The organism is Acinetobacter haemolyticus (genome assembly GCF_900406815.1).
Taxonomy (GTDB): domain Bacteria; phylum Pseudomonadota; class Gammaproteobacteria; order Pseudomonadales; family Moraxellaceae; genus Acinetobacter; species Acinetobacter haemolyticus_A.
The window spans coordinates 57672-115342 of record NZ_OVCN01000013.1 but is presented as its reverse complement, the minus strand read 5'-3'; the positions used below and the strand labels follow the sequence as shown (position 1 = coordinate 115342).

Here is a 57671-nt window from a genome sequence, read left to right as displayed (position 1 = left end):
GACGCGCCGCATCATTCATTGCCGCTGCAATTAGATCTTCAATCATATCGGCTTCGTCCTGTAAAAGATCTGGACTAATTTCAATACGTTTAACGACATTACGACAAGTCATGGTTACTTTAACCAAACCACCGCCCGCTTCTGCGTGAACTTCTGTATTTGCAAGCTCTTCTTTGGCTTTTTTAAGGTTTGATTCCATATCTTTTTGCATGCGTTGAGCTTGCTGCATGAGCATATTAATGTTCATAAGTTTCTCTCGTTAAATTAAATCTAAACCGCGTGATAAATCGCGAATAATATCATTAATGTCTTCTAAACCGACAGACACACGAATTAAGCCTTCTTCAATTCCTGCGGCTTGTTTAGCTTCAGCAGACATTCTACCATGTGAGGTCGTTGCTGGATGGGTAATTGTTGACTTAACATCACCTAGATTACTGGTAATCGATAAGAAACGCGTGTTATCAATGACCGTCCAGGCACCTTGACGCTCCCCCTTTACTACAAACGATACCACGCCACCAAAACCTTTTTGCTGTTTCTTGGCAAGTTCATGGCCTGGATGATTTGGCAAACCAGCATAATAAACTTTTTCTATTTTATCATGCTGTTGTAACCACTCAGCCAATTTCTGCGCATTTTCACAATGGGCTTTCATTCGAATGCTCAGCGTTTCTAAGCCTTTTAAGAAAATCCAAGCATTGAATGGACTCATTGAGTTACCTAAGGTACGAATAACCCCGTTAATCTCTTCAAGCAGGTCATGCTTTCCAACTACTGCACCACCCAAAGCACGACCTTGACCATCGATATACTTCGTTGCTGAGTATAAAACCAGATCTGCACCAAACTTAATTGGTTGCTGTAATACTGGTGTACAGAAACAGTTATCTACTGCAAACAAGGCACCATGTGCATGTGCAATATCCGCAATTGCCTGCATATCACCCACTTGTGCCAATGGATTCGATGGTGTTTCTATAAACAACAAACGCGTATTGGGACGAATCGCTTGTTTCCAGCCCTCAAGATCACCTAAATCAACAAAGGTGACTTCAACTGCGAATTTAGCGACGTATTTTTCAAATAAAGCAATGATTGAACCGAAAACAGCACGTGAACAAATTACATGATCACCCGCTTTTAAATAGGCCATACAGATTGCATGCACAGCTGCCATACCTGAACTGGTCGCTACAGCACGTTCTGCGCCATCAAGCACCGCTAAACGCTTCTCAAATGCTTGTACAGTTGGATTGGTATACCGTGAATACGTATTCCCCGCGATTTGTCCAGAAAACTTGGCAGCGGCATCAGCAGCGCTTTCACAAACAAACGATGAAGTTAAAAAGATAGGCTCACTGTGTTCCCCTTCAAAGGTACGATCATGCCCAGTACGAATGGCTAGTGTTTCAAGTTGGTATTCTAAATCATCGTTTGGATTCATCGTTTTATATGCCTTATGATCAATGGTCTCAATCTTCCTTTATAAAAAAGTAATAATTTTTATAAAGGGTTATCAAATCCTGTCTAAATATGCCAACATTTTGATCGCCTAATGTATTTAAGGTCAAGGCATAAGATGAAATTATCGCTTAGACTTCGTGCAATCTTGACTCATGATGAGACTTTCATAGATGAAATCGCTTGTGGAACAGCAAAAAATAAATTTTAAACATCTCGCTATGCGCGTATTTGAATCAGACAAACTCGTGCTGTCCCAATCAACACCCTATCAAGTCATCGCGCAATTTAAACAAACCCGTGTGCGTTTTTATGCATCTGAGAATAAACGCTACAAAGAGCCACTGGTTTTTGTTGCCCCACTTGCCATCAATATGGATATCTATGACCTCTATCCTTATCGCTCTTTAGTCAAACACTTCCAAGAAGCTGGTTTTGATGTTTATCTGATTGATTGGGGTAAGCTCACCTATAAAAACTACCAAATTAACTTTCTATCATTTCTCGATAAGTTTATTCCACGTTGTATTGAAGCCATTCAAACACATTCTAAATCTGAGAAGATCTCCCTGCATGGTTGGAGCATGGCTGGCATTTTCGTAACGCTCTATACTGCCCGACATCAACCTAATGCTGTCAAAAACCTTATGGTTCTTGGAAGTCCAATTGATAGTTATGCATCTGGTTATATCGGAAAGCTCTATAAAACGCTGGCTTATGTCACTACACGCAATGAAAAAATTAAAGATTATATTTATAACCGCTTACCCAAAGTCATGATCCATTCACCAGGTTTTTTAAACTCTCTGGGCTTTAAATTACTGGATCCTAAAGGCTGGATTGATGGCAACATTCAATTATTAAAAAATTTGGGTAACCTTAAACTTGTACAAGAAGATGCGACACTGAGCCATTTCTTAAACAACATGATTGATTATCCAGGTGGTATTAATCAAGACATGCTGTTTAATGTTTGGATGCAAAATCCGCTAAAAAACGGTGCAATTACCCTCAAGAATAAAACCATTGAATTGAAGAATATTAATTGCTCTCTTTTGGTCGGCGCGGGCAAAAGTGATCAATTGGTTACGGCAGATGCAGCATTTCCTCTGACACAACTGACCAGTAGCCAAGATGTGACGTTTACCTTGATACCGGGCGGACATTTAGGTTTAATGTCTAGTCAAAATAGTTCAATTGAGTTCTGGCCAACACTTACAAATTGGCTGTCAGAACGATCAACGCTAATAAGAAGGTAGACAATGATTCAATCTGTTGCATTTATCGGTTTAGGCGCTATGGGTTATCGCATGGCGGCACATTTACCCAAGCATTTCAATACAGTCTTGGTTTGGAATCGAAATTTCAGTAAAGCTGAACAACATGCAACAGAATATGGCACCACAGCAGTTGAACTATCCGAAGCTGTACAAGCAGATATTATTTTTTCTTGTTTGCCGACGAGCCAAGATGTCGAAACGTTAATTGACAGTGTTGAGATTAAATCAGGTGCGATTTGGATCGACTGTACCAGTGGAGTGCCAGAGGCTGCTCAGCGATTAGCTGAAAAATTAAAACTTCGAAATATCGATTTTCTTGACGCTCCTGTAAGTGGTCAAACGATTGGCGCAGAAAATGCCACTTTAACTTTTATGGTGGGTGGCGATGTTAATGCATTTGAACGTGCTTACCCAGCGATGGCTGCATTAGGTAAGTTGATTCAGCATGTGGGCGATTCTGGCGCTGGTTTCGCAGTAAAAGCAATTAATAATATGCTACTCGCGGTAAATTTATGGTCTGTCGCAGAAGGCTTTTCTACTCTAAAAGCACATGGTGTAAATCTAGATGCAGCATTAAATTGTATTAATGCATCGAGTGGTAAAAGTCTCGTCACTGAAAATATTTTTCCGCATCGTGTGTTAAGCCGTGAATTCCCAGTAACTTTTGCTCTACCTTTACTAGCGAAAGATACTGGAATTGCTTTAGATTTAGTTCATGATGCAAAATTACCTGCACCGATTCTCTCTTTGACACAGAGTTTAATTCAAGCGGCAAGTTTAACAGCTGAGCCTAATAGTGACTTTTCGGCTGCCGTGAAAATGTATGAATCATGGAGTAAAATTACATTGGAATAAAATTAGACTTGAAAGGCTTTTTTACAGAAAATGAGCATAAATAAAAAACCATTCAACCGAATGGTTTTTTGATCGTACCAACTTAGCTTGCAGAGCGCTTAAAGTTATCATCATTTCGACAATACTCTAGGCTGTCTCTTAAAATTCCAACCATACGATAAATATGTTCAGGCTTTTCTAAGAAAATTTGACCATTACCTTGAACCTCTAGCCCTGCACGTTCTAATTCTTTTCTGCGAAGGTCATCCATAGAAACAATGAACTGTATAGTATGACGTTTACGATTTACATCATATCTGAATAACCAACGATTGTTTTTACCTTGATATAGGACTGAATAATAGCTCTCAGTGTCTTTTGATTCTAATTCAATCTCAGGGAAAAGTTCAGTAACAATACGATAAAGCTCTTGTTCATCTTTAGTTGTAATAATTTTCTGATTATCTGGATTAACAATAAAATCTGGCTCTTCTACTTTAACATTTACCAATGCTTCTTCTGCTGTTTTGGTCAGCTCAATAGGTTGAGCCGTAATAACTGTGGGCGATGATAAGCCTTTGACTACAGTATCACTTATTGCTTGCTGAACTGCTTGTTTTACAAAAGGTTGGATGGTTTCTAAAAACTTAGTATTTAATTGGCGTGGGATACTTGCTTGTTGAGCAACATACCTAACAAAATCAATATCAACTTCATTAATACTTCGTTTAATAACTGCTTTAAATTGCTGAATATATTGATTTTCCTCAGCAAAAAATCTTAATTTTTCAGCATGAAAATTGTCATGTTTAAATTCAGCAAGCTGAGTTAAATCTTCTGGCTTAGTTTTTGTAAAATCAATGGTTAAGAATGGTTTTTCGTCCATTACATTCGTGTTTATTAAATCAGTAAAGAACCGCCATTCTTTGCCATTTGTAATTGCGCCTATTGTTACGCCCAAACTACTATTAAAATAACGAGAAAGCTGTGGAGCATGATTAGTTAAATCTGCAATATAAGGTTTTGCTTCAATGAACATTACTGGCTGACCATTGCAATAAAGAGCATAATCAACTCTTTCAGTTGCCTTTACTCCTGGAAAATCTGCAGCAAATTCCGCTAAGACTTTAGTTGGATCGTATGGACTAAACCCTAAGATATCCAGCAATGGTAAAATCAAAGCCTGTTTGGTAGTTTCCTCGGTTGTACAGTGGCTACCCACTCTCTTAACATGATCAATATGTGATTTTAATTTCGTAATAAATTCTTCCATGTTTTATCCCCTAATTATTAATGTCTATATATTTATTTATAAATCCATACTATATTTAAGGTTAAATAATAGCAATATGAAGTAGCAAGAATACTTTTCCTTTAGAATCTCTATCATTTATTATTCACATCAATTTTAAATATCTTTCCATTACATACCCAAACCGTATAAACCTGCATATCAATCTCATAAACATATTCTGTTGCACTGCAAAAAGATCGGCCATCTCTATGTTTGAAATATCTTGGATAAGACTTCCCCATCTTTCTAATTAAATCGCTTTCACTATCTCCAATGCTAACAAGCTCATAGGCGGAACGCATTGAATTTGTTTCTCTGGCAAAAGTAGTAACTGACATTAAAATTGAAATTATTGCGAGCATTAAGTATTTCATTCTATAAAGCTCTTATTATTTAATTCACATAATTTACCAAACAGTAAAAACAAAGTCATTACAAAAAAACTGATGCTTTACTTTATCGTTGTATAGAGCAGCGGACTCATAATCCGTTGGTCTAGGTAACTAAATTTAGTATTTCTCTGACCTTGAACCTTAAAGTTCAAGGACTTTTTATGTAAAATCTCTAACTAAAATATTTTTTATTCAGAAACGTATGCTGTACTTAGTATTCAGATCTGCATGTTCAGGTAAGTTGTGTAAATCCTGATCCGTAATAATGCCATGCTCTGGCATTTTAAAGGTATTGTAGGCTTCGTTCTTAGGAACAACTGGAGCTTTATTTATACTTTCATAATTCGAAGATACACAGCCAACAAGCCCTACCCCGAGTGTAGACGCAATTAAAAATTTCTTCATAATTCCATTGATTACTATAAAAGTCACATAATCTAACAAACAACTTTATGAATGTCTCATGACTAATATTTATGAGTTCCCGTACAAAGAAGTGAGCTGAAAATTTAAAATCGCTTGATGAATTATAAAAATTAAAACACTGATCAGACAAAGCTGTCTAAAAAAAACTGAAAAGTTCATGATATTTATAACATCATTAAAACTATTGATATATAATGTTTTTTATTAAAAATAAGAATGAATTATGGAGTGGAATTACACTCGAATAATACAGTTTTATTGAAATTTCATCAATAAACCTTATATTAGTACATGCACCAGGTTCAACTTGGTGCTTATTCATAACCAGAGGAATACCTCATGAAGAAGTTTACAGTTGCAATTTTTGCAAGTTTCGCCGCACTGACAAGTTTCAGTATGCAAGCTTCAGCTTCAGAGCAAGAATGCAAAAAGTTACAAGATAACTATAACCTTATCTACGCATCTAAAGGTTTTTGCTTCAAAGATGCTGATGCCAAAGCGAAATATGGTAATGAAAACTGCCACACGACTAAGCCTAAGTTTTCTGAAAAAGAGCAACAACGCTTAGATGAAATCAAAGCGCGCCAAAAAGAATTGAATTGTAAATAAGCATATTCTCGTGGTTAGAGTCGGAAAGCTTTACCGACTAAATCCATGAGGATTTTTTAAAGGACTAATCATGGCATACGATGACCAAAATATTTTTGCAAGAATCCTTCGTGGTGAATTACCTGCGATAAAGGTTTATGAAGATGAACAAGTTCTTGCGTTTATGGATATCATGCCTCAAGCCGATGGACACACTTTAGTGATTCCAAAGACCCCAGCGGTTACCCTACTCGACCTTCCTGCCGATGCTGCTGCTTATACGATTCAAATCGTGCAGAAAATTGCTCAAGCGATGGAAAAAGCGCTAGACGTGAAAGGTATTGTATTAATGCAACTTAACGGTGCGGCGGCTGGTCAAACAGTACCCCATATACATTTTCACCTGATCCCAAGTTCTATTCATGAGCTGGGTCGCCATGCAGCCCAAATGGGTGATCAAGAAAAGATCAAAATGCTAGCTGAAAAGATCAAGGCTGCCCTTTAAGTTTTGATTCTGATGAAAATGGAGCTTATGCTCCGTTTTTTATTTTTATTATTCGTATAAAAATCAATAATAAATCCATATAGACCTCTATTTTAACCGTCATAAAACTGTCATTTTTTCTTCACTTCTCTGTCACAAAGTTTACCGATACTGCATACAAGTTAGTGAGCTATGTAACTTTTTGTACACAAGCAAACTTATAACAGTAACTAAGGCAACAGCCATTTACAAAAAAGTGTTTTGGAGAAATCTCAATGAAAAAATTGCTTCTTGCTGCTACTGTAGCAACTTTAGCCATGAATGCAGCACAAGCAGCACCTACATTGTATGGTAAGCTCAATGTGACTTTGGATCAAATTGATAAAAATGGCTTTAAAGATGAAAGCGTAACAAAAGTAAATTCAAATGCCTCTCGTATCGGTATTAAGGGTGAAGAAAAATTAACTGAAAACCTTTCTGCTGTTTACTTAATTGAATGGCAAATCAATGCAGATGGGGACGGTGACCAATCTTTTACAAACCGTAATCGTTTTATCGGTCTTAAATCAGAAGGCGTAGGTACATTGAAAGTAGGTCAATACGACTCTTATTTCAAAACAGCAGCTGGCAGTAACCAAGATATTTTTAATGATCACAATGAACTTGATATGACCGCTATTTTAGCTGGTGAAGATCGTTTAAAAAATGTGATCGGTTTCGAAACAGATAAAAAATTATTAGGCGGCTTGGCTTTAAACGTGATGTTCCAACAAGGTGAAGAATCATCTAGTACGGAAAATTCGTCTAAAGGCTACAAAGGCAGCCGTGATGGCTTTGGTGATGGCGTTTCAGCATCGCTTACTTATGATAACAAAGACTATGGTTTAGCTGCGGCAGTTGCAGCTAACTACGGTATTGCATCTAAATACAGTGCTTATAGTTTATCTGGTATTTATACTGACGCAGTCCGCGTAACAGGTTCACTTGATTTCACAAAATTAGGTTTTGATGGTTTTGTTTTGGGTGCTTTATGGCAAACTGCTCAACCGACTGATGATACTGTGACTACAACAAGTGGTACGCCAGCTGTAATTACTACTTATAAAGGTTTACAAGAAGATGCATATGGCGTTACTGCAGCCTACAAAATCCCTTCTACACCGATCAAGTTAAAAGCACAGTATATCTCTGCTACAACTGAATCAAATGGTCGTGATGATCGTAAACAAGATCTTTATGGTCTAGGTGCTGATTATCAAATCAATAAACAAGCACGTTTCTATGGCGTAGTTGGTCAGCAAAAACGTGATTGGTTAGTGAAAGATGATAAGAAAACAACTATCGGTTTAGGTATGGAATATAACTTCTAATTTGAAGATTATCTTCTAGTGAATAAAAAAGGGCTTTATGCCCTTTTTTGTTTTTTATCATCTTACTTCTTCAAAAACCCACTCACCAAATTTAAAACATTTTGAATGTCATTATTTGCTTCTTGAGGATTAGTATTGCTCCCTTGTGGCGTTAAAGAATCAATCACTTGTGGTAAAACCGAAGCGATCGCACCATAAATCGCTTGTTTAGGTGCTTGAGTCTGCTCTGCAACCTGCTCTACCTCTTGATCGTCAAATAAATTTTGAATGTTTTGCGTTGGAATGTCCTGTGCATTTTGTTGTTGGGGATCAACCCAGCTTTGTACTTGGTTAGCCAAACCTGCATTTTTTAATTTATCCAGCGCACCTTGCAAACCGCCTTGTTTTTGAATCCAAGCCAAAATGAGTGGTAAAACGGCTATGAGTAAAGTTTGAGCTGAATTTCCACCTTTGGCACTACTTTGTTGATGACCACCATTCAACTGACCTAGCACAGAACCTAGTATTCCACCTAAACCGCCTTGTTGATTGGAGTTGCTCTGTTGTCCACCCATTTGTCCTAATACAGAACCAAGAATACCACCGAGCCCACCACTCGATTGTTGCTGACCACCTAAAGCTTGTTTTGCTAACATCTCAACGATATTGGTTAAATTTGTCATGATGCATTGTTCCTTTGGAATATTTATCCAAAAAGCATACGCTGCTTTGAAAGCATAGAACAAAATTGAATTGTTAAATTTTGCAAGAACTTGGACGCCCACTTAACTAGGTGATAGTGACCAAATAGCTTAACACTTTATGACTTACCAGCGGAATTTATTCCAGTTTTCTGGGTTTGCCCAAAACTTGGAGTTAAACCAATCCGGGACATGCTTATAGGTTAAAATATTAAACTGCCACAAAGCAAAGTCACTATCATGCGTGGTTTTATCGATCAGCTGAGTAAAACCGAGTGAGCGTAATAGCTTTTCGTCACCAATTTTACTTACGACCACAATCCGTTTTGCCATAAGGTCACGTAATTTTACCAATAACTGTGCTTTCTGAGTTTCAGTGATGTTTTGCATTTCTTCAGTGTCAAATAATACAAAACCTAAATCATAACGCTGTGTAAAAGGCAGATTTAAAAAGTCAGTTACGTTAAAATGATGCCATTGAATTGAAGCATTTTGGTCAATCTGTTGACCGATACAAAGTGCAGTATGTATGGGCTGTTCCTGAGATAAATCGTCTAGCATAGAAGTGATGACATTTTGTTCAGCCATAACTGCAACCCTTGATTGAGAAAGATGAGAGTTTATTCATGGAACTACAAGGCATTTGTCATAAAATGCATGCAGCACTCACAGCGCATAGTGTAACTGATCAATCAACGCGCAAGGCAAATGTTGAATATAAATTTATATTAGATCGTTCAGAAACTGACCTACCGTTTAATCTGGGACAAGAATTAGAGATTGAATGGACAGGTAATATTTTTTGTACTTCTTGCGGTGCAAAAACACCAAAGTCATATTCGCAAGGACATTGTTTTAAATGCTTTAAGACCAAAGCTGAATGTGACTTATGTATTATGAAGCCTGAAACCTGTCATTATCATCTCGGTACTTGCCGTGAAGATGACTTCGCACATCAGGTCTGTTTCCAACCTCATATTGTGTATTTAGCAAATTCGAGTGCGCTCAAAATTGGGATTACACGAATCGTGAATATGCCAACACGTTGGTTAGATCAAGGTGCTACTCAGGCGCTTCCTATTCTAAAAGTGGGTTCACGTCGCTTATCTGGACATTTGGAAACCATGTTCGGGACACAAATTGCAGATAAAACTGACTGGCGTAAACTGCTTAAAGGTGAAGCTGAACCATTGAATTTAATTGAGCAACGTGATCAGATTATTGAAGAATTTGCTCCAAAAATTCAAAGTATTCGTGAAGAATTCAGTCAAAACCTTGAGTTTGATGAAGGCTTAGAACTCTTAGACAACGAATTGCCGCATGAGTTCATTTATCCCGTTGAGCATTATCCTGAAAAAATTAAATCATTGAACTTAGATAAAACCCCAAAAATTCGTGGTGTATTACAGGGTATTAAAGGTCAATATCTATTATTGGACATTGGTGTAATCAATATTCGTAAATACACAGGTTATGAGTTGATTCTACGTGCATAAGAAAAAGGTGGCGTTTAAGCCACCTTTTTTAGATCGGTTCTGTTTTCAAACATTGCAAAATCGCTTGAACTGGGTCTTCGGTATCACCAGAGATCAAACGTTTATGCATACTCAAATGCTGCATCATTTGAATATGAGCCGTTTCATGATCCATTAATCTTTCAATTTCTGTAGCCAAATTTTGTGGCGTGGCATCGGCTTGAATAAGTTCCTCTATCACTTTCTTACCTGCAATAATATTAGGTAATGAATAATATGGAATTTTGACCAAGAATTTTGCAATAAGATAAGTTAGCCAATTTAACTTATAAAAAGTCACCATCGGGCGATGTAATAACATTGCTTCAAGTGTTGCTGTACCCGATGCAAGTGCCACAATATCACTGGCACTCATCACCATGCGACCAATTTTTGATTCAGAATCAATATTGTCCAAAATATGGATTTTCGACTTGAGTGTGATATCTAGATTTAAAATGCCCTGCTCAATTTGATGCTTGCGCGCCTCATTAATTGCTGGGATCAAAAATTCTAAGTCTGGGTATTTACGATGTAGAATCTCAGCAGCGCCAATGAGTAAAGGAAGTAAACGTTCAACTTCACCACGACGACTGCCGGGCAATAAGGCAATATGTATTTTATCCGCAGATAAGCCGAGCTGATGCTTTGCCTCAATGATGGGGTTTTTTAATGGCAGTTGTTTAGCAAGTGGATGACCAACAAAAGCCGCAGCAACGTCATAATTTTCATAAAATGTTTTTTCAAACGGAAATAAACACAATACGAGGTCAATACTACGTTTAATCCCATGAACACGACCCTGACGCCATGCCCATACTGATGGGCTTACGTATTGTACTGTTTTGATCGGTAAATTCTTTTCTTTGATCGTTTTGGATAAACGCAAATTAAAATCAGGTGCATCAATACCAATAAAAACATCAACCGGATGCTCCGTCCAACGTTCAACCAGACCATCGCGTACTGCAAACAGTTTTTTTAGATCTTTTAAAACCTCAACAATCCCCATAACAGATAAAATTTCCATAGGATAATAACTATGGAAACCCTCCGCGATCATTTGTGGACCGCCAATCCCCTCAAATTCAGCATCAATTCCATGTTCACGAAAACTGCGCATGAGTTTTACGCCTAGCGTATCTCCTGAAACTTCTCCGACAACGATGCCAATTTTTAGTTTTTGTTTTAACAAGACCAGCGCCCTATTTAAAAGTTTAAAAGATTCTAACAGAATGATTTTACATCACATCAGCGTAAATACTGTAATTTGTTCACAATTGGTGAAAATCAAATCAATCTAATAAATCATTATAAAAATAAAAAACTATCTAGAATTACGATGAATCTTGGATTGCGTGCCGATACATGAAACATTAATATAAACAAGAATCATTTCCATATGTGATTCTTTATCTCTCCTTTATCCTTACAAGTACACTTATGGCCAAGTCAGCATCCCCTTCATTTGCTTACCGAATGCGTATTTTTTATCGTTTCGTTTTGATATTTGTGTTGGGTTATTTTTGTATGTTGTACCTGAGCTTGAGCCTTACAGCATTATTCACATCATTATTTGCAAAAGCAGAAGCCATTTTTCTGGCGGCATTTATTTCTATCCTATTTTATGTTTGTTTCGTGATTCTCAGCTTTTGTGCCAACTCTTTAATTAAGCTTACTTTGATCAGCACAATGTTATTGGGCTTATTATTTGGCTTATCAGTAGGTTTAAATTAATGCAAAATAAAGGTGTTCGCCAATCAATGGCATGGTTGCATGCCTGGACAGGATTAATTTTTGGATGGTTATTATTTACCATTTTTTTAATGGGATCGAGTTCCTATTATCGCCACCATATAAATCTATGGATGCAGCCGCAACTGGCTGAATATCGAATCAACCAAGATACGGCTATACAAACAGCAACTCAGTATTTAGAAAAAAATGCTTCCGATGCTAAATCATGGTTTTTGAGCGTGGCGAATGATGAACAGCCAGTGAATAAAATTTACTGGGAAAAAGCCGACGGTGGTTATGAAAATCGTACTTTAGATGCAAATACAGGACAGGAATTACAACTTTCAGCGACTCAAGGTGGAGAATTTTTCTATCGTTTCCACTATCAATTATATGGAATGCCTATTTTGATTGGGCGACTGATTGCGAGCTTAGCAGCATTTGTAATGCTGATTGTTTTAATATCTGGAATCATTACCCACAAAAAAATAATTACTGATTTTTTCACTTTAAGAACCTTCAAATCACAGCGTTCATGGCTTGATTTTCACAATGTATCTTCAGTTTTAGCGCTACCCTTTTTCCTCACTATTACTTTTACGGGTTTGGCAATTTTCTTTTATTTATATTTGCCGGCTGGAATGAAAAAACTTTATCCAGATAATCCTTATCAATATTTTACTGAAATTCGAACCATTACCGAAACACAGCAATCCAATGCAGCACCTCAGCCATTAGAAGCTGTGCCTGTAGCTGAATTATTAAAACAAGTCCGTCAGCAATGGGGAGATCAAGCTTTATCGACCATTGAGGCAAAAAATCCAAATACGGATCAAGCAATCATTACCTTTAAACAACTTGAAGATCGCTCGATTACGCTTGATCAGGCCCAAATCAGTTTTAATCATACGGGTAAAATTCTGGCTAATACACGTAATAACAGCCCTGTTGCAACTTTGAATTTTGGTGTTTATAGCCTGCATATGGCGACTTTCGCTCAACCAGTACTTAGACTCGCTTTTTTCCTTTCAGGAATCTTAGGCTGTTTAATGATTGCTTCAGGTTTACTGTTGTGGAGCCTTAAACGTCAGATTCAAAACAAGTCTAACCAATTTCATTTTGGCCATTACTTGGTTGATCGCTTGAATATTGCAACTTTTATCGGTCTACCTATGGCTATGCTGAGCTATTTATTTGTAAATCGTTTTGTACATATCTCAGAAAATACGCCAAATTATGAAATCTATGCTTTTTTTAGTGTTTGGTTCTTCAGCTTTATCGTGGCTTTATTCACAAAGAAAAATTATTTATGGAAATCTCAAATCACTATTTTTGGTCTGCTGGCGATCAGCTTGCCAATTTACGACTTTATTTATCTTATTCAAAATCAACTGATTTCTGATTTTAATAGTTATTGGCTATTCTTACGCATAGATCTGTTTTTCATTTTTTGTGCATTGTTTGCCTTATTTATATATCGCAATATCCAACCTATTCAAATGAAAGCCACACAAAAGATCAAAACAAAATTAGCTAAATCAGAGGTAACAGCATGATTGTTACGAGTTTATTTCTTGTCTTGATCGGTATGTTTATCTTATATGAATGTAGCGATAAACGTCTCAGTAAATCCCCTTATCGACATCAAATCAACTCATTTAGATTCATCTTGAGACTTGCTGCTTTTTGTGTTTTTTTGATCGCGGGCGCTTTATTATGTTGGGAATATGGTCGCTCTATTGGCTTTATTAGTTGGTGGATTTTTGCAACTCCCATTACATTCTTTTTGATCTTATGGGTTAACCCACTAAAACAAAATAAGAAAAGAGAAAGCTCATAGGAAAAGATATTCACTCCATCAAGAATGAATATCTTTTAACTCAAATGAATTAATGATTGTGGTTTTTATGCTCTTCAACTGTGTCCACTTTTTCTTTGCAACACTTCATTTTTTCACAGCAATCCTTTTTATTTACCATTTCTTTGCAGCAATCAGACGCTGCAAATGTTGGAGCTGTTACGATAAAGAATACTGCTGCTAGCGTGAATTTTTTTAGATTTAACATAATGATACCTATCTATAATAAAGTTAATTTTAGTTTGTGATTTATTATCAGACACTTGGAGGCCTGTAAGGTACATGATGGATACCAATTGTTAAAAGATCAGAATAATTAAAATGAGAAGAACTGTTGTAATCCATTACTTGATCAAACAAAGAATGCATTAGATCCAACATTATCACTAGACAACAAAAACTTTTGTTACAGTGTTTTTCTGCAATTTGTTCAAACATACCAACAACATGCTGACTCATATCACAATGATGAGCATTTTTATGTTGGATGGAAAACTTTGCTTCCATGTTATGTTTTTCATTAATTTCGAACGTACTCGTATAGCTATGTGTCGTAAAACAAATCGCTAAAAAGACGAAAATTATCCGAATAACTCTAAACATAAGATCTTTGTTAAATTGCATCCTAGCATTTTGACAGAATAAATGATCTTATTTGCTCAATGCAATTAAATAACGATCGATAACATTTCCAACTGATTCAACATAATTTCTTTATCTTTTTTTTGCATAAGTAAATCATTTTTCATCACAACGCCTTATACAAAAGAAGCATAAGATATGCTGTTTTCTGTATAAATTAGGCATATCAGCAATGTTTGGTCCCATTGAATTTATTTTAGCTGGCGTATTGGTTGGTTTCTGTGTAGGAATCACTGGTGTTGGCGGTGGTTCATTGATGACACCAATCTTAATTAGCTTATTCAAAATTGAACCTCATATTGCGATTGGTACAGATCTGCTTTATGCCTCGATCTCTAAGTTTTGCGGTTCTTTGGTTCATGCCAAAAAACTGAATATCGTCTGGCCGATTGTCATATGGCTTGCATTGGGTAGCATCCCTGCTTCCTTCGCCACAACATGGGTACTTGAGCACCATCTTAGTCAATCTACCCACTATAAATCAGTACTGACCATGGTATTGGGCGTGATGCTTACTTTGACTGGTGTTTCAATTATCTTTCGCGCTCAGATTGAAAAGTTTTTTGATCGTTTTAGAAATCGTGAACAAGCCGATATGGAAAGTGAACAACATGCTCTCCAACACAAACGCCGTTATATTTGGATCATGGGCGTTGTATTAGGTGTGTTGGTTACCCTTTCATCTGTTGGGGCGGGTGCTTTCGGTATTATGGCATTGGTTTTGATGTTTCCAAATTTACCCATGATTCGCATTATCGGCTCGGATGTCGTGCATGCAGTCTTATTAACTGCTGTCGCTGGCTTAGGCCATATGTCTTCTGGCAATGTTGATTTCAGCTTATTAATGTGGTTATTGGTTGGCTCTATTCCTGCCATTGTTGTAGGTACACTGATTAGCTCTCGATTGCCTGAAAGATTTATCAGAAAAATATTAGGGATAACGCTCTTTGCTCTCGGTTTAAACTTTATTGTGAATCCTGTAAAAGCAAAACCTAAGCCTGTTGAAACAGCTCAAGTGGTCATGAATCAACACACAACTCATTCTACGACAATAGTTTAAGTCTTAAATAGCCGATTGTTTATACACAATTTGTTTGAATCGCTAGTTAATCAATCGGTTTTTCGTGCTATATTCGTAGACAAATTAACCTCTTCTTTCGATTGAATTTGTGACAGCAATGAATACTCTACAGTCAAATCCAGTTTCTCAGCCAGATATCGACGACGTTAACATTAAAAGTATCCAGACTTTGATTACTCCTGCAGAACTTAAACGTGATCTTCCTTTATCAGAAATCGCGTCTCAAACCGTACTCAAAGGACGTAATACCGTTCGTAATATTTTAGATGGTAATGACAAACGTCTGTTTGTCGTCATTGGACCATGTTCGATTCATGATCCTAAAGCTGCTCATGAATATGCGGATCGTTTAAAAGTATTAAGTGAAAAAGTAAAAGATACGCTTTACATCATCATGCGCGTGTATTTTGAGAAACCACGTACGACTGTTGGCTGGAAAGGTTTAATTAACGATCCTGATATGAATGACTCTTTCAATATTGAGAAAGGCTTACATATTGGTCGTGGATTGCTGCTCGAATTGAATGAAAAAGGTTTACCTTGTGCAACTGAAGCACTGGATCCTAACTCACCGCAATACTATCAAGACTTGATTTCTTGGTCGGCAATTGGTGCGCGTACTACAGAAAGCCAAACACACCGTGAAATGTCTTCAGGTTTATCTTCACCTGTAGGTTTCAAAAATGGTACGGATGGTGGTTTAACAGTTGCAACCAATGCAATGCAATCAGTAAAACATGGTCACAGCTTCTTGGGTCTAAATGAAAGTGGTCAAGTTGCGATTATCAATACCAAAGGTAATCCTTATGCACACGTAGTTTTACGTGGTGGTAATGGCAAACCAAACTATGATGCAACCTCTGTTGCTGAAGCGGAAGCAGCTTTAGCCAAAGCTAAAGTAAGCACAAAGATCATGATTGACACCAGTCATGCCAACTCAAACAAAGACCCATACCTACAACCATTGGTTTTGAAAAACATCACTGAACAGATTCTTGATGGAAATAAATCAATCGTTGGTATCATGGTTGAAAGTCACTTAAAAGGTGGTCGTCAGGATATCCCTGAAAATTTATGCGACCTCGAATACGGTAAATCTGTAACCGATGGTTGTATTGATTGGGAAACCACGGAAAAAGCTTTATTAGAAATGCACGAAGCCTTGAAAGATGTTTTACCAAATCGTTAGTCTTTAAATAGATGTAAAACAGGCTCTCATGAGCCTGTTTTTATATTTAAAATCTTTATTAATTTGTCATGATTTACCAAATCTTGAATTACTTTCTCTATATTTAGTCGATTAACATTTTGTACAACAATAAGATTTTGTTCTAGAAAATACTGTTGTGAGTATAGGTCATCATTTATTGTTTGCACCAATCGAACAGGGTCATAAAAGTTCAGTTCAAATTTTTGATGCTCATAAGTCATTATTAATGTAATACATCCTTTAGCTTCCCATATCCTCTCTTCTAAATCAAAACCATGAGGGTAATCTAAGCTGTAATTTTTCATTTCTTATCTGGCAATGTTTTAATATGTTTTGAACTGTAACATTTTTTTATTTATACTGCTGCCACTTTTCTCCCTACGACGTCTCGTTGATATGAACTCCAGTTTTCGTCAACATTTGCAAAAGTGGCGTGCCTTCATCGGCGCGGTAACATTGCTTTGTTTACTCTGGCATATCTTATTACCAACAATGGTACATACTGGTGTCGTACCCGCACTTTATGCAATGCCATCGCATTGCCAAGTCACAGAGATTCAAAAAGTCACACTGCTATCAGCACAAGTGCACAGTAACCATCATACTGAACATCATCACCATTCAATTGAGCAGCATAAACATCACCTTGAGCATGCTCAGCATGGTTCGCAACTCAGTGAATATGCACAACAAGTTTATGCACTGGCTAGCCAAATCATGAAACATTGTCCACTGTGCACCTATGGTTTAGATGCAGCCGCAATTATTCCATTGCTTGGCTTGATAATTATTTTCTTATTGGCTTGGTTTAGTCGTGTACGCTGCCTATGCCATGCGTGGACAAAAGACCTGCACATCCCACGTATTTTCTATATATTCCCGATTAAACAAGCCCCACCTTTCGCTCTTTAAATCGCAATTTTATACATCGTATCCACCCTATCGCTGCGATACATCTCACTTATTGCTATTTATAGAGTTTCAAAATGACAACTTCTTTTCGTTTGTCCGTCTTAACGGCTGCGTGCCTGTCTGTGACTTACAGTTCATTGACGAATGCCGAAGCAAATCCAGCTCAAGACACCAAAACCTTAGCACCTATTGTGGTCACAGCAAGTCGTGAAGGTGAATCCATCCGTAATACCCCTGCTGCAATTAGTCAAATTAATAATCAGGCTTTGGCCGACAAAAATGCCACTTTTATCGGGCAATTGGTCAATCAAACCCCTGGCGTTTTGATGAATGACTTGGGTAATGAACAACATATGATGTCAATTCGACAGCCAATCACGACCGCAGCAGTTTATCAATATCTTGAAGATGGTATTTCAGTTCGTCCCGTCGGCGTATTTAACCACAATGCACTTTATGAACTTAATCTTGCAGGCATTGATCGAATTGAAATCTTACGTGGTCCAGCCAGTAGCTTATATGGAAGTAATGCTATCGGTGGCACGATTAACTTCCTAACTAAAGCACCAAGTCTAACGCCCACTGCTGAAATCGGCATACGCTCAAGTACGGAAGGCTATCGCCGTCTGGATCTAGGTGCATCAAACACCTTTGCGACTGAATTTGGTGAACATGGTCTACGGTTGTCTGGATACGCAAGTGATCGTGGCGATAGCTGGCAAGATCATGCTGAAAGCAATAAGCAAAGTCTTACGCTTCGACATGATTGGCGCATTTCCGATGCCACACAAATCAAAAATATCGTGAGCTATAACCATCTAAAAGCAGACATGACAGGAAGCCTGAACGCTAAAGATTTTAGTGAGCGTCCTGGCTACAGTTATCAGACATTTACCTATCGTGAAGTTGACTCTACTCGCCTGTCTTCGCAAATTAGTCATGCGTGGAATGATCTCAATCAAACTCAAGCAACACTATATTATCGAGACAACACCACTGAACAAAATCCAAGTTATAGCATCCGTACTGACATGCGAAATGGTGTTCCTACTGGCACCTATACAGGTCAAACCACTTACAATCAGTTCAAATCTTATGGCTTAAATTTGCAACACACTACAAGCTTTAATCAAATAAAGTGGATTGTTGGGACAATGGCTGAACACACGCCAAACAAAGCTAAAACTAATGATATTGAAGTATTTCGTGATCCAGAAACACGTATTTATACTGGTTTTCAACCAAGAAAATTGCTACGTGACTTCAATGTAGACGTTGACAATCAAGCTATTTACACGCAACTAAATTGGCAAACATTCGATAACTTAAATCTAGTCGCTGGCGCTCGCTATGACTGGATTAAATATGATTATCAAAACAATTTAACTCCATCAAATGTGACAGGTGCACCTGATGAAACTCGTCGCTTCCATAAAGCAAGTCCACAACTTGGCTTTATCTGGAATGCTCATCCACAACTAGATATCTATAGCAACTGGTCACAGGGTTTTGTACCACCTGAGGTCAGTAGTTTATATGGTGCAAATCTGGTTACGCCAAATTTGTCAGAGGCCACATTTAACAATATTGACTTGGGTATACGTTTCAAGCTTTTCGATGAACGTTTAGACGGTGAAGTCACCCTCTATCGTTTAGATGGTGAGGATGAGGTGATTAGTTATACCAAACCTGATAATACCCGTGAACCACGTAATGCAGGTAAAACACGACATCAAGGGATAGAGATTGGTGGTACTTGGAATATTTCTGAGCAATATGATCAACGCTTGAAACTATCTGGAAGTTGGGCGAAACATGAGTTTAAACAATTTCAACCCTCAGCAAGCTTAAATTACGATGGTAACCGAATGCCAAGCTCTCCTAAAGCTTTTGGCACGATTGAATATCAAATTAAACCTATTCCTGAGTTACTGTTAGCGGCTGAAGGAGTTTATGTCGGTTCATACTGGATCAATGATGCCAATACCGAAAAATATGATGGGCATACACTATTAAATCTACGTGCAACCTATCGCCGGAATGCATATGAAATCTATGGTCATATCATCAATGCCACAGATGTACATTATGCTGAAAGCACTTCATACAGCAATAATCAGGCGAGTTATACACCTGCAGCACCACGGACTTACCTTTTAGGTTTAAGCTATCATTTCGGAAAATAATCTAACGGGGTACAGCAGCATGCTGCTGTACCAACGCTTTATAAATAATAAAATGCAAATAAGAAGCTCATTAATACACTTACTTCTGTCAACTCAATCGAAGCACCGACCGTGTCACCAGTAATGCCAGAGATTCTGTCAATAAATTTCTTCCGTAAATACAAAAGTACCAATAGGAACATGATTAAACTAAAAAGCCCTACCCACCCAAATACACAAAGCAATGTCAATGTAATGACAAATACAATGCACGCATACTTTTTAGGGAGTAAATCAGCAATAGACCGACCTAAGCCTTGTTGTCGTACATACCTTGTAGTTAAGAAAAGGAATAAGACTGCACTTCGTCCAATGGCTGGTACAACAATCAGAAATGCAGTTAATTGTTGTTCTAATAATACATAAATGGCTGTGAATTTGAGCACGCAAATCATCACCAAACTTAAAACCCCAATTGGTCCACATGCCGGATCCTTCATAATGTTTAAAGTGCGTTCTTTATCACCAAAAGCACCAACCCATGCATCTGCCGTATCCGCAAGGCCATCAAGGTGCAAGCCTCCTGTTAGCCAAATCCACAATACAAGAATAATACTTGCCAGTAATATGGTTGGTAATTTGAATAGTAATATTGCACTGGCACATAAAACCAGACCAATCAATAGTCCAATAAAAGGATAAAATAAAATGGCTTGAGCATTTTGTTGTGCAGTTGGTATTGTTTTTAATTGAATGGGTAAAACAGTTAAAAATTGCAGGGCAATCCAAAAAGATGTCATGCTAAAAATCTCAGCCAAATCAGATATTATTTAGCCATTATGAGGAAATAGAAATGGGAATAGCAAGCCTACTCCCATCCTCAACAATCATAAAGTTATGTTATTGAATTTCATAACACTGTTTAAGTTTCAAATAATCATAATAAAAACTGTTCGTTCGATATCTTGCATAATTACATGCTGACTTAAACAAGGTCTCTTTTTCGTTATAGTACATCTTCACTAAGGTATGCCCTTGAGCATTCTGATAGATATCCCATTGTACATTGGCAGCCATTGGAGAAACCATCTCACCCCTCCAAGAACTATTATTGTAATTATAAGTTTGGCGCAATGCTAAGGGCTGCATCATATTAAACAATTCCAAGCTTGTCGCTAAAGGAATAATGATTTCAGCATGGGCAAAACGTAGAATTGCACGGTGCGTTTGCTGTTTATCTACAACTGCATCGACCTGTTTAAATAGATCCTGTTTTAGTCCTTGTGCAATTGTACTTGTGACTTGTTTGGACTCGATAAAGCTCGGTCCTTTTTCATAAAAATCATTGGCATCATTAAACTCTGCATAGAATTTAGCTGCTTCTATCGGCATATACTTATCAAAATTAACACCTTTTAATTCTTCTTGCATTCCTCCCATAATAGAATAAAGTTCATATAAATATGCGGCAGCATCAACAGCACTGGTAATGCTATTTTTACCCTTACCTTTTTCTGTAATTGTTTCTCCATTGGGCGCTACAACACTATATGAGCCACTATTTGTAAAAGTATAAGCTTCAGTGGTACCCAACTTTTGAATGAATTCAGTTTTGAAAATTGGTGTGAGTACTTGCATAGCGACTGTTTGAGCACGTGTATCGTGTTCTAACTCTTTGATTTTTGATGCTAAATCCAAATCTTCTTCGGCAAATTTCTGATAAGCCAGACTCGCATCATAAATCGCTCGTTGCTGTTCTGATAGAGATTGCGTCAAATCCTGATCTGCCATCAATTTATGGAAATAGAGCTTAAAGCGGTCTACTCCATTATCTTCAACTGTTGGTACACTTTCACTGCTCAAACTGGTGTATGAAATCGGTATAATTTTGTCTTTGAGCTGAGGTTGCTGTTGAATCAGTTCATCGGTAAAGAATTTCGCACTATCTACAGCACGATCAACACCAGAACTTTGCACCAATATAGAGGATGAGGGGCTGTCTGTAGCTTGGAATAAATGAGGTAAACGTTGTAATAACCGATCTGCAATCCCTCTATGCTCTAAAATTCCTGTCAAACTTTCATTGCCATAGCCAAACTGACGAATCCCATCTACACCATAACCCAATAGGATATTCGCCTTCATCATGCTCTCTAAATCGGCACCAAGTTTTTCCCCTAATGGCGTCAAAGCATTTTCAGCTTTAGCCTGTTTCCATAGATTATAAAGTGCTAAATCATATTTGATACTGGATAAGCCTCGAGAACCATGTCGTGCAACTAATTCAGTAAAAACTGGCTCAAAACCTTGTGGAATTGCCTCATATTTTTTTAGGTCTTGTAAAGGTTGATAAGGTGTTTTTGTTTGATAGTATTTTGATGAGGAATTATTTTCTGGTGTGATCTGTGGTTGATGATCATCATTAGTATTACATGCCGTCAATAGGATGCTTGCGCACAAGATACTGCTTTTAAATAATATATTCATGAGTTGTTTTACGGATAGACTACAAAGTGCCCTGTATCTTAGGCAAGCCTAGTGACAGTTCTATGAAATCATTCAATAAGAAATTAAATGTAATTTGTTTTTAGAGCTAAAGGACTAATGATTTTTCTACGATGCAAATCTCATTTTGTTCTTGGGATAAGGCGAAGGAATAAAGCTGCCCCAGTTCTACTGGCATTTTTAGTAATTCATTTAAATTATGTTGTCTTGCTAAACAAGTTAGAAGCTTAATTACACCACCATGCGTCACGATCAGCGCGGTTTTCCAATTATTTTCCTGTAGTTGTTGATGAATTTGCTTTAAACCTAGCGTGATTCGCTGTTGAAATTGAACGAATGGTTCTCCATTAGGTGCTTGGTATTGAGTAGGGAGTTGCCAAAAATTTGCCAATAACTCAGGAGAAGTTTCATAAATCTTCTGGGTGGAAAGTCCCTCCCAATCACCGAAATACATCTCTTTAAGATGAGGATTAATTACTAGCGGTCGCTGAACTTGTTGCGATAAATGTTCAGCAAAAAGACGACAACGTTGTAATGGTGAGCATACGATTACATCCCAAAGCTGCCGCGTATCAATATGCTGTTGAACAGTGGCTTGCATCTGCGACCAGCCTTGATCAGTTAATGCATCATCCAGATGCCCACGCAAAGTATGGCCTAATGTAGTTTCGCCATGACGCAATAGATCAATCTGCAACTTTTTCCCCTGTTACGGCTGCTTCTGCAAAAGTTGCCATTTGATTATGAAGTACACAAGCAAGTTGAATCATTGACAATGCCGCACCTGCTCCACTGCCTTCACCTAATCGTAAGTTCATCGCTAAAATAGGCTGTGCATTGAGTTCTTTTAGGATTCGTTGATGACCATATTCAGCAGATTGATGACCAAATAGCATCCACTCTCGAACGCTAGGCTGAATACGCACTGCACATAAAGCCGCCACAGAACTAATAAAGCCATCAACAATTATCGGCATACCGATCTGTGCACAACGAAGATATGCTCCTGTCATTGCAGCAATTTCTAAACCGCCAACAGCCGCGAGTATTTTTAAAGCATGATGGGCAACATATGGTGCATGGCGTTTTACCGCCTGGTGAATGATTGTAATCTTGTGTTGAAGCTGTAGAGTGTTAATGCCCGTACCGACTCCTGTCAGTTGCTCAGCACTTTCATTTAATAATAGACTTGCCAGTGCTGATGCAGAACAGGTATTTCCAATTCCCATCTCACCTGCGATAAAGATATCTGCTGCGTTAGATTGAGCTAAATCAGCACTATGTTTACCTAATTCCATTGCGGCAATGCATTCCTGCTCAGTCATTGCAGCTTGTTTGGTGAAGTTTGCCGTGCCTGCACGAATACAATGCCTTTCTACACCTGCATAGGTATAGGCGTCGCCTACCGTTCCACAGTCAATCACTTGTAAATGTGCTTGATGATGTTTTGCAATAACACTGATTGCTGCACCGCCAGACGCGAAATTTTGAAGCATTTGCCGCGTAACCGCTTGAGGATATGCAGAAATGTTTTCTTCTACCACACCATGATCACCTGCGAAGATCGTGATCCAAGGTTTTTGGATTTGAGGATGAGCAGTCCCCTGTAAACTTGCTAGCTGAATCGCAATTTGTTCCAGATCACCTAATGCACCAGTTGGCTTAGTAAGTTGCGACTGACGATATTCCGCTTGCGATTTTGCAGTTAAATCAGGTCGTTTAATTGATTCTAGCCACCAAGTTTGTTCTGACATGTTATTTCTCATCTTTTAAAATCATTGGAAAGCCCGCCACACAAAACATCACTTTATTTGCTAATTGACCTAAAGCTTGATGTAAACACCCTGCTTCATCCACAAATCGGCGGCTGATTTCCCCCATTGGAACTACCCCAAGTCCTGTTTCATTACTCACTAAAATGATGTGTGACTTTAATCTAGGTAGCACATCTAATAGCTTTTCTATTTGTTGTAAATACAAATTAGAATCTTCTGCCAATAATAGATTGCTTAACCACAAAGTTAGGCAATCCACCAAAATAATTTGATTCTCTTGGTCTATGTGTAAAAGCTGATCTGCGAGGAATATCGGCTCCTCACTTAATTTCCAATGCTCAGGTCGTTGTTGTTGATGATGCTGAATGCGCTGCTTCATTTCCTCATCTAAAGGCTGTGCCGTTGCAACATAGACCACCGCTAGACCACTTTCTGTCGCAATTTGCTCAGCTAAACGACTTTTACCAGAACGCGCACCACCTAGAATTAATTGCAACATATTCAACCCAACTGGACTTGATGATAAGGATACAGTAATCCTTGTAAAATCTGAGCGTTATAATAACCGAAAGTTAGCTGATTGACCTGAACTTTAAATTTTTGTGAACTCAAAGTTTGTATGCGCTCTAAAATTAATACACTAGGCCACGCTTCACGATAAAGCCCTAAAGTAATATGCGGATAATATGTCGGCGCGGCAATTTCGTCCGCAACTTGATATAAAGTTTTGCGTATTTTGTCTAATGTATTTTGAGGATCGCTGATATTTACAAATAAAGCACTACTAAAACTATCAATATGTGACAGTTCCAAATCAAAATCGCTTAATTGTAATGCTTTTAGTTTTTCAATTTGTTGGTTGATCTGAATAATTTCAAAATCATCATTATGATGAGCTGGTTTTTCAGTCAGAAAACCTGCAACAAATAACGTGATATGGTATTGACGTATATTGGGCGTTATCAATAAATCTGAAAATTGCTGTTGTAAGTGGTTTAAATAGGAAATCAATTCAGGTTGATTGATTTGGATATACCACAAACCATAGTTGCAGCGTCCACGATGCCATTCAGGATAGTCATGATTTGCTGTTGCTATCAGTTTTGTTGACGCTTGTAATAACACAACATTGACACATAGTTAAAGTCGTGTTATTCAAGCATAGAACGTCCTAAAATTTAAACAGTTTCTGTTTGAATTTCAGAAAAATACTGAAGATTTATGTTCAGTTCATCCTGATCCTTACTTAAATACGCGCTGATTCCATCATAAATGTGAGCCAATAGGTCTTTAGATTCACTTTCAGAGATATCTAATTGTTTCACATGTTTCTGTAAATGCTGCACTATTTTCATTTGATTTAAATTCAAACCTTTCATCGCATAGACATAGCCGAATACAGCACCCTCAACCAGTTTTTGATATGGAATCTGTTGTTGAATATGCGTTTCGATGCTTCCTAAGACACGCTCGTTAAAGCTTAATTTTCGCAATGGATCTCTTGCGACACGCTCACAAGGATCTTTATAGGCATAACGACATGAGTTGAGGAAACTATTTGCCATCCGGTCTAGTTGTTGCGCTTGGTTCGGAACTAAATTGGCTAAACCTAGCTTCACTTCATTTACTAACTCTTCAACAAAATCTTGTATCTGAGGATTTGCCATTGCAATTCCAATGGTTTCTTGTTCATTTAGAATTGCATTCCAAGCAAGGATGGCATGACAACCATTCCATAAGCGGTTTTTAATGATTTGAATATCGGAAATGTGGTCCACTAAAACCATTTGTCGCATTTTGGCAAGCAACGGGCTGCGATTTTCAACATAGATCGGCATATCCGCTTCTCCATGGAATAAGATCAGATCCGTATTTTGGAGGAACTGTCCTGCTTGAAATTGCTCCCGCGTATCCTCTAAACACTGCGTTAATTGCTGTGCTTGTTTCTCACTCAACGCCGTCTCATCCGATAGCTCAATCGTTTCATCATTCAAATCAGATTGATACTGTTTATATAATCGATGTTTGATCTTCAATTGACGATATAAATCTTGATCAGTCAGTTTGGAAACCATTCGATTCACAACGGTATCACAGAAATAATGCTCGCTCAGGATATGCTCAGCAATGTCCTCATCTGTAATTTCTAATAACGCATCACGAAGATATTTAAGCACCAAATATTTTGCACAGACTTTATTTAAAATAATGAGGAACGTAATCGGCTCATTATTCTGAACGTCTTGTGACATGAAACGTGCCAGCAAACCTTTGGCAATAATTTTCGATTCAGACTCGATTGCTTGTTCAGGTAAACACAATGCGATCAAACTTGATTGCATATACATTTCTAACATTTGCTGTTCATTATCAGCATCAATCACGGTAAGGTTTTCAATTCTTTCGTCATAAGAACACTGTGGGTAGCGGATACTATAACGACCAAAACTATTCACTGCTTCTCGATATAAACGATTTCGGGTTGAGGCTAAAATATGTTTTGGACGAGTAAAACCATCCCAATGCGATAATATTTGTGCGATATACCCCCCGCCGATAGCCCCAAAACCATGGATACCTACCGTGAGCTGATTTAAACTTTGTGGAAATGCATCTTGTAGCTGTGGCATAAGCATTTCAGGAATATGTTGATCCAATGCCATTAAATATTCATACATATCTGGATAATAAAAATTTGCCTTCGCCAACATGACATCATTCGGCTCTTTCATATCTTTAAATAAAATCGTGATACCACCCGCATCACATGCAGAACAAATTCCATTTTCAGAATCTTCAAACATTAAACATTGTTCAGGCTTTAAATTAATTTTTTCTGCTGCCTGTAAAAAGATCTCAGGATGTGGTTTTCCTTTTTCTATTTCATCACCACAGACAAGTAAATCAAAGAATTTGTATACATTGGCATTAATCAAATATTCTTCTGCGATAGATCGACGGCTTGATGTTGCCACAGCCATTCTAAGTCCAGATTTTCTAAGTCGTTCGAGAACTTGTACTAATCCTTTTTTAATTGGTACACCTTGATTTCGAACAAACTCAAGTTCTAACTCATCTGCGCGCTTGCGAATTACTTGATATGGTACTTCTGGCCCATAAATTTTTTGTGCGAGTTGTTCTGCTGTTTTTGCACTTAATCCGAGACATTGCATCAAATAGTCATCTGAAAATTCCTGTCCGATGAGTTCTTGGGAGGCTTGTTTTAATGTTTGAAAGCGTAATCGTTCGGTATCAAACATTGTGCCATCCATATCAAAGATCGCCCCATGGACAGGATAATCATGAAAAATCAGCATTATTACTCCTTGATTGTTATCACGTTCTTTAGCATACCGAAGAAAATTTGCGATAATCCAAGTTGTAAATAAATGAAATAAAAATGATTAAATTTTAGCCATGCATTTATATTATTTTTTGAATACCTATCATATTGATCAAAAAATTTGCATTATGATAGATATTGTGCTTGACATTTTTTTATGAGCATAGAATTTATGTTCTGCTGGCTTATTAAAGCCCCTCGAACAGAAAATATGAGTAAACTGCAAAATGAATGGCTCATTTCGTAAATTCGAGTAGAAACAATTACAACTGATTTCTGAATATAAAGAGTGAGCTAAATGAAGAAATATCTGAATGAAAAACAGATATTCCTTCAATCAAAAAATTAGTAGTTAAAGGTATAACTTAGACCATAGGTACGACCTTCAGCAGGTAGGCTTTCTACAAGACCATATAATTTCTCTGCCTGTTGGCTGTAAACAGTACGGTATTCTCGATTCCATACATTATAAACACCGAAATCTAAACGGCCTTTCCATATTGGAAAATGAGTTAACACATCCATTGTGGCATAGCCCTTAATTTCATTAGCACTAGGAGAACCATCTTTGAAAGCTTTATCCGTGCCTTTAATTGCTAACATCTGCACACGCGTTCCAAATCCTTCATCATTGTTCCATTCAGCAAATACAGTCCCTTTCATTGGAGAAACTTGAGATGCGTTTAACTCTTTCCACTTATTGTCGGCTTTATCTTTAAATTGACCACGTGTATAACCTAAAGAACCACCAATTTTGAAATCCTCGAGGAACGGATAACTTGCAGTAAGTTCGGCACCATAAATACGCTGATCGGTATCAACAATACTTGCCACTCGATTTTCAAACTTTGTCACTTTATCTGAGGTGTTATAAAAACCTGTGATGCCGAGATTTAAACCCTGCTCATCATTTAAACGCCAACCTAACTCATAACTATTTACACGAATTGGCTGTAAATCTGCAGTTGTGGTCAAATTAAATGAGTCACGCATCATGCGTTGTACATCAGGAAAGCTGAACCCTTGTGAAAAGTTTGCAAAAACTTGTTGCTCATCTGTCAATTTATATACAGAGCCTAAGTTAAACAATACGGTATCATCACTTACTGAACCGCTAGGCTGCTCAGCTCCTCGGGCTACATAAGGTTTAGTGTTAGCTTTAATATATTGATAGCGTGTACCCGCTTGCACATTCAATCGATCAGTCAGATCATAATCTGCTTGCAAAAAAGCCCCGATATTCTGAATAGTTGTATCTGGACCTGCATCAGACTTTATTCCAGTAGGTTTAAAATGAAGTCCTGTATGAGATACAGCTAAATGATCATAATATTGATCATCCTTTTCATGATCATAATCTAAACCATAAGTGAGTTTTAGCTCACGATCTGCAAAATTTAGATTGCTTTGCATCGTTGAACGAAAGCCCGCAACATCAATATTAGACTGACTTTGTCTTGCTTCGGTCATTGCCGCACCCGTATAAACTGGATAAAAACGGGCATCTTCTTTACGGTAATAGGCTTCAAGATTTAAAATTTGTCCTAACACATCTTTATTTTGATACTGCGTATTAAATGCATATCTTTCTGTAAAAGGTTGAGTCGGTAACTGCAAACCTTTTTTACCAATATATGAATTCGGTGCGCCCCCATAAACATAGTCTTTTCCATAATCAGGACCATATTTACTATCCTGCTTATCCTTATAATATTGGGCCCCAAAACTCAATGATTGAGTATCTGTGAAGTCAATGCTAACACGTCCATTTACATCAACAGTGTCCGTGTCTTGTCGACTTGTTTGCATTGGTGCAATTGCAATTCGATCACCGTGACTGTCGAATTGTGATCCTCTACTGGTAAAATTTGCGCCTAAAAAACCATTCATATTATCTTTGTGAAAAGAAACTGATTGACCTGCTTCATAAGCTAAACCATCACCTCGAAAAGTATCTGATGAGGTTAGCCCTAACTTTGTCTCAAAATTTAGAGGATTAGATTCATCAGCACGTTTAGTGATGATATTGATGATCCCACCTGTGGCCCCTGAACCATAAATACTGGTCGAACCAGGAAGTACCTCAATTCTTTCAATCATTCCTGGGCTGATACTATTTAACTGGCGAGCGACATCACGTGAACCCGTTTGTGATACGCCGTCAATAAGAATCATCACATCACGACCACGCATGGTTTGACCATGATTAGTCGTTGTACCACTACTTGGTGCAAGCGATGGCACTAGTTGTGCGAGAATATCTGCTACTTTACGTCCGGCCGCAGCCTGTTGCACAATTTGTTGCTGATCTATCGATTGTACTGTTCCCGCAATTTCAGCAATATTCTTTGGTGTACGAGTAGCTGTAATCACAATTTTTTCTAACTGAGTCGTAGGTTTTTGGTCAATATCAGCTGTTATAGACGTACTCCTAGATGCTGTTTCAGCATGAGTTTGTTGGCTAAATATCGCTAGAACAGCAAGACAACAAGGCGTCAATTTATATAACGATACCTTATTATTTGTTTGAATCAATTGCCCACCCCCGATCACATTGTTCATTTTTTATTCCTCCAAAGAATATTCTGAGTCGCTAAACAAGCTTAAAATGTGCGCCATTATAAATAAAATAAGAATTATTAGCATTAGCATTTAAAAGCTCACAAAAAATACTATTGTCATTGTGTTCATTTTGAAAATATTTAGGAGTTAACCTTATTGCTTATCATCGTATTCTGATTTGAATAGGACATAATGACCAAATAGATCGCCACAGCAATCATCAGTATTAAGAGTAAATAAAAAGGGAATTGAATACCGAATTGATATAAAAAAGTGCTCAGCAAAGGCGCCACAATTAAGCCAATCGCTTGGGTAGCTGTACAAATACTTGCCATTTTGACTTGAGCAGTCTGTGTAACAGATTGAGCCGCTCCTGTTGTAAATGCAGGCAAAAGACTTGCGACACCGACTCCATAAAATAAATAACTTATTTGAAACATCCAAATATGTATCGCACTTAAAGATAGGATAAGCCCGATGACCATGCTAAATGAACCCACCAATACCAATGCTTTCAGTTTTAAATGAAGTACTTTTACAATCAGTATCTGAGTAATCACTAAGCTAAAACCAACAATGAGCATGCATTGGGAAAAATAAATAGCACTTTGTTGTGAACTTAAAAGAAAGCGATCTTGTATATAAAAACCTGCAGTCATATTGAGCGTCACGATAGCCATATAGGTAGTAAAACCTAAAATAAGCCAAGGCATAGCTGGTTTTAATGAAAATGAATGTTCTATTTTTACAGGCTGTTTTTGATCCAATGTTGTGTTTTCTTTATCCTCATCATGCTTAAAATACATTGTGATAATTAAACTAAAAATCACTAATAAAATAACAGCAATCCACATCGGCAATAAAATTCCACCGAACAATAACACTGAAGTTAGAAATGGACCGACGATCATACCTAAACTATTCATCGCACCATACATTGCCATTTTTTGACTGCGTTGTTGTTCCTCTGTGACATGTTGCATAACATAACTTTGTAGGCCGATTTGTGGCATAGCCATAAAACCACCTGTACTCGCTCGACTAATCACCAACAAGGCAAAAACCATCATTACAGGTAATGTTTGTTGTATTCCCCAATAAAGAATCGCTGTAAATATAGCCCAGGTAATGGTCATACCCCAGAAACCATAATTCATTAATTGATAAGGAGTCTGTATTTTTTTACCGCGGGCTATCAGAATAGATGCTATAGCCATACAAATTGCACCCGCTGAAACAATTACTCCGCCCTGTACTTCTGTTAAGCCAAGCTCACGAATTAATGGGGCAAGTAAAGGCAAAATCATTGAGAAACAAGTACCGTTGGCTAGAGTTGCCCAAGCCAGTAATTTAAAATTTTGCTGCATAATATGTATTCATCAAAAGAAAAGGCATCTGATTAAGATGCCTTTATGATTGGATTAATATTTGAGAGTATAGCTTAAGCCATAAGTACGACCTTGGGCTGGTAGACTAGAAATTGGACCATAAACCGCTTCAGCAGCTTGGCTAAATACAGTTTTATATTCTGTGTTCCACACATTATAGACACCAAAACCCACAGTACCAGGACCTGCTTTTGCATTGGCAATCACATCCATGATTGCATATCCTTTGATTTTAGTTGCCGCATTGGGACGAACATTTTCATCATATTTTGCAACCAGAGAGTCTTCATACGCTTTATCAGTACCTTTCACTGCAAGCATTTGAACTCGTAAACCATTCCCCTTGTCATCATTCCACTCACCAAATAATGTCCCTTTGATTGGAGAAATTTGAAAAGCATTCAGCTCTCTCCAAGAACCAGCAGCATCTTTAAACTGTCCTCGAGTGTAGGATAATGTTCCACCCACGCTAAATTGATCCAATACGGGCATGCTGGCATTCGCTTCAAGACCATAAATACGTTGGTCTGTATCTGCAACGGTTACAGAACGATCAGCTTTAAACTGAATGACTTTATCAGACGTATTATAGAATGTTGTTAATCCTAGATTTGCACCAAGGTCATTTTGCAATCTCCAACCCAGTTCGTAGCTATTGACTGTAATTGGGTCAACATTGCCTGATCGAACTACATAACCAGCCGAAACATCGCGTAATACACGTTGAATATCTGGTAAGCTAAAACCTTGAGAGAAGTTTGCAAACACTTGTTGCTGGTCATTTAATTTGTACACAGCACCTAAATTAAATAATGTTTTGTCGTGCTTAACAGAACCTGCAGCGACCATTCCAACCGGTTGTCCCGTGATATCACCTTGAATAGCTGCAACAGTGGGTTGAAATGCACTGGTGTCGCTTTCAATACGTTGATAACGAATGCCCGCTTGAACATTAAATGCATCCGTTAAATCATAATTCCCTTGAACGAATGCACCTAAGTTTTTAATGGTGGCATCTGGGCCAAAGTCATAACTCCGCCCTGTATTTTGATATTTCAGACCATTGTGGGTAAAACTATATAAGTCAGCTGTTTGCTTATCTTTCTCATGGTCATAATCAATACCATAAGTCAGCTTTAGATCGCGATCAGCAACATTCAATTTTGATGTCATTGCAGCACGAATACCGGCAACATCAATATCAGACTCAGATTGGTAAGCCAAATAATATCCAGCAGGAATAAAGTTAGCTAAAACCGTCGGATAAAAGCGCGCTTTTTCATTGCGATAATATGCTTCTACATTCAGCTCTTGCCCAAGTAAATCCGTGTTTTGATATTGCGTATTTACAGCATAACGTTTGGTGAATGGCTGATCATCGATTTCAAAACCTTTGAGTGCTTTTAAACTCGGTGGATTGCCTTTTAAAACTGCGAAGTCTGGACCATAATCAGGACCATACTCTGAATCTTGTTTGTCATCATAATACTGAGCCCCCAAACTTATTTTTTGGGTATCAGCAAATTGCCAGCTTAAACGACCATTCACATCAACCGTTTCTGTATCTTGGCGATCCGTTTGTGCAATCTCTGGTCCAATGCGATTACCATGACTGTCTTGAATTTCACCACGTTTGGTATAGCCTGCCCCTAAGAAACCACTCCAATCACCTTGATTAAACCCAACTGATTGATAAGCTTCATAAGCTAGTGCATCATTTTTAAAATTATCGCCAGATGTAACACCAAGTTTTGATTCAAAATTTACACCATCACCAGTACCCTTCTTTGTGATGATATTAATAATACCGCCTGTTGCACCGGAACCGTAAATACTACTTGCACCTGAAACCACCTCAATTTTTTCAATTGAATCAGGGCTAATACTATTTAGTTGGCGGGCGGCATCACGTGAACCTGTTTGTGCAACCCCATCAATAAGGACAAGCACCTGACGGCCACGCATAGTTTGACCGTAATTAGTGGTTGTTCCACTACTCGGGCTGAGTGATGGAACCAGTTGAGCTAGAATATCTGCCAACTTTCGTCCAGCCGCCGTTTGCTGTCCAATTTGTTTCTGTTCGATTGATTGAACCGTCCCTGCAATCTCAGCGATACTTTGTGCTGAACGAGTTGCTGTCACAACAATTGGCGCAAGTTGTGTCGGTTTTTGAACTTCTGCTGCAGTATTATCTTGAATCGATGTATCGATCTCAGTTGTTTGTGCATAAAGCTGGGCACTCACTGCCAAGCTTAGAAGTGTTAATGTGGTCGAAAGTGTATGAACTTTCATAAGTAGCCCCTAGATAAGTTGTTTTGATTGTTTAGCTTTAGAAATCAAAACTTGACTGAGTAAAACGCTTAAAATAGATGTAGCGGCGAGAATTAAGTAAAAATTTCCATAACCAAATGCTTTGGCTAAGAAACCCGACATCGCACCACCAATGAAATAAACCAATAATTCAAAACAGACCAAAATGGTGAAATCCGTTCCTGCTTGGTCTTTGGAACTGGTATGCATAAAATGTGCATAGAGTGCAGTCATCGCGATATAACGGATAGCAAGAATAACAACTACAAATACACCTAATAATTTCTGCCATTGATCAAACCAACTGAGTAATACAGCAACTCCCAATAAGGCATAAATTAAAGTACGCGCCCAACCAGCCCAAATCAGTAGTTTGGTTGCTGCTATCTTTTTTAATAAAAATGCAGCAGAAACAGCGGCTAATAAACCAATACCTGCGCCAATCACCGACATCAATACGCCAATCTCTGCCAATGACCATTTTTGATCAATGAGCATCGGATTCAGCATTGCCATTGCGGGCGCTTCAACTACGCGATAACACACAATCAAAGCTAAAGCCCACAACATTTCTGGACGTTTAAACGCTCGAATCAGACTTGGAGGCTGTTTAGCGATTTTCTCGGAAATTGATCTTTCTTTGATTTGGAAAACCGCCAACATCGTCAGCGCCGTCATTGCGGCTAAGGCAATCAGTGCAGTTTGCCAGCCATAAAGCTGGTACAACCATAAAGTTGCAGCACCACCAACCATGCTACCGAGCGCAACACCAATACTTTGCGCCATACTACCTAGTCGATACTCAGATTCTGAAAAAGTTTCGACTGTGTAGCCATCAATGGCAATATCTTGAGTTGCAGCAAAAGTTGAAATCCAAAGCCCTACAATGACGAATACACCAAGACCGTAATCGAATTGGGTAAGTGCCAAAGCAACCACACCCAACACCAAAGCCACTTGGGTAAATAAGAGCCAAGTTTTACGTTTACCCAGTTTTTTGAGATAAAAACGATCGATTAATGGTGCCCAAAAAAACTTAAATGCCCAAGGAATATAGAGCAGCGATAACATGCCAATCCAGCGTAAATCAACGCCTTGATGGCGCAAAATAGCAGGCAATGCCACGTTATAAAAATACAGAGGTAAAGCATGTGCGAGATAAAGCACCACTACAACTGTTAGGCTTAATGCAGAAACTTTTTGAATATTTAATGAATGTTGCTGATTCATAAATACCTCTGCATCGCCCATTGCGTAGCTTCAGCTTTGTCTACACTGACAAAATATGGAACATTCCAAGCTTTGTGCAGCGCTGGCGTATCCAATCGAATACGGTCTTCTTCATCTTGGGCAATACGCGCAAAACCTAAGCAATATTGGTAAAAATCTTGTTTATATTGTTTATACCACTTGCCTTGAATTGTCCTATATTCTTCAGGAAATTCAGTATTTGCATCGGTTTGCATAATCAACACAAAATTTCGCTGATGTTCGAAATAGTGCTGAATTCGTGCTAGCCATTGCTCAAATTCTGCTACCGAGACATGCGCCGCAAAGCGCATGTCTAGGATATGCATTTCATTGATATATAAGCTCATGTAACACTCAGGAGTTTGGCTGGCTGATTAGCTAGCTGTTGTTGTGAAGTCTGGTAATAATGTCCAAACTTGTTATAAAAAGTTTCTCTAAAGCAGTAATACAACATCGCAGTTTTTTCAGGCATTGGTATTAAACGTTGGCTTTCATAACAAAGCTCTGCTACGACTACTGCATAAGGTTTAACGGTATGATCTGGCTCACCTACGATTTTTTTAGCTTTAGAATGCTCAAAAATATAGAAGCTGAGTAAACGAATAGTTGGGCGTAAAAAACCTTTACCGAACACTGATTTGTCACCAAAAAGTAAATGCCAACCTAGATCATTGTCATCACCATCGTAATAACGGCCCAAACGATCTCGTTTACCTTCATAAATTTCCGTATAGCCCACATCTTTCCCATCAATCCCGACGATCAATAAACGGTGATGATCATCTGCAAGCATTTTGTCGAAGTAAACTTGTAACTCCAGTTCCGATTTATTCAACTGCCACTGTGGAATCACATGTGGTTCATGCATCCATTTATGTAATAAAGGAATATCTTGCGGATATTGCACTTGACGCAAGTAGTACTGAGTCCCATCCTCAAAGTATTCAAAATAATCTGGTAATTGCTGAGAGATTGTTTTCATATCGAACCTATAAAATGACGAATAAAATTAGCCCGCTTTCGCTTGGCGAGGTTGTTCTGCCCATGTTTTCAATGTTTCTGGGCTGACAGGATTTGCAATAGGATCAAGGAATACAGGAACGGGACGCTCTGCTTCATCGTTATAACTCGTGGTAAACAAACGCACACGGTTTAAGCAAATCTTGGTGTAGTTTGGACGCAACATGGCAAATTTGTCAGCGCGCTCAGCCAGTTCCGGATGTTTTTGGTTAAATTCAACAATCGTGTTGGAAATAGTCTGCCAAAAATCAAGTTCAGAATATTCAGGATAATCTTGTAGGAACACATTACAGATATAGCGGTAATGCACCATAAATAAACCTGTGAAAATAAAATGACTTAGATCGGTCGCCTCATGTCGTAATAACAAATCCGCTTCAGGTGGCAACTGAGCTAACTCAGGGAAATCCTCATCCACCAAATTAATATCATCAATGAAATCTTTTAATACCATGGCTTTTGGTACACCATTTTCATGTACCAACATGGTGTTCTCACCGTGCGGTGAAAATGCTAAACCATAACGATATAAGCAAAGTAATAATGGACTCATGCTGACTTGAGCAAATTGTGCTAACCAAGCCAAAGGGCTTAAACCTGATGCCTGAATCAACACGCTCAGGATCGATTGACCTGAAATATCACGATGTAACAATGCTGCTTGAGATAACACTTGATGAGATGAATCAACATAACGATCAACACTTTCGCGCCATAAACAACCGAACAGCTCTTTAAATTGATACGGTGCGCCATCAATGCGATCGAAACAAGGCTGATGAATCGTTAAAGTCGCAACTTCTCCCAAGAAAATCACACCTGTATTTTGTAAGTCTTGATCTTGTTGATGAATCTGTTTTAACCATGCGGTCACTGCTGGTGCTGCAAGATTACGTTTTGAAGGTAATCCACGATAGACAGCGGTATTAAAAATACTGACTGGCAGTTTAATGTAATGACGTTGTAGATTTGATGTATTGCATAAAGTACGAATCGATTGCATCGGTACATAACTATCTTGGCTGATATTCAGCTCAATGATTTTCTGATCGACAATCTCATTTGCATATGTTGGAACGAGCCATTGATGCCATTGCCATGCGTGTACTGGAATTAAAAAGTAATTTTGCGGGTCTAGATTTTTTTCTTGGAGAATATTGATGAACTGCTGTAGTTCATTGGCATCAAACTCATGCTGATATAAACCACATGCGTTCCAATCTTCAGTACTTCGATACTCTGCTAAATCACGATGTACGGCTAACCACAACACTTTTACTTCAGGTGAAAGTTCTGGTGCTGAGGTCAGATAGTCGTCATAACCAAAGCCCATACGTCCCTTACTCATGATGAGCCAAGGATGACCGCGTAACATACCTTCAACTTTATAGTGGGGTTCAGTCAGAACTGCAGCGCTTGGCAAACGCATTTCATTAAACAAATGCGCTTCTGCCAGCCAAGTATTGTTCATTTCTTTGATCAAATACGCTTTGGTAAATGGCTTTACATTAGAACTGTCAGACATTGCGACAATGAACTCATGTAAATTCCAAGCAGATTGATCATTTTCCTGACCAGGGGTTACATCACGCACTGAAGCTTCATGAATATTCCAGTGTCCGAGTAGATATTGATGTCCTTGGAATTCATACTGACGATTGCCTAGATCTAATTGATAACGACCTACTGACAACTCTTTAACTTCAATAATTTCTTCGTATAGAAACTCTGCAATCGCCATTTCAATGAGACGCTGTCCTGCGGCACGCCATTGCTGCTGATTAATTTTTAAAGTTGCAAAGTTCATATCAGTTTCTCATAAGTTGAATGTACAGAAGCAGTTTGTGTGCGTGTGTTTGCACCACGACGATTAGGATGCGTTGTCATCATGTTCTGTTCTGTTTTTTTGAAAATTGAATGGTTTTTGCTGACAGTATTTTCACAAAGGCAGTCTTTTGATTGGACTTTGTCATCTGCCATACAAATTTTTGGGTTTTGAGAAAGATTAAAGTGTTGGAAAGTTTGCGCTTGATTCCCTAGTTCATAAAGTGATTCACCAAGCAGTTGATTAATAATCGTCGCTGCACGGTAAGCACCAAGTCCCAAGTCAGGCGTACCAACACCGTGGCTATGCATTTCTTGGTTTTGAACAAAGATATGACCATTCAGACGATGTACAACACGATAGTCTTCTGTAATCTGCCAACGCTGTTTATGATCAAACTCGATATAAGGCTTCAGCATTTGCATAAAACCAAAGTCAGGCGTGAAATAACCCGTTGCTGCTACAAGAAAGTCACAATCAAGATGGAAAATCTGTGTCGTAGCACGATGTTGGAAATGTAATCGAATTTTTTGTGTATCCAATACTTCCGCATCTTTCAAATCACATTGACTATGTAAATGCGTCTGCAAATGTTGCCCACCAATGCTGCGATGATAAAGTTTTTGATAAATTTCACGAATGGTTTTTGCGCTAATACCCTTGTATAACAAGGCTTGTTGCTGTAATTGCTTATCTTTCTGCTGTGCAGACAAATCATAAAAATGTTGCGCATAGTCTGGGCTAAAGTGTTCCAAGCCTAATGGGGCATATTCCATTGGAAAGAAACCTTGAGAACGGGTAAACCAATGCAAATCAAACTGCTGATGAACCGTGTTTTCCTGTTCATCAAACAAATCAATAAACACTTCTGCTGCAGACTGTCCCGAACCAAGCACAACCACATCGCCGTGTAAATCTGTATCAGCATGCGTCATATATTGTGCTGAATGAAGACATTTTTGCGGTTGTTGTTGTTGAACTTTGGCCAAACATTCAGGTAAATAAGGAACATTACCGCTTCCAATCACCAAATGACGACACAAATAACTTTGCTGAATACCTTGTGATTCAACAATAACTTTAAAACCAACAGCTTGCGGTTCAATCTTTAAAACCCGCGATTGATATTCGATACAATCAAGTTGCTCTGCTACCCATTGGCAATAATGGTTATACTCACAACGAGGAATATGTGGCTGTTCTAAAAAATAAAACTTATATAAACGTTGCTGATGACGCAGATAATTTAAGAAACTAAATGGACTGGTGGGATCAACCATCGAAACCAAATCCGCCATAAAAGGAACTTGCAATACCGTATTAGGTAATTGCATACCTGCATGCCAATCGAATTGCGCCTTTTGCTCGAAAAACGCGTAATTAAGTGAGCTTTTGTTGTGCAACAAACTCGCAAGACTTAAATTAAAAGGCCCTAGACCAATTCCAATAAAATCAAGCATAACTGACATCCTTCTGTGAAATACGCAGTGGATTTGGCAGTTGTACATAAACAGATTGATTTTCAACAGGTGCGATCAGCTCATCTAACTCGTGCAAACGTGTGAGTAAATTACCTTTATAAGGCAGAGTTGAGCCGAACAATAATCCTTTTAATAAGGTGCTATCAGGATATTGTTGTAATTGTTCTTCTAAGAAGCTAGTAAGATGCTCTAACAACTCACCTTCGGTGATATCGCCTGTTGCACCAATCGCATTAATAATCCCGAATAAGGTATTTCCAAAGAAATAATAGCTAAAACGTTCATCAACAAAATCTTTTGGTCCCACAGCAAAGGCTTTTTCTTTGAGTTCAGGCAAGGCTTGCAGAATTTCGGTGGCAAATTCTTCAATATAGTAAAAACCTTGGTTATCACGCAGCCATAAAGTTTTCGGAAAATGATTCTCTAGTTCCAACAATACATTCTGTTGATGTGATTCAAATGCCATGCCGTAACGATGGTAAACATACATTAGGGGTTGCAAACTGACTTCTAGGAAACGATTGAACCAATCCAAAGCGATCTCTGCGGCATCAGCATCAGGATGCGCTTTCGCGATTTTTGCAAATAAGGCATTAAAACGATTTAAAGGCTTACTTGGGTGATCCTGACATAAAGATGCGATACAAGTGACTTGTTGCCGGGGATGGAATGGCTGATCTCGGAAAATACAAATACTTTCATTGATCACTTCATCATCTATTTTTAAGGCAATCCACGCTGGATCATTGACTGCTTTTAGGCTTGGACACTGTTTTAAAATATTTTTACCAAATTCGCTGTGCCATAAACGATGTGTAAGTTCACCACGATGGCATTCTTTCGCTAAATTGACGCGAATTGAATTGGTAATCATGACCGAAAGTGATGGCTTCACCATCCATGGTGCATTAAAACTAGCAAGTGTACGGATCGAAGTCGTTGGAGAAAACTGCCAACCACGCAAGCCTAAATCAATTAATTGTCCCGTTTGCTTTAGACGTTCAAACCAAGGCTTACTTTGCAAATAACGAGCTTGCCATGGATGTAATGGAAGCAATTTATATTCGCTATGGGTTTTAATTAGATTGAGATCGTTTTCAGATAAATACCACTGTAATGCAGTTTTTAATTGCGCTGAAATAGATTCATCAGTCGCACTACCTTCTGCAATATAATCCTGGTGTACAAGCCAGTAATAGAGTTGGGTTTTTCCTTTATGTTCTGGTGAATACTTTAACCAATCTTCATGTACAAAACCCGTTCTACTTTTCGGCGCTGGGTGCATACTATGCCCTAAAATTAAAGCCTGCTCTGTTTCAATAAAATTCTGACCTGCTTGAATCAAATCATCGAAATCTTTTTCACGCTGCACTAAAAATTGTTGTAAAGCATCTCGACTTTGTATCCATTTCTCAACTAAAGAGGCTGCGTCTAAATCAACAGAGGATTCATGAACAAGTTCCTCAAGCAATAACCCAACAATTGCAACAGGACTAAATACCTTAATTTTTTCGTCGATAATGATTTGCGGAAAATCAGCTAAGCGATGTCTTCCTACAGCGCTAACATAAGATAAAGGGAAATAGCATCGTGCTTGAATAGAGTTAATCGGTATAGATAACAGCGTCAAACCTTGGCTAAACGTCTGTAATTGAATAGATTGCTGACTTTTGTGAAGCAAGTGACCTTTGCCAGTTTCTTGCGTATATGCGTTGACGAAATGTTGTAACGCCAACCGATTAGCAAGTGATTGCATCTGTCGATATCCTCTTATGAAGAGAGTTAATTTTTTTTCGAAATGTTTTAGGCCTGAAACACATCTTACGTACAAGGGAGTTTGTAATTAAGATAGAACTAATGATAATTATTATCATTTAATATTTCAATTCTATAAAAGAACCTGACAAAATACGTCTAAATCATTGAATATATTTTAATTAACAACAGTGCAGCTCAGTAAAGATACAAAAAGATAATAATAATTCTCATTAAATAAAATGATCAGCTCCTAACCATCAATAGTTTTTATAGATGTATGAAATTTAAAAATGATTCTGAAATGAAATATTTTTCACGTATTAATAATCTAAGATATCAAAAAAAGAAGCACTTAATAGTCTCGCCAAGTCTTGAGGATGAAGTCCAATATCCAATCCCCTTTTTCCACCACTCACGTAAATTTTATCAAAGGCTTCTGCGCTTTTATCAATCACTGTTTTTAAGCGTTTCTTTTGACCTAACGGACTGATTCCACCAACAAGATACCCTGTCAAACGTTCAGCATCTTTCGGATTCGCCATTTGTAATTTTTTACAACCTACAGCTCCAGCAACTTTCTTTAGATTTAATTGATGGTTAACAGGCAAAATTGCAATAAAATAGTTTTTTTCATCCGTTACCATCAATGTTTTAAATACTTCTTCTACATTTAAGTTCAGTTTTTCAGCAGCTTCTAAACCAAAACTTTTGGCATTTACATCATGCTCATACTCATGGATTGAAAACGATATTTTGTTTTTTTCTAGAAGTTTACATGCGGGCGTCATGGTTACTCAGTGCTTTTATAAAAATTTTAAAGTGGGAATAGTGTAGCATTTTAAGATAAACATTTAAATTTGCTTAGGCTATTTTTGATATAAATCTATTCTTGATAATTCCTAAACTAACCTCATATATTGCTCAATGTGGATTAAAAATAGGAACTGCAATGTATGAGTTATAAACATAACAATTTAATGGCAATGCGTCAGAGCTATTGGGATGATGAATCTTCACATATCGTACAAGCTGAAAAGCAACTGCTCAAACATACTTTGATTGAAGAAGGCATTTTTACGAATGCAACTTTAGACGATACCAAGTATTTTTTCTTCACCCTACCTAGTATTATCATCGTCAAAGCCTATGCAGTAGGTTTCCATCATAGCTCAGTCAAGCAAATGCTGAAGCAACACATTCAAAGCAACCGCACCAGCTTGATGAAAAAATCTGCATTAAAAATTCAGTTTAGAATTTAGAGGATAAATTTTTTAGTCTCTAAAAAGCTAAAAGTTTTGCTTAGGCTATTTTTGTAATATTCAAGTATTGCACAAATTTAGACTGATAATTCAAGAGATTGAACTATTTTAATACGTTCAAACGCTGTAATATCCACTACAATTTAACTCTCGGCTTTCCTCCCTCCTCCGATTTCAGCATAGGATTTTTCTTTCATGTCAGATCAGAACGATAAGCTCAAGAATCTAAAAACCTCGTCTGTGGATCGTCGCTTATCTATTGCAAAAGCTTCTTTACTTGCTGGAACTCGTTGGGCAACAGCAAGTGCTACCTCTATGTTCTCTAGTGAGGAAGAAAAAGAGAAGAAACGTAAAAAAGCGATGGCTGAACAAGCTCATTATTTGGTTTCTGAGATTGGAAAGTTAAAAGGCTCAATTGTAAAAATTGGGCAAATGATGGCCTTATATGGTGAACATTTCCTGCCTGAAGAGATTACTCAAGCATTAAATACTCTCAATAACCAAACCGTTGCTTTGGCTTGGCCAGCGATTAAGGCACATTTACAAGAACAACTTGGTTCTAAAATGGATGATCTGACAATTGATCATGAACCTATTGGGACTGCTTCATTAGCTCAAGTACATCGTGCTATCCGTAAGTCTGACGGTTTAGAACTTGTACTTAAAATCCAATATCCAGGTGTAGCAGAAGCGATAGATTCTGATATGAATCTTTTCAAAAACATGCTTAAACTCACCCGAATGGTGCCGCAGACCCGTGAATTTGATCAATGGTTTGATGAAGTTCGGGAAATGATGCATCGAGAAGTTGATTATGGTATCGAGGCAGCGACCACACGTCGCTTTGCTGCACGTTTAAAAGAAGATCCTCGATATATTGTCCCTCAGATTGTCAATGAATTCTGTGCTGAAAAAGTGCTCTGTATGACTTTCGAGCGTGGTGTTCCTGTAAACAGCCCTGTCATGCTCTCTTTGCCACAAGAACGTAGAAATCAATTGGGCGAAGCATCATTAGAGATCGCAGTACGTGAATTATTTGAATGGGGTGAAATGCAAACCGATCCTAACTTCGGTAATTATTTAGTCCGTTTAGGGAACGGTACTGACGTCCGCGATAAAATTGTATTACTTGATTTTGGTGCGATACGTCAATTCGATGAGAATTTGCTGTCTGTTGCACGTAACTTAATTCAAGCGGGCTATGATCACGACAAAGCAGCCATGGTCAAAGCGATGACAGGCTACGAATTTTTTGATGGTATGCCAGAAAGTATTAAACCAGGCATGGCAGATGTTTTCTTGATTGCAACTGAAGCATTTAGTTGCCCTGAAAACAATCCAGACATGCCTACTGGTATTATGGATGATCAAGATCGCTATGACTGGAAGAAAAGTCAGCTTCATAGTCGAGTGATGCAACAAGCAGCGCAATCAATGGCTTCTCGCTACTTCTCTGTTCCTCCAAAAGAATTTATGTTTATTAGTCGTAAATTCATTGGTGCCTATACCTTTATGACAGTCATTGAAGCAAAGACAAATGTCCGTAAAATGATTCGTCAGTTTGCTTAAAACATTCATAGAAAGTCACTTTGACCAATCTGTTTTGTCAGATTGGTCAATTTTTTTTAAATTAATTTCTTTGGTATTTTTTTAAATTAATAAAAAACAATAACATAAATAACACCCTATCATCATTTTACCCTTTATCTTTATCAAATCAGCGTGTCAAAGAAGACATAGTTTTTTTAACTGGGGCATGTCAGCATGAATTTACAATCATCCCCTAGGATAAAGTCATGTCTAATATGATGAATAAGGCTCAAGGTTTCGGGCTATCTTTAATCACAAAAATCGCAGGAAGCGAAATGCTTGATCAACTCAAGCTACGAAAATTTGTTGAAAAATCGCTATATCAAGGTTCAAAGACTGGCTTTAAGGTGCTGACAAAAACACAAAAAGCCTTTAAACCGCAAGCAATAGATAAACAGCGTCTACCAAATCAAAGCAATAAAAACCTATTTGATCTGAGTTTAACTGAAGAACAGCAAATGACCTGCGACGCTATGTCACAATTTGCTGAAGAGGTTTTATATACCTTAGCGCATGATGCAGATCATCATGCTCAATTTCCAGAAGAACTTTGGCAGCATTTAACTGATCTTGGTTTAAATTACTACGCATTACCCGAAGCTTTGGGCGGTGTAGCGGCTGAACAAAACATTGTTAGCAATATTCTAATTGCAGAAAATCTAGCTAAAGGTGATTTTAGCTTGACCGCAGGTCTATTAAGTACTTTTAGTGTGATCAACGCAATCACACGTTGGGGCTCAACTCAAGTTCAATCCATGTATCTCCCTGTGTTTGCAGAAGATCCAGATGTCACAGCAACTTTCGCTTTCCAAGAAGCTACGCCAGCATTTAATCCATTCCAGTTAAAAACCAAAGCAACTGAGCAAAATGGACAATGCTATATCACAGGTGAAAAAACCTTAGTTGTTCTAGGTGATACAGCGGATATATTCCTTGTTAGCGCTGAATACAATGGGAAAACTGATATCTTTGTGGTGCAATGTGATGAAACAATCTCTATCAAAGCAAATCCAGCGATGGGTTTAAAAGCAGCCGAAACCGCAACTCTACAATTCAATCAAAGTCCTGCTTTACGTCTTGGTGATGCCGATTTCGACTACACCTCATTTGTTGATTTAGGTAACCTGATGTGGTGTGCCATGGCAATTGGGACTTGTGAAGCGATTAAAGCATATTGCATTAAGTATGCCAATGAACGCACTGCCTTTGGTGAACCTATCTCGCATCGTCAAAGCGTAGCTTTCATGATTGCTGATATGGCAATTGAAATTGACGCGATGCGCATGTTGGTACTTAACGCAGCAAGTTTGGCAGAAGCTGGGCAACCTTTCCACCGTGAGGCGTATTTAGCACGATTACTCTGTGCAGAGAAATCTATGAAAATCGGTACGGATGGCGTTCAAATTCTTGGTGGACATGGCTTTACCAAAGAGCACCCTGTTGAACGTTGGTATCGTGATTTACGTGCGACAGCTGTCATGCATTCTGGCTTACACGCTTAATTTTGGAGAATAATAATGAATTTACAAAATCCGAAAAAATTTAAAATGCTGGTTGATCAGGCACATGAAACTGCAATGAATGTATTGCGTCCAATTTCCCGTAAATATGATAAAGCTGAACATGCCTATCCCAAAGAACTGGATATGCTTGCTGCTTTACTGGATGGAATGAATGAAAGTGGTGAAGGTGTAGGTGCGGCAAATGCAAGTAAACGCGGTACAGTCAATCCAGATGCAATTGTGAATGGCGGTAATATGTCAGCGGCGCTAGGCATTATTGAAATGTGCTATGGCGATACGGGATTATTACTGAGTATGCCTCGCCAAGGTTTAGGTAACTCTGCAATTGCTGCGGTTGCGAATGATGAGCAACTAGAACGTTTTAAAGGTACTTGGGCAGCGATGGCAATTACTGAACCAGGTTGTGGTTCAGACTCAGCAGCAATTCGTACGACTGCGACCAAAGATGGTGATGACTATATTCTGAACGGTGAAAAAATCTTTGTCACTTCAGGTGAACGTGCTGATTCAGTTGTGGTTTGGGCAACTTTAGATAAAAAGCTAGGACGCGCAGCAATTAAATCCTTTGTAGTACCAAAAGGTACTGCTGGCATGAAAGTAGAGCGTCTTGAGCATAAACTTGGAATCAAGGCATCTGATACAGCAGTAATTAGCTTTATTGACTGTCGTGTACCGGCTGCCAATTTGTTAGGTAATCCTGAAATTGATGTAGCAAAAGGTTTCGCTGGTGTCATGGAAACTTTTGATAATACACGCCCACTTGTTGCAGCAATGGCAATTGGTTGTGCAAAAGCATCTTTAGAACGTATCAAAGAAATTTTTAAAGACCAACTTGATCCAGACTATCAAACTCCGTATTTACATACCTCAAATTTAGCTGCACAGATTTATCGTATGGAAGCTGAATGGGAAGCTGCCCGTTTACTCACGCTAAAAGCAACATGGATGGCCGATAATAAAAAGCCAAACTCGAAAGAAGCTTCGATTGCTAAAGCAAAAGCTGGACGTGTGGGTAATGAAATCACATTGAAATGTGTTGAACTGGCTGCAAGTTTAGGATATGGCGAAGATGAATTGCTGGAGAAATGGGCACGTGATTCAAAAATTCTGGATATTTTTGAAGGTACTCAACAAATCCAACAATTAATTATTGCACGTCGTGAATTAGGAAAGTCATCAAGCGAATTGAAGTAATTAAAATCTGTAAAGATATTCTATTAGAAAAGGCTTTCGAGTCTTTTCTTTTTTATTTATCATTAATGTAATAATCATAAATTAATAAGTGAATGCCATTCGTCTCCACCCTTTATTTTTTCATATTCAACAATCCGATGAATATTAGACAAGGATAAAAATAATATCCTATATTACATAGATAAAAATTAGATGAATGATAGTAAATACATAGGCTAAAAAATGAGAGTAGATTATACACAAGATGAAATTGATTCTCGCACTCTTAAACTGATTGTAGGTTTAATTGCATTATTTTTGGCAAGTTTAACAAGCTTTTTGACCCATGGAGAAATCCAGTCTATTAGTGAGTCTTATCACCATGATGGATTAGTCCGTAATATATTCGTAGGTTGTCTTTTCGCCATAGCTTCTTTCCTATTCGCTTACAACGGTCAAGAACCAAAAAAAGAAGCACTCATTAGTAAAATTGCAGCAATTTCTGCACTTGGAGTTGCATTATTCCCTTGCAAATGTGGGATAACAGGTAATGTTTGCAGAAGTATTAATGAATATAATCAAATCGTTTTTGGCATTATGCACATTATATCCGCTGCTATAATGTTTCTGATCTTAGCCAGGTTTTGTCAAATTTTTTACTATAGGGCAAAAAATAAATTTCTAAGAGATGGAAATATCATGGCAAAACGAAGATCTTATATATATCTGGTCTCAGGAATTACCATTGTCTTATCAATATTGATACTTCTACTTGATATGTTAATTCAATATTTACCTAATCCAATTATTCTAAATCCAAGATTAGTGTACTGGTGTGAATTTTTTGGACTTGTTGCATTTGGCATTTCTTGGTTAACATCAAGTAAAATTTTGCCATTTATGGCAATGAAACATGAAGAGTTGCACATCTTAAAAAAATAATGATTCTTTCTTATAACGCTTGAGAAATATTTCCACACTGGAATTCAGTTTAATTTACGATGTACCGTAAATTAAACTGTTTCTTGCTTATCTCATGGTCACAAACTCTTCAGCAGAAGTCGGGTGAATCGCAACTGTATTATCGAAATCTTTCTTGGTCGCTCCCATTTTTAAAGCAACAGCAAAACCTTGCAAAATTTCATCCATCCCAAAACCAATGCCATGAATCCCCACAATTTTCTCATCTTTACCCACGCAAACAAGTTTCATCTTCGTGGGTTGACGATGTTGGGTAATCGCACTAAACATGGCAGTGAATGAAGTGTTATATACCTTCACAGCGTCCTTACCATATTGCTCTACCGCTTCATCTTCAGTGATTCCAACAGTGCCTATGGGTGGATGACTAAAGACCACAGTAGGAATATTTTCATAATTTAAATGTTCCTCAGGTTTATCATTAAAAAGCCGTTCTGATAATCGACGTCCTGCCGCCACTGCAACAGGTGTGAGTTCCATTTTTCCTGTAATATCCCCTACAGCATAAACTCCCTTTTGTGACGTATTCTGAAATTTGTCGACTTTGATATAGCCTCTTTCATCAAGCTCAATATTAGCTTTTTCTAAAGCTAAACTTGTAGTGTTAGGTTCTCGCCCCGTTGCCCAGATCAGGCAATCAACCGTATATTTTTTTTCATTTTCTAGATGTAGTGTTATTGAATCATCTAAATTTTTTGTGACTTTTTTCGGAACGGCTTGAGTATGTACAGTAATACCATCCGTTTGCATTACTGCCATAAGTGTTTCACTGATAAATGACTCAAAACGACGTACGGGTAAACTCCGACGTAAAAACAGCCCAACCTCTGCACCTAAGGCATTCAACACACCTACAAGTTCAACCGCGATATAGCCAGAACCTATTACTGCGACCCGTTTAGGTAAAGCGGATAATTCAAAGAAACCATTTGAATCAATTCCATATTCAACGCCTTCAATATCTGGCAACGATGGTTGTGTCCCAGTAGCAATTAATATATAGTCCGCAGTGAGCCGATCACCATTCACCTCAATTGTATGATTATCAATAAAATGGGCTTCACCGTTAATAAGATCAACGTTATTCTTGCTTAGGCTATTTTGATAAGATTGGTGAATGCGGTCAATATAGGCCTGTCGGTTCTTGATCAAAGTCTGCCATTCAAATGATTCGACCCGCAGATTAAATCCATAATCTGGCGCATATTTTTGTATGGTCTCCGCAACATGTGCAGCGTACCACATCACTTTTTTAGGTACACATCCGACGTTTACACATGTCCCCCCAATTTCACTTTTTTCAATCAAGGCACATTTCTTTCCATACATTGCTGCACGATTGATGGATGCTATGCCCCCACTACCAGCGCCAATCGCTATATAATCATAATGTTTTGTCATCGTCGCCTCATAAAATCGATTGTATGTGCTTTTTTCATTCTAGGTGATATATAGATATACAATAAGTCCTTGCAAAAACCGTTGTTTTTTAATTTTTTTAATACAAGAAAAAAGCACTGTTCATCTCTGAACAGTGCCTAGAACGTTATCAGGGTCTGTGAAATATCAGCAAACCTCAAATTTTATATTAGTCTGCAGTGGTTTCAGTAGTAGCTGGTGCTAGTGATTGATCTACCCCGCCAAACTTCTTAAAAAGTTTTGCACGACGTTTTGGATAAATGTTCGCTTTGTTTAAATCACCTTTGTAGTGATCAACAACACGTTTATCCATCATTTTAAACCATAGAGGTGGAATCAATGCTGGTAGAAGCATACTTGCATAACCACTTGGCAACTCTGGTGCCTCATCAAAATGACGTAAAGCTTGGAATGGACGAGTTGGATAAGCATGATGATCCGAGTGACGTTGCAATTGGTACAAGAATAAGTTCGTTACGATATTATTGTTGTTCCAGCTATGCTCTGGCATTGTACGTTGATACTTGCCGTTTGCATCTTTTTGACGTTTTAAACCATAGTGTTCAATATAGTTAATAATTTCAAATAAACTAATGCCATAAAATGCTTGAGTTGCTAAATATGGAATTACACCTTTTCCAAATAAACCAACCATTGAACCATGAAATGCAGCACTCATGCCCCAACCTTGTAGCAACTCATTCTCTGTAGACCAGAACTCTTTGCCTTTACGTTTTAAACGATTCGTTTCAATCTCAATTGCAGATTTTAAAGAACCAATCACTGTACGTGGCCAAAATTCGTAAAAAGTCTCTCCCATTTGTGAAGACGCTGGATCTTCAGGAGTTGCGGCACGCTTATGATGACCGTATGGATGTTCAACACGGAAATGGTTATAACCTGTAGGTACCAATGCTAAGTGAGAAAGAATATGATCAATACGATCATGTTTATGACTCAACTCGTGTGCCGTATTAATGGCGATACCATTGATCGCACCCATTGAAACACCAAGCAAAATTTTATCAAGAAAAGAGGTTTCTTTTCGGCTTGTTAAATAACATGCATATAAGTTCGCTGCATATTGTAATGGAATAAAGCTTTTTACTAAGCGAGAATAATAAGGATCTTGCTCAAGTAACTTCACTTCTTCAGCTGTTGGATTGTTTGCATCTTTTCCTACAATCGTATCAATTGCAGGAATTACAATATGAAGTAAGATAGGACCACCCAAAGCAAAGATTTTTTTCAAAGGACGTGGTGCAAATTGATAACCTGCTAAAATTCCAATTCCAATTACAGGCAAAGCTGGGCTGATGGCCCATAAATAACGTTTACGATCCAATTCAAATTTTGATTTTGGAATGCTTACTGGCGTAAGTTCTTGACTAACATTTACTGGCGCATTCATCGTCGTATCCATGTCTTCGTATATATATGTATATTTTGAAGAATTATGAAGGCGATGACAGTTGCAAGCGTCCAAAAAACCTATGTATAAGTCTTTGGCGTAATCCCCCCTGTTTTTGTCCTAAAAACACATATTGAGTTATTACAATAGCTCTCTATAATTTAAATCACATACATTAAATAAAACGCATATGGACGCCTTAAGTAAAATTTTTGCAGATATTCATTTAAATCACACTGAATATATCTATTTGAAAACACAAGGAGAATGGGGATTCATTTGCCAAGATCAAGCTGCTTTGATCGTACATATAGTTTTAGTCGGTTCAGTATATATTCAAATTGATGCGCAGAATCATCTCGTCGCACATGCAGGTGAAATTGTCTTAATACCATCGGGACAGGCACATACAGGCGCAGATAATGCCATCACCAAGCTTATTGATGCAGTTGATATCTCAAAATTGTTTGACGGTCATCGTGAAGAAGCAGTTGAGTTTGGTACAGAGTCATCTGAAAAAAATCTGATACTTACCATCCGATGTCAAATTGATACGATTATGGCTCGTCCATTTATTCAAGCTCTACCCTCACTCATTCATATTCAACACGGTGATAATACAGCGCCTGAATGGTTGCAAATTGGATTACATTTTCTGGCATTAGAGACTCAAAATATTCAAGCAGGTCGAGATATTATTATCGATCATCTGGTTAATATTTTGCTGATCAAATGTATCCGCGACCATATTCAACAAATTTCGAGTCAACATGGCTGGCTTAGTGCATTAAATCACCCTGAGCTTAGTAATAGTCTTGCAGCGATTCACAATCATCCGGAAGACGCTTGGACTGTCGAATCCCTTGCAGAGCAGTGCTGTATGTCACGCTCGAAGTTTGCGAGTTTATTCCATGAAGTCATTGGTGAGTCTCCTCTCGCTTATTTACAACAGCATCGTATGCGCCTAGCAAGCCAATTTTTACGTAAAAGCAACTACTCTATACAAGTCATCGCCAATAAAGTGGGCTATTCATCTGAAACAGCTTTCAGCCAAGCATTTAAACGAACTTTTGAATTATCACCTAAGCAATATCGACAGCAATATGTTGAAGTTGAACCTTAAATTGTACAAATAAAAAAAGACACCGAAGTGTCTTTTTAAATGACCAAATAAATTATCGTACGATGCCACGTGTTGATTGTTCTAATGAGTCAATCAACAACTGCGCTTCTGAAACTGAGCCTAGAATCTCATTACGGATTTGTTCAATCGCTTGTTCAGTCGTCAAACCTGATTTATAAATCAGTTTATACGCTGTTCTTAAACCTTGAATCGTTTCTCTCGACCACCCTTTGCGTCGCATACCCTCAATGTTTAAACCATGCGCATGGGCTGGATTGCCAGAGGCTAATACATAGGCTGGTACATCTTTAAGGATCAATGCAGCACCACCGATCATACTATATGAATCGATTCGGCAAAATTGATGGACGCCAGCATTCCCACCAACAATCACATGATTGCCCACATGTACATGTCCAGCAATACCCACGTTGTTGGCAAAAATGTTGTGATCACCAATGATACAATCATGCGCAATATGCGTATTGACCATACAAAGGTTATGGCTGCCAATTTTGGTAAGACCTTGATCCTGAACAGTACCACGGTGCAAGGTACAATGCTCACGAATCGTGTTGTGATCCCCAATCTCTAACCAAGTCTCTTCGCCTTTATACTTCAAATCCTGGCAGATTTCCCCAACACTTGCGAATTGAAAAATATCGTTATTTTTACCAATCCGTGTAAAACCACCAATCACTACATGTGAGTGTAATTTTGTACCTGTGTCAATACTTACATTTGGACCTACAATACAATAAGGTCCAATCTGCACATCTGATGCGATTTCTGCAGACGGATCAATAATTGCTGTAGGATGTATTAAATTTTGACTACTCATGCCTGCTCAATTTTCTGGTGGGAAATAATAATCTCAGCTGTTGCCGCAATAATGCCATCAACACTAGCAGTACAATTGTACTTGTAAATGCCACGTTTTTGCATAACAAGTTCAGATTTTAAGACAAGCTGGTCACCTGCAACAACCTGTTTCTTAAATCTTATTTTTTCTGCGCCGGCAAATAAAAATAATGAACCTGCTTTTGGCTTCTGATTAGTGAGTACAAAACCCAAGATACCAGAGACTTGTGCCAATGCTTCAATGATTAAAACACCAGGCATAATTGGGTAAGCTGGGAAGTGCCCTTGGAAAAACTCCTCATTGATCGTCACGTTTTTATAACCAACGATACTGTTCTCTGTAACGTCTGTTACTCTGTCAACCAATAAAAAAGGATAACGATGCGGTAAATATTCACGAATGGTGAGAATATCCATTGGTAATTCAGGCATTGTAAATGCTGGTAATGTAGACTCGGTCATAATAAATTATTTACGTAACTTTAAGGTTGATTCATGGGACTCTAATTGAGCTTGCATATGATCCAGTCTTTTCATTATTTGGGTCAATGGCACATCTGCTAATTGTCTTAAACGCACAATCGTCTTTTTCCAATGATTATTTTCAAAAAGTCCCATTCCTGAAGAATAAGTTCCAGCTTCATAAATATTTTTTGTGACCATTGACATTGCGGTAAGAGTCACATTATCAGTGATTTCTAGGTGTCCAACGACCCCACTCGCCCCGCCGAGTATGCAGTTTTTGCCAATCTTCGCACTTCCTGCAATACCACAATTCGCTGCAATCGCTGTATTTTCACCGATATGAACATTGTGAGCGATTTGCACAAGGTTATCAATAATGACACCATTTTCTAAGACTGTGTCGTCTAAAGCACCCCGATCAATACTGCAATTTGAACCGATACGAACATCATTTCCGATACGAACAGAACCCAGCTGGGCAATTCGATGCCATTTTCCTTGATAAGGTGCAAAACCAAAACCTTCAGAACCAATCACTGTATTCGCATGAATACGTACACGATCACCAAGTTTTGCCTCTCCAGTGACAGTCACGTGAGTATCAATGAAACCATCTTTACCCACTTCAACATTATCATCTAAAAAAACGTGAGCTTGAATAATCGTGTTTGCACCCACGACACAGTTTTCGCCAATTACAGCATAATGTCCAATATAGGCATCATCGGCTATGATCGCAGAAGGATGGATCTGGGCTGTGCTTTCAATTCCACGTTGAGTTATCTTTTTTGCAAAAACATGGGTCAACATCGCGAAAGCTAAATAAGGATTAGCAACAACAATAAAGTTCTTCTTATTTTTCAATTGCGCTTTTAATGTCGGTGTGACGATATAAGCACCTGCAAGACTTGACTCAGCCTGTGCTAGATACTTATCACCATTTACAAAACTTATGTGCTGACTTTGTGCTTGTTCTAAGCTTGCTAAATTTAAAATTTCGAAGTCTTTTTCACCAAAAAACTCACCTTGTACAAGGTGAGCAATTTCTTCTAAACGGTAACTACGTCTATTCATTGATTATTTCATTGCATTGACCTTTTGAATCATTTTATCAGTTAAATCATACTTAGCGTCAGAGGCAATGGTAGAATTTTTATTCAAAATAAAATCTAAATTGTTCTCTTTACGCAATTGTTCAGCAGCTTGCTTCACACGATTCTCAAAAGTGGTATTCATCGTTTGCAAAGTTGACTGAACTTTAGTCTGCAAGCTTTGTTGTGTCGTATTGAATTCATTCACTTTGGCTTGGTACTGAGCTGAAAGTTTTTGTAGATCCGCTTGATTTGCCGATTGTGCACGTTGCTGTAAACTCTCTATTTCTTTACCTAACTGCTCTAATTTCGTCGATGTCGGTTTTACTGACTGACCTAAGCTAGCATTTTGCTGTTTGAGATAAGTACTGCTTTCAACAACTTTCGCCAAATCTACCACTGCTATACCTGCAGCATTGCTAAATGCTGATACGGTTAAACCCAAACCGAATACGAGTGCTGTTAATGTTTTCATGAATCCGTCCTTTATATCTTTTACAAATTTAACCGAGGTCGTACTTAGAAAGTACGACCAATTTCGAATTGGATTGATTTAGTATCATCACCCTTCTTGTCATTAAGCGGGTAAGCATAGCTCAGTGATAAAGGTCCAATCATGGTGATCCAGGTAAAACCCACGCCAACGCTATAACGTAGATTACCAAAATCTAAACCGTAATTATCTTTACAGTATTGTTTAACATCGGTAATTTTTTGCCCATTAATGGTCATACCTTTCTCACCATATGCGCTATTTGAAATATCACATTTGGTATCGAAAACTTGCGCACCTTCAGCAAATATGACTGGACGCACTTGGCGTGCCCAATCACCTTTGAACGGAACAGGCAATGCTAACTCAGTACCAAACTGCACCAGTGCATTACCACCAATTTCCTCTGGATCTGGATCATTTCTACCCGTTTCTTGGAAAATCACACTTGGGTATTTTGGTCCTAAAGAGCTGTTGTCATAACCACGAACAGAACCATAACCACCAGCATAGAAGTTTTTATAGAATGGTAAATCATTACCATAACCTAACTTTCCGTAGCCACGGAGAACAAAGCCGGCGCCGAGTGATTTAAATGCTTGAGCATCATAGGTTAGTTTTTGATAATCTACATCACTACCAGGAAGACCGACCTCAAGTCCAACACGATGCGACATACCCGAAGTCGGGAATACTGGGCGATTGAGCGTATTATATGACCAACCTAAATTAAGCATATAAGTCAGGAATTCGCCTTCAAAAGCATTGAAATATTTTTCTTCTTTCCCTTCATTACATTTGCCCGTATAAGCACCAGTATCAGGATCTTTTTCTAATTCATCCTCTGGACAATATGTACCGCTACCAGTTGCCTTACCACCATTTGCAAGTAAATAATCACGAATATAAGTCGATACACTTGGGCCAGTTCTGACTTTAGTTTGATCAATACCGAGTGAAGCACTTAAACTCTGGTTTTCATCAATTGGATAACCGAAACTTAAACTACCACCAATACTGTCAGTTACGTAGTTGTTAACGTTATAGTCCTCATTAAGCTTCGTTTTACGATAATAAACATTATAACCACGACTTACACCATCAATGGTGAAGTATGGATCAGTCACACTTAAGTTGTAGTAATCTTGTGTCTCTGAACGAGAAAGATCTATCGCAACACGATTACCTGTTCCCATAAAATTAGTTTGGCTTAAACCAGCTTGGAACGTCACACCGCCATTCTGTGAATAACCCACAGCAAGTGTAGTTGTACCTGAGTGTTGCTCTTCTACGGCAACGTTCAAATCTACCTGGTCTGGTGAGTTCGGAACACGAACAGGCTTCACATCTACAGTTTTAAAGAAACCAGTACGTTCTAGACGAATTTTAGACAAGTCAATTTTTTCATTACTTGCTAAAGCACCTTCCATCTGACGCATTTCACGACGCAAGACTTCATCAGCAGTTTTATTGTTTCCTGAAAAATTAACACGACGAACTGTAACTTGCTGTCCAGGATTCACATAATAATTTAGGTTAACAATACCTGTTTCATTATTAATATCTGGAACAACATTCACCTCAGCATAGTAATAACCTGCATTACCATACTTACGTAATAATAATTGCTTGACCGCATTCACACGTTCTTGCGAATAAGTTTCACCATCTTTATAAAGCTTTAAAGCATTTAACTCTTCTGGCTTATAAAGCGCATCACCCAAGAACTTGGTTTCACCAAACTTAAATTGACTGCCTTCATCTACTGAAACTTCAATAAAGATATTCTTTTTATCTTCACTAATATTAAGCTGAGAGTTAATAATATTAAAGTTGATATAACCTTTATTTAAATACAAAGCACGTAATGCCTCTAAACTCGCTGCCATTTTCTCACGAGCGTAACGGTCATTACGGGTAACAATAGAAGCCCAACCACTTTCTTTTACCGCAAAGGCTTGCTTGATATCACTATCACTAAATACTGTATTGCCGATAATATTGATATCGAAAACTTTTGCTGCAGTACCTTCGTTGAAATTTAACATCAATTCAACACGGTTATTTGGACGTGCTACGGTTTCAACCGTCACATCTGCATCATAACGCCCTTGTTGGGTATATTGTTGTTCTAGTTCGGTTTCAATAATCTGTAACGCAGATTTTTTGAACACCTCACCTTCAGCAATACCCATTTTCTTTAAACCTTGTTCCAAAGCTTCTTTCGGAATAAGTTTGTTGCCTTTAAATTCAAGTTTAGAAATAACTGGTCGCTCGACAACGTTGAAGACCAAAACATCATTTTGCTTATATGCTTTGATATCATCGAACAAACCCGAAGCATATAAGCTACGAATTGCTTCCGCGATCATTGGGTCATTTACACGATCACCACTATTTATTGGTAACATCGAATAGATACTTGCAGGTGTTAAACGCACTAGCCCATCAATTCGTATATCTCGTGCAAGAAACTCATCTGCTGCGTATGCTTGTTGTACCACTGCCATCGCACTAACCAGTGCCAAAGGCATTAATAAATTTGTGTGACGCATGCCCATATATTTTCCAGTAAGTTAAATTCCATTTGCGTTTTTATAAACGCATGAAGTCGTTAAATAAAGCCAAAAGCATCATGCTACCGAGCAGTAACATACCAACTTTTAGACCCAATATCTGTATTTGTTCAGAAACAGGTTTTCCACGGATAATCTCGATAAAGTAATAAACGAGATGACCACCATCAAGCATAGGAATTGGCAATAAGTTTAAAATCCCTAGGCTCACACTCATAAGTGCCATAAAGGAAATAAAAGTCTGCCATCCCATTTCGGCACTTTGTCCAGCTACTTTAGCAATCGTGATTGGACCAGATAAATTATCCAAGCCAATCAATCCTCGTATCATTTTAACGATCGAGTTAAAAATCATTTGAGAAAGCTGGACGGTCTTATCAAAAGCAACACCTAAAGCTTCTAAAGGTGTGTATTGAATTGTTTGCTTATATTCATTTGGTATAGTGACTTTGCCAGCATCACTCTTAACCCCTAAAACACCTGTAACATTACCCATATTGTCACGTTGACCACGTGGAATCATCTGTAAATGAACCAATTCACCTTGACGCATTACA

The 57671-nt window shown here is 38.1% G+C and carries 54 protein-coding genes (2 of these 54 cut by a window edge); 19 read left to right on the top strand and 35 right to left on the bottom strand.

All coding sequences use genetic code 11. From position 1 onward, the window contains the following. Positions 1–247, bottom strand: partial view of a YbaB/EbfC family nucleoid-associated protein gene (locus DK207_RS10845; RefSeq protein WP_004662103.1) — the 5' portion only. The gene continues 83 nt to the left of window position 1, outside the view; 247 of the gene's 330 nt are visible here — the first part of the coding sequence; the start codon lies at positions 245–247; its stop codon lies off the left edge, out of view. Between the two features lie 12 nt (positions 248–259). Further along, positions 260–1447 carry an O-succinylhomoserine sulfhydrylase gene (locus tag DK207_RS10840; RefSeq protein WP_109441174.1) on the bottom strand — a complete coding sequence of 396 codons (1188 nt, stop codon included), beginning with the start codon at positions 1445–1447 and terminating at the stop codon, positions 260–262. Positions 1448–1637: 190 nt separating this feature from the next. Here DK207_RS10840 and DK207_RS10835 point away from each other — a divergent pair, with 190 nt between their 5' ends. Together DK207_RS10835 and DK207_RS10830 are read left to right on the top strand one after the other, a co-directional pair. Next, positions 1638–2723, top strand: coding sequence for an alpha/beta fold hydrolase (locus DK207_RS10835; protein WP_109441173.1), 1086 nt, complete (start codon positions 1638–1640; stop codon positions 2721–2723). 3 nt (positions 2724–2726) lie between these two features. Beyond that, positions 2727–3599: an NAD(P)-dependent oxidoreductase gene (locus DK207_RS10830; RefSeq protein WP_109441172.1), complete on the top strand. Its 873-nt coding sequence runs from the start codon at positions 2727–2729 to the stop codon at positions 3597–3599. A gap of 82 nt (positions 3600–3681) precedes the next feature. Here DK207_RS10830 and DK207_RS10825 read toward each other — a convergent pair whose 3' ends face one another. The 3 genes from DK207_RS10825 to DK207_RS15950 form a co-directional block, all read right to left on the bottom strand. Next, positions 3682–4851 (bottom strand): type I restriction endonuclease, encoded by a 1170-nt coding sequence (locus tag DK207_RS10825; protein WP_109441171.1) that lies wholly within the window; start codon positions 4849–4851, stop codon positions 3682–3684. 113 nt (positions 4852–4964) lie between these two features. Next, complete coding sequence (locus DK207_RS10820; RefSeq protein WP_171293667.1) at positions 4965–5246, bottom strand: hypothetical protein; 282 nt, start codon at positions 5244–5246, stop codon at positions 4965–4967. A 210-nt stretch (positions 5247–5456) separates the two neighbouring features. Continuing rightward, positions 5457–5669, bottom strand: a complete 213-nt coding sequence (locus DK207_RS15950; protein WP_109441170.1) for a hypothetical protein — start codon at positions 5667–5669, stop codon at positions 5457–5459. Positions 5670–6029: 360 nt separating this feature from the next. Between DK207_RS15950 and DK207_RS10810 the strand changes: the two genes are divergently transcribed. From DK207_RS10810 to DK207_RS10800, 3 genes are all read left to right on the top strand, one after another. Next, a complete protein-coding gene (locus DK207_RS10810) occupies positions 6030–6299 on the top strand; it encodes a YARHG domain-containing protein (protein ID WP_109441169.1) in 270 nt (89 codons plus the stop codon). A 70-nt stretch (positions 6300–6369) separates the two neighbouring features. Beyond that, on the top strand, positions 6370–6783 hold the full coding sequence (locus tag DK207_RS10805) for an HIT family protein (protein ID WP_004639088.1): 414 nt from the start codon (positions 6370–6372) through the stop codon (positions 6781–6783). Between the two features lie 254 nt (positions 6784–7037). Next, positions 7038–8132, top strand: coding sequence for a porin (locus tag DK207_RS10800; RefSeq protein WP_109441168.1), 1095 nt, complete (start codon positions 7038–7040; stop codon positions 8130–8132). Positions 8133–8194: 62 nt separating this feature from the next. Here the strand turns inward: DK207_RS10800 and DK207_RS10795 are convergent, their stop codons facing one another. Both DK207_RS10795 and DK207_RS10790 read right to left on the bottom strand, forming a co-directional pair. Then, the gene (locus DK207_RS10795; RefSeq protein WP_109441167.1) at positions 8195–8794 is read right to left on the bottom strand and encodes a YidB family protein; all 600 of its coding nucleotides are present in this window, start codon (positions 8792–8794) and stop codon (positions 8195–8197) included. Positions 8795–8938: 144 nt separating this feature from the next. Beyond that, the gene (locus DK207_RS10790; protein WP_109441166.1) at positions 8939–9400 is read right to left on the bottom strand and encodes a DUF6231 family protein; all 462 of its coding nucleotides are present in this window, start codon (positions 9398–9400) and stop codon (positions 8939–8941) included. 38 nt (positions 9401–9438) lie between these two features. On the opposite strand from DK207_RS10790, the gene DK207_RS10785 reads away from it, so the two are divergent. Further along, complete coding sequence (locus DK207_RS10785; protein ID WP_109441165.1) at positions 9439–10308, top strand: DUF2797 domain-containing protein; 870 nt, start codon at positions 9439–9441, stop codon at positions 10306–10308. Between the two features lie 28 nt (positions 10309–10336). Here DK207_RS10785 and lpxB read toward each other — a convergent pair whose 3' ends face one another. After that, positions 10337–11521: a lipid-A-disaccharide synthase gene (gene lpxB, locus DK207_RS10780; protein ID WP_109441164.1), complete on the bottom strand. Its 1185-nt coding sequence runs from the start codon at positions 11519–11521 to the stop codon at positions 10337–10339. A gap of 248 nt (positions 11522–11769) precedes the next feature. On the opposite strand from lpxB, the gene DK207_RS15945 reads away from it, so the two are divergent. Genes DK207_RS15945 through DK207_RS15940 form a run of 3 tightly spaced genes read left to right on the top strand, consistent with a single transcriptional unit; the run spans position 11770 to position 13903 of the window. After that, positions 11770–12063 carry a hypothetical protein gene (locus tag DK207_RS15945; protein ID WP_109441163.1) on the top strand — a complete coding sequence of 98 codons (294 nt, stop codon included), beginning with the start codon at positions 11770–11772 and terminating at the stop codon, positions 12061–12063. Then, a complete protein-coding gene (locus DK207_RS10770) occupies positions 12063–13619 on the top strand; it encodes a PepSY-associated TM helix domain-containing protein (RefSeq protein ID WP_109441162.1) in 1557 nt (518 codons plus the stop codon). Before DK207_RS15945 ends, DK207_RS10770 begins: the two co-directional genes overlap by 1 nt. Next, a complete protein-coding gene (locus DK207_RS15940) occupies positions 13616–13903 on the top strand; it encodes a DUF1634 domain-containing protein (RefSeq protein WP_109441161.1) in 288 nt (95 codons plus the stop codon). The genes DK207_RS10770 and DK207_RS15940 overlap by 4 nt, the downstream gene beginning before the upstream one ends. 49 nt (positions 13904–13952) lie before the next feature. On the opposite strand, the gene DK207_RS15835 is transcribed toward DK207_RS15940, so the two are convergent. Then, the gene (locus DK207_RS15835) at positions 13953–14129 is read right to left on the bottom strand and encodes a hypothetical protein (RefSeq protein ID WP_171293666.1); all 177 of its coding nucleotides are present in this window, start codon (positions 14127–14129) and stop codon (positions 13953–13955) included. A 606-nt stretch (positions 14130–14735) separates the two neighbouring features. Here DK207_RS15835 and DK207_RS10755 point away from each other — a divergent pair. Together DK207_RS10755 and DK207_RS10750 are read left to right on the top strand one after the other, a co-directional pair. Further along, positions 14736–15623, top strand: coding sequence for a sulfite exporter TauE/SafE family protein (locus DK207_RS10755; RefSeq protein ID WP_109441159.1), 888 nt, complete (start codon positions 14736–14738; stop codon positions 15621–15623). Positions 15624–15741: 118 nt separating this feature from the next. Next, complete coding sequence (locus DK207_RS10750) at positions 15742–16833, top strand: 3-deoxy-7-phosphoheptulonate synthase (protein WP_004639065.1); 1092 nt, start codon at positions 15742–15744, stop codon at positions 16831–16833. 26 nt (positions 16834–16859) lie between these two features. Here the strand turns inward: DK207_RS10750 and DK207_RS10745 are convergent, their stop codons facing one another. Next, complete coding sequence (locus tag DK207_RS10745) at positions 16860–17159, bottom strand: hypothetical protein (RefSeq protein ID WP_109441158.1); 300 nt, start codon at positions 17157–17159, stop codon at positions 16860–16862. 91 nt (positions 17160–17250) lie between these two features. Between DK207_RS10745 and DK207_RS10740 the strand changes: the two genes are divergently transcribed. Together DK207_RS10740 and DK207_RS10735 are read left to right on the top strand one after the other, a co-directional pair. Beyond that, entirely contained in the window at positions 17251–17766 is a 516-nt protein-coding gene (locus tag DK207_RS10740) for a hypothetical protein (RefSeq protein WP_109441157.1), read from the top strand. A gap of 74 nt (positions 17767–17840) precedes the next feature. Further along, positions 17841–19952, top strand: a complete 2112-nt coding sequence (locus DK207_RS10735) for a TonB-dependent receptor (protein WP_109441156.1) — start codon at positions 17841–17843, stop codon at positions 19950–19952. 38 nt (positions 19953–19990) lie between these two features. Here the strand turns inward: DK207_RS10735 and DK207_RS10730 are convergent, their stop codons facing one another. The 17 genes from DK207_RS10730 to ybaK form a co-directional block, all read right to left on the bottom strand. After that, complete coding sequence (locus tag DK207_RS10730; RefSeq protein WP_109441155.1) at positions 19991–20731, bottom strand: adenosylcobinamide-GDP ribazoletransferase; 741 nt, start codon at positions 20729–20731, stop codon at positions 19991–19993. A gap of 100 nt (positions 20732–20831) precedes the next feature. Continuing rightward, a complete protein-coding gene (locus DK207_RS10725; RefSeq protein WP_109441154.1) occupies positions 20832–22418 on the bottom strand; it encodes a histidine-type phosphatase in 1587 nt (528 codons plus the stop codon). 106 nt (positions 22419–22524) lie between these two features. After that, positions 22525–23133 (bottom strand): histidine phosphatase family protein, encoded by a 609-nt coding sequence (locus DK207_RS10720; protein WP_109441153.1) that lies wholly within the window; start codon positions 23131–23133, stop codon positions 22525–22527. Then, positions 23123–24190 carry a nicotinate-nucleotide--dimethylbenzimidazole phosphoribosyltransferase gene (gene cobT / locus DK207_RS10715; protein ID WP_109441152.1) on the bottom strand — a complete coding sequence of 356 codons (1068 nt, stop codon included), beginning with the start codon at positions 24188–24190 and terminating at the stop codon, positions 23123–23125. Before cobT ends, DK207_RS10720 begins: the two co-directional genes overlap by 11 nt. Position 24191: 1 nt before the next feature. Continuing rightward, on the bottom strand, positions 24192–24710 hold the full coding sequence (cobU, locus tag DK207_RS10710) for a bifunctional adenosylcobinamide kinase/adenosylcobinamide-phosphate guanylyltransferase (RefSeq protein ID WP_109441151.1): 519 nt from the start codon (positions 24708–24710) through the stop codon (positions 24192–24194). Between the two features lie 2 nt (positions 24711–24712). Beyond that, positions 24713–25336, bottom strand: coding sequence for a 2'-5' RNA ligase family protein (locus tag DK207_RS10705; protein ID WP_171293665.1), 624 nt, complete (start codon positions 25334–25336; stop codon positions 24713–24715). A gap of 53 nt (positions 25337–25389) precedes the next feature. Then, a complete protein-coding gene (gene mtlD / locus DK207_RS10700) occupies positions 25390–27528 on the bottom strand; it encodes a bifunctional mannitol-1-phosphate dehydrogenase/phosphatase (protein WP_109441150.1) in 2139 nt (712 codons plus the stop codon). 371 nt (positions 27529–27899) lie between these two features. Beyond that, entirely contained in the window at positions 27900–30116 is a 2217-nt protein-coding gene (locus tag DK207_RS10695) for a TonB-dependent receptor (protein ID WP_109441149.1), read from the bottom strand. A gap of 140 nt (positions 30117–30256) precedes the next feature. Beyond that, the gene (actD, locus tag DK207_RS10690; RefSeq protein WP_109441148.1) at positions 30257–31483 is read right to left on the bottom strand and encodes a putative acinetoferrin export transporter ActD; all 1227 of its coding nucleotides are present in this window, start codon (positions 31481–31483) and stop codon (positions 30257–30259) included. Positions 31484–31537: 54 nt separating this feature from the next. Next, positions 31538–33796: a putative TonB-dependent ferric acinetoferrin receptor ActA gene (gene actA / locus DK207_RS10685; RefSeq protein ID WP_109441147.1), complete on the bottom strand. Its 2259-nt coding sequence runs from the start codon at positions 33794–33796 to the stop codon at positions 31538–31540. Between the two features lie 9 nt (positions 33797–33805). Next, entirely contained in the window at positions 33806–35044 is a 1239-nt protein-coding gene (gene actC / locus DK207_RS10680) for a putative ferric acinetoferrin MFS transporter permease subunit ActC (protein WP_109441146.1), read from the bottom strand. Next, on the bottom strand, positions 35041–35412 hold the full coding sequence (gene actB / locus DK207_RS10675; RefSeq protein WP_109441145.1) for a protein ActB: 372 nt from the start codon (positions 35410–35412) through the stop codon (positions 35041–35043). Before actB ends, actC begins: the two co-directional genes overlap by 4 nt. Further along, complete coding sequence (gene acbD, locus DK207_RS10670) at positions 35409–36047, bottom strand: acinetoferrin biosynthesis acetyltransferase AcbD (protein ID WP_109441144.1); 639 nt, start codon at positions 36045–36047, stop codon at positions 35409–35411. The genes actB and acbD overlap by 4 nt, the downstream gene beginning before the upstream one ends. A 27-nt stretch (positions 36048–36074) precedes the next feature. Continuing rightward, positions 36075–37892: an acinetoferrin biosynthesis protein AcbC gene (gene acbC / locus DK207_RS10665; protein ID WP_109441143.1), complete on the bottom strand. Its 1818-nt coding sequence runs from the start codon at positions 37890–37892 to the stop codon at positions 36075–36077. Further along, on the bottom strand, positions 37889–39370 hold the full coding sequence (locus tag DK207_RS10660) for a lysine N(6)-hydroxylase/L-ornithine N(5)-oxygenase family protein (RefSeq protein WP_109441142.1): 1482 nt from the start codon (positions 39368–39370) through the stop codon (positions 37889–37891). The genes acbC and DK207_RS10660 overlap by 4 nt, the downstream gene beginning before the upstream one ends. Then, positions 39363–41147: an IucA/IucC family protein gene (locus DK207_RS10655; protein WP_109441141.1), complete on the bottom strand. Its 1785-nt coding sequence runs from the start codon at positions 41145–41147 to the stop codon at positions 39363–39365. Before DK207_RS10655 ends, DK207_RS10660 begins: the two co-directional genes overlap by 8 nt. A gap of 322 nt (positions 41148–41469) precedes the next feature. Then, positions 41470–41937 carry a Cys-tRNA(Pro) deacylase gene (gene ybaK, locus DK207_RS10650; RefSeq protein ID WP_109441140.1) on the bottom strand — a complete coding sequence of 156 codons (468 nt, stop codon included), beginning with the start codon at positions 41935–41937 and terminating at the stop codon, positions 41470–41472. A gap of 165 nt (positions 41938–42102) precedes the next feature. Here ybaK and DK207_RS10645 point away from each other — a divergent pair, with 165 nt between their 5' ends. From DK207_RS10645 to DK207_RS10625, 5 genes are all read left to right on the top strand, one after another. Then, positions 42103–42408: a hypothetical protein gene (locus tag DK207_RS10645; protein ID WP_109441139.1), complete on the top strand. Its 306-nt coding sequence runs from the start codon at positions 42103–42105 to the stop codon at positions 42406–42408. Positions 42409–42603: 195 nt separating this feature from the next. Beyond that, the gene (locus DK207_RS10640; RefSeq protein WP_109441138.1) at positions 42604–43977 is read left to right on the top strand and encodes an ABC1 kinase family protein; all 1374 of its coding nucleotides are present in this window, start codon (positions 42604–42606) and stop codon (positions 43975–43977) included. A gap of 236 nt (positions 43978–44213) precedes the next feature. Beyond that, positions 44214–45500, top strand: a complete 1287-nt coding sequence (locus DK207_RS10635) for an acyl-CoA dehydrogenase family protein (RefSeq protein WP_171293669.1) — start codon at positions 44214–44216, stop codon at positions 45498–45500. Between the two features lie 15 nt (positions 45501–45515). Then, a complete protein-coding gene (locus DK207_RS10630) occupies positions 45516–46715 on the top strand; it encodes an acyl-CoA dehydrogenase family protein (protein WP_109441136.1) in 1200 nt (399 codons plus the stop codon). Positions 46716–46937: 222 nt separating this feature from the next. Next, entirely contained in the window at positions 46938–47636 is a 699-nt protein-coding gene (locus DK207_RS10625; protein ID WP_109441135.1) for a hypothetical protein, read from the top strand. An 87-nt stretch (positions 47637–47723) separates the two neighbouring features. On the opposite strand, the gene gorA is transcribed toward DK207_RS10625, so the two are convergent. After that, positions 47724–49076: a glutathione-disulfide reductase gene (gene gorA / locus DK207_RS10620; RefSeq protein WP_109441134.1), complete on the bottom strand. Its 1353-nt coding sequence runs from the start codon at positions 49074–49076 to the stop codon at positions 47724–47726. 187 nt (positions 49077–49263) lie between these two features. Then, positions 49264–50505: an alkane 1-monooxygenase gene (locus tag DK207_RS10615; protein WP_109441133.1), complete on the bottom strand. Its 1242-nt coding sequence runs from the start codon at positions 50503–50505 to the stop codon at positions 49264–49266. Between the two features lie 190 nt (positions 50506–50695). On the opposite strand from DK207_RS10615, the gene DK207_RS10610 reads away from it, so the two are divergent. Continuing rightward, the gene (locus tag DK207_RS10610) at positions 50696–51628 is read left to right on the top strand and encodes an AraC family transcriptional regulator (protein WP_109441132.1); all 933 of its coding nucleotides are present in this window, start codon (positions 50696–50698) and stop codon (positions 51626–51628) included. 52 nt (positions 51629–51680) lie between these two features. Here DK207_RS10610 and lpxA read toward each other — a convergent pair whose 3' ends face one another. The 6 genes in view from lpxA to rseP are tightly spaced (at most 44 nt apart) and all read right to left on the bottom strand, a layout consistent with a single transcriptional unit that may run on beyond the window. Beyond that, on the bottom strand, positions 51681–52469 hold the full coding sequence (gene lpxA / locus DK207_RS10605) for an acyl-ACP--UDP-N-acetylglucosamine O-acyltransferase (protein WP_109441131.1): 789 nt from the start codon (positions 52467–52469) through the stop codon (positions 51681–51683). Next, the gene (fabZ, locus tag DK207_RS10600) at positions 52466–52951 is read right to left on the bottom strand and encodes a 3-hydroxyacyl-ACP dehydratase FabZ (protein WP_109441130.1); all 486 of its coding nucleotides are present in this window, start codon (positions 52949–52951) and stop codon (positions 52466–52468) included. Before fabZ ends, lpxA begins: the two co-directional genes overlap by 4 nt. A 6-nt stretch (positions 52952–52957) precedes the next feature. Further along, positions 52958–54028, bottom strand: coding sequence for a UDP-3-O-(3-hydroxymyristoyl)glucosamine N-acyltransferase (gene lpxD, locus DK207_RS10595; RefSeq protein ID WP_109441129.1), 1071 nt, complete (start codon positions 54026–54028; stop codon positions 52958–52960). Between the two features lie 3 nt (positions 54029–54031). Then, positions 54032–54520, bottom strand: coding sequence for an OmpH family outer membrane protein (locus DK207_RS10590; protein ID WP_109441128.1), 489 nt, complete (start codon positions 54518–54520; stop codon positions 54032–54034). A 44-nt stretch (positions 54521–54564) separates the two neighbouring features. Next, the gene (bamA, locus tag DK207_RS10585; protein WP_109441127.1) at positions 54565–57099 is read right to left on the bottom strand and encodes an outer membrane protein assembly factor BamA; all 2535 of its coding nucleotides are present in this window, start codon (positions 57097–57099) and stop codon (positions 54565–54567) included. Positions 57100–57133: 34 nt separating this feature from the next. After that, positions 57134–57671 carry the end of an RIP metalloprotease RseP gene (rseP, locus tag DK207_RS10580; RefSeq protein ID WP_109441126.1) on the bottom strand. The gene runs 818 nt beyond the window's last position, so the window shows 538 of its 1356 coding nt (coding positions 819–1356); its start codon lies off the right edge, out of view; its stop codon occupies positions 57134–57136.

What these genes read in the sequence shown, in the direction of transcription:
- mtlD (WP_109441150.1), bottom strand. Translation starts at nt 27,528, where the DNA reads ATGCTGATTTTTCATGATTATCCTGTCCATGGGGCGATCTTTGATATG.
- DK207_RS10800 (WP_109441168.1), top strand. Translation starts at nt 7,038, where the DNA reads ATGAAAAAATTGCTTCTTGCTGCTACTGTAGCAACTTTAGCCATGAAT.
- DK207_RS10790 (WP_109441166.1), bottom strand. Translation starts at nt 9,400, where the DNA reads ATGGCTGAACAAAATGTCATCACTTCTATGCTAGACGATTTATCTCAG.
- DK207_RS10735 (WP_109441156.1), top strand. Translation starts at nt 17,841, where the DNA reads ATGACAACTTCTTTTCGTTTGTCCGTCTTAACGGCTGCGTGCCTGTCT.
- actB (WP_109441145.1), bottom strand. Translation starts at nt 35,412, where the DNA reads ATGAGCTTATATATCAATGAAATGCATATCCTAGACATGCGCTTTGCG.
- DK207_RS10835 (WP_109441173.1), top strand. Translation starts at nt 1,638, where the DNA reads ATGAAATCGCTTGTGGAACAGCAAAAAATAAATTTTAAACATCTCGCT.
- DK207_RS10770 (WP_109441162.1), top strand. Translation starts at nt 12,063, where the DNA reads ATGCAAAATAAAGGTGTTCGCCAATCAATGGCATGGTTGCATGCCTGG.
- actA (WP_109441147.1), bottom strand. Translation starts at nt 33,796, where the DNA reads ATGAAAGTTCATACACTTTCGACCACATTAACACTTCTAAGCTTGGCA.
- DK207_RS10725 (WP_109441154.1), bottom strand. Translation starts at nt 22,418, where the DNA reads ATGAATATATTATTTAAAAGCAGTATCTTGTGCGCAAGCATCCTATTG.
- actC (WP_109441146.1), bottom strand. Translation starts at nt 35,044, where the DNA reads ATGAATCAGCAACATTCATTAAATATTCAAAAAGTTTCTGCATTAAGC.
- DK207_RS10745 (WP_109441158.1), bottom strand. Translation starts at nt 17,159, where the DNA reads ATGAAAAATTACAGCTTAGATTACCCTCATGGTTTTGATTTAGAAGAG.
- DK207_RS10610 (WP_109441132.1), top strand. Translation starts at nt 50,696, where the DNA reads ATGGACGCCTTAAGTAAAATTTTTGCAGATATTCATTTAAATCACACT.
- DK207_RS10810 (WP_109441169.1), top strand. Translation starts at nt 6,030, where the DNA reads ATGAAGAAGTTTACAGTTGCAATTTTTGCAAGTTTCGCCGCACTGACA.
- DK207_RS10615 (WP_109441133.1), bottom strand. Translation starts at nt 50,505, where the DNA reads ATGAATGCGCCAGTAAATGTTAGTCAAGAACTTACGCCAGTAAGCATT.
- DK207_RS10750 (WP_004639065.1), top strand. Translation starts at nt 15,742, where the DNA reads ATGAATACTCTACAGTCAAATCCAGTTTCTCAGCCAGATATCGACGAC.
- DK207_RS10630 (WP_109441136.1), top strand. Translation starts at nt 45,516, where the DNA reads ATGAATTTACAAAATCCGAAAAAATTTAAAATGCTGGTTGATCAGGCA.
- DK207_RS10785 (WP_109441165.1), top strand. Translation starts at nt 9,439, where the DNA reads ATGGAACTACAAGGCATTTGTCATAAAATGCATGCAGCACTCACAGCG.
- fabZ (WP_109441130.1), bottom strand. Translation starts at nt 52,951, where the DNA reads ATGACCGAGTCTACATTACCAGCATTTACAATGCCTGAATTACCAATG.
- gorA (WP_109441134.1), bottom strand. Translation starts at nt 49,076, where the DNA reads ATGACAAAACATTATGATTATATAGCGATTGGCGCTGGTAGTGGGGGC.
- acbC (WP_109441143.1), bottom strand. Translation starts at nt 37,892, where the DNA reads ATGAACTTTGCAACTTTAAAAATTAATCAGCAGCAATGGCGTGCCGCA.
- DK207_RS10635 (WP_171293669.1), top strand. Translation starts at nt 44,214, where the DNA reads ATGATGAATAAGGCTCAAGGTTTCGGGCTATCTTTAATCACAAAAATC.
- DK207_RS10640 (WP_109441138.1), top strand. Translation starts at nt 42,604, where the DNA reads ATGTCAGATCAGAACGATAAGCTCAAGAATCTAAAAACCTCGTCTGTG.
- DK207_RS10695 (WP_109441149.1), bottom strand. Translation starts at nt 30,116, where the DNA reads ATGAACAATGTGATCGGGGGTGGGCAATTGATTCAAACAAATAATAAG.
- lpxA (WP_109441131.1), bottom strand. Translation starts at nt 52,469, where the DNA reads ATGAGTAGTCAAAATTTAATACATCCTACAGCAATTATTGATCCGTCT.
- actD (WP_109441148.1), bottom strand. Translation starts at nt 31,483, where the DNA reads ATGCAGCAAAATTTTAAATTACTGGCTTGGGCAACTCTAGCCAACGGT.
- DK207_RS10740 (WP_109441157.1), top strand. Translation starts at nt 17,251, where the DNA reads ATGAACTCCAGTTTTCGTCAACATTTGCAAAAGTGGCGTGCCTTCATC.
- DK207_RS10840 (WP_109441174.1), bottom strand. Translation starts at nt 1,447, where the DNA reads ATGAATCCAAACGATGATTTAGAATACCAACTTGAAACACTAGCCATT.
- DK207_RS10660 (WP_109441142.1), bottom strand. Translation starts at nt 39,370, where the DNA reads ATGCTTGATTTTATTGGAATTGGTCTAGGGCCTTTTAATTTAAGTCTT.
- lpxD (WP_109441129.1), bottom strand. Translation starts at nt 54,028, where the DNA reads ATGAATAGACGTAGTTACCGTTTAGAAGAAATTGCTCACCTTGTACAA.
- DK207_RS10590 (WP_109441128.1), bottom strand. Translation starts at nt 54,520, where the DNA reads ATGAAAACATTAACAGCACTCGTATTCGGTTTGGGTTTAACCGTATCA.
- DK207_RS10830 (WP_109441172.1), top strand. Translation starts at nt 2,727, where the DNA reads ATGATTCAATCTGTTGCATTTATCGGTTTAGGCGCTATGGGTTATCGC.
- DK207_RS10755 (WP_109441159.1), top strand. Translation starts at nt 14,736, where the DNA reads ATGTTTGGTCCCATTGAATTTATTTTAGCTGGCGTATTGGTTGGTTTC.
- cobU (WP_109441151.1), bottom strand. Translation starts at nt 24,710, where the DNA reads ATGTTGCAATTAATTCTAGGTGGTGCGCGTTCTGGTAAAAGTCGTTTA.
- DK207_RS10825 (WP_109441171.1), bottom strand. Translation starts at nt 4,851, where the DNA reads ATGGAAGAATTTATTACGAAATTAAAATCACATATTGATCATGTTAAG.
- DK207_RS15945 (WP_109441163.1), top strand. Translation starts at nt 11,770, where the DNA reads ATGGCCAAGTCAGCATCCCCTTCATTTGCTTACCGAATGCGTATTTTT.
- acbD (WP_109441144.1), bottom strand. Translation starts at nt 36,047, where the DNA reads ATGAAAACAATCTCTCAGCAATTACCAGATTATTTTGAATACTTTGAG.
- DK207_RS15940 (WP_109441161.1), top strand. Translation starts at nt 13,616, where the DNA reads ATGATTGTTACGAGTTTATTTCTTGTCTTGATCGGTATGTTTATCTTA.
- DK207_RS10730 (WP_109441155.1), bottom strand. Translation starts at nt 20,731, where the DNA reads ATGACATCTTTTTGGATTGCCCTGCAATTTTTAACTGTTTTACCCATT.
- bamA (WP_109441127.1), bottom strand. Translation starts at nt 57,099, where the DNA reads ATGGGCATGCGTCACACAAATTTATTAATGCCTTTGGCACTGGTTAGT.
- ybaK (WP_109441140.1), bottom strand. Translation starts at nt 41,937, where the DNA reads ATGACGCCCGCATGTAAACTTCTAGAAAAAAACAAAATATCGTTTTCA.
- DK207_RS15835 (WP_171293666.1), bottom strand. Translation starts at nt 14,129, where the DNA reads ATGTTAAATCTAAAAAAATTCACGCTAGCAGCAGTATTCTTTATCGTA.
- DK207_RS10645 (WP_109441139.1), top strand. Translation starts at nt 42,103, where the DNA reads ATGAGTTATAAACATAACAATTTAATGGCAATGCGTCAGAGCTATTGG.
- DK207_RS10795 (WP_109441167.1), bottom strand. Translation starts at nt 8,794, where the DNA reads ATGACAAATTTAACCAATATCGTTGAGATGTTAGCAAAACAAGCTTTA.
- cobT (WP_109441152.1), bottom strand. Translation starts at nt 24,190, where the DNA reads ATGTCAGAACAAACTTGGTGGCTAGAATCAATTAAACGACCTGATTTA.
- DK207_RS10805 (WP_004639088.1), top strand. Translation starts at nt 6,370, where the DNA reads ATGGCATACGATGACCAAAATATTTTTGCAAGAATCCTTCGTGGTGAA.
- DK207_RS10625 (WP_109441135.1), top strand. Translation starts at nt 46,938, where the DNA reads ATGAGAGTAGATTATACACAAGATGAAATTGATTCTCGCACTCTTAAA.
- DK207_RS10820 (WP_171293667.1), bottom strand. Translation starts at nt 5,246, where the DNA reads ATGAAATACTTAATGCTCGCAATAATTTCAATTTTAATGTCAGTTACT.
- DK207_RS10655 (WP_109441141.1), bottom strand. Translation starts at nt 41,147, where the DNA reads ATGCAATCACTTGCTAATCGGTTGGCGTTACAACATTTCGTCAACGCA.
- DK207_RS15950 (WP_109441170.1), bottom strand. Translation starts at nt 5,669, where the DNA reads ATGAAGAAATTTTTAATTGCGTCTACACTCGGGGTAGGGCTTGTTGGC.